This is a genomic window from Pseudomonas sp. NPDC078416 (assembly GCF_050268485.1).
Classification (GTDB): Bacteria; Pseudomonadota; Gammaproteobacteria; order Pseudomonadales; family Pseudomonadaceae; genus Aquipseudomonas.
On record NZ_JBNNGV010000005.1, the window covers coordinates 57,105 to 114,775 of the forward strand.

The 57,671-nt window shown below is 61.9% G+C and carries 40 protein-coding genes and 2 pseudogenes (2 of these 42 cut by a window edge); 22 read left to right on the forward strand and 20 right to left on the reverse strand.

What is annotated here, in order from left to right; genetic code table 11:
* The 6 genes from ACQKEN_RS08075 to ACQKEN_RS08100 all read right to left on the reverse strand — a co-directional run.
* On the reverse strand, positions 1-217 hold the 5' portion of the coding sequence (locus ACQKEN_RS08075) for a hypothetical protein (RefSeq protein WP_427684956.1). The gene continues 83 nt to the left of window position 1, outside the view; 217 of the gene's 300 nt are visible here — the first part of the coding sequence; it begins with the start codon at positions 215-217; its stop codon lies off the left edge, out of view.
* 34 nt (positions 218-251) lie between these two features.
* A complete protein-coding gene (locus tag ACQKEN_RS08080) occupies positions 252-998 on the reverse strand; it encodes an SDR family NAD(P)-dependent oxidoreductase (protein WP_427684958.1) in 747 nt (248 codons plus the stop codon).
* Between the two features lie 62 nt (positions 999-1,060).
* Positions 1,061-1,822 (reverse strand): SDR family NAD(P)-dependent oxidoreductase, encoded by a 762-nt coding sequence (locus ACQKEN_RS08085; protein WP_427684960.1) that lies wholly within the window; start codon positions 1,820-1,822, stop codon positions 1,061-1,063.
* A gap of 10 nt (positions 1,823-1,832) precedes the next feature.
* A complete protein-coding gene (locus ACQKEN_RS08090; RefSeq protein WP_427684961.1) occupies positions 1,833-3,173 on the reverse strand; it encodes an MFS transporter in 1,341 nt (446 codons plus the stop codon).
* Between the two features lie 27 nt (positions 3,174-3,200).
* Entirely contained in the window at positions 3,201-4,082 is an 882-nt protein-coding gene (locus ACQKEN_RS08095) for a polysaccharide deacetylase family protein (RefSeq protein ID WP_065988813.1), read from the reverse strand.
* Entirely contained in the window at positions 4,082-5,494 is a 1,413-nt protein-coding gene (locus ACQKEN_RS08100) for an amidase (RefSeq protein WP_427684964.1), read from the reverse strand. The genes ACQKEN_RS08095 and ACQKEN_RS08100 overlap by 1 nt, the downstream gene beginning before the upstream one ends.
* Before the next feature lie 322 nt (positions 5,495-5,816).
* On the opposite strand from ACQKEN_RS08100, the gene ACQKEN_RS08105 reads away from it, so the two are divergent.
* Complete coding sequence (locus ACQKEN_RS08105; RefSeq protein WP_427684965.1) at positions 5,817-6,818, forward strand: GntR family transcriptional regulator; 1,002 nt, start codon at positions 5,817-5,819, stop codon at positions 6,816-6,818.
* A gap of 534 nt (positions 6,819-7,352) precedes the next feature.
* Here ACQKEN_RS08105 and ACQKEN_RS08110 read toward each other — a convergent pair.
* The 5 genes from ACQKEN_RS08110 to ACQKEN_RS08130 all read right to left on the reverse strand — a co-directional run bounded on the left by ACQKEN_RS08110 (position 7,353) and on the right by ACQKEN_RS08130 (position 17,705).
* The gene (locus ACQKEN_RS08110) at positions 7,353-8,771 is read right to left on the reverse strand and encodes an efflux transporter outer membrane subunit (RefSeq protein ID WP_427684967.1); all 1,419 of its coding nucleotides are present in this window, start codon (positions 8,769-8,771) and stop codon (positions 7,353-7,355) included.
* A gap of 17 nt (positions 8,772-8,788) precedes the next feature.
* Entirely contained in the window at positions 8,789-11,896 is a 3,108-nt protein-coding gene (locus tag ACQKEN_RS08115) for an efflux RND transporter permease subunit (RefSeq protein ID WP_427684968.1), read from the reverse strand.
* Positions 11,893-15,117, reverse strand: a complete 3,225-nt coding sequence (locus tag ACQKEN_RS08120) for an efflux RND transporter permease subunit (protein ID WP_427684970.1) — start codon at positions 15,115-15,117, stop codon at positions 11,893-11,895. Before ACQKEN_RS08120 ends, ACQKEN_RS08115 begins: the two co-directional genes overlap by 4 nt.
* Positions 15,114-16,214 carry an efflux RND transporter periplasmic adaptor subunit gene (locus ACQKEN_RS08125; RefSeq protein ID WP_427684972.1) on the reverse strand — a complete coding sequence of 367 codons (1,101 nt, stop codon included), beginning with the start codon at positions 16,212-16,214 and terminating at the stop codon, positions 15,114-15,116. The genes ACQKEN_RS08120 and ACQKEN_RS08125 overlap by 4 nt, the downstream gene beginning before the upstream one ends.
* Before the next feature lie 438 nt (positions 16,215-16,652).
* A complete protein-coding gene (locus ACQKEN_RS08130) occupies positions 16,653-17,705 on the reverse strand; it encodes a diguanylate cyclase (RefSeq protein ID WP_427684974.1) in 1,053 nt (350 codons plus the stop codon).
* A gap of 275 nt (positions 17,706-17,980) precedes the next feature.
* Here ACQKEN_RS08130 and ACQKEN_RS08135 point away from each other — a divergent pair, with 275 nt between their 5' ends.
* Complete coding sequence (locus tag ACQKEN_RS08135) at positions 17,981-19,006, forward strand: hypothetical protein (RefSeq protein WP_427684975.1); 1,026 nt, start codon at positions 17,981-17,983, stop codon at positions 19,004-19,006.
* 108 nt (positions 19,007-19,114) lie between these two features.
* Here the strand turns inward: ACQKEN_RS08135 and ACQKEN_RS08140 are convergent, their stop codons facing one another.
* Complete coding sequence (locus tag ACQKEN_RS08140) at positions 19,115-19,414, reverse strand: ArsR/SmtB family transcription factor (RefSeq protein WP_427684977.1); 300 nt, start codon at positions 19,412-19,414, stop codon at positions 19,115-19,117.
* Between the two features lie 85 nt (positions 19,415-19,499).
* Between ACQKEN_RS08140 and ACQKEN_RS08145 the strand changes: the two genes are divergently transcribed.
* The gene (locus ACQKEN_RS08145) at positions 19,500-20,591 is read left to right on the forward strand and encodes an NADH:flavin oxidoreductase/NADH oxidase (RefSeq protein ID WP_427684978.1); all 1,092 of its coding nucleotides are present in this window, start codon (positions 19,500-19,502) and stop codon (positions 20,589-20,591) included.
* A 130-nt stretch (positions 20,592-20,721) separates the two neighbouring features.
* Positions 20,722-21,597 carry a LysR family transcriptional regulator gene (locus ACQKEN_RS08150; RefSeq protein WP_427684979.1) on the forward strand — a complete coding sequence of 292 codons (876 nt, stop codon included), beginning with the start codon at positions 20,722-20,724 and terminating at the stop codon, positions 21,595-21,597.
* 49 nt (positions 21,598-21,646) lie between these two features.
* Here the strand turns inward: ACQKEN_RS08150 and ACQKEN_RS08155 are convergent, their stop codons facing one another.
* The 3 genes and pseudogenes from ACQKEN_RS08155 to ACQKEN_RS08165 all read right to left on the reverse strand — a co-directional run bounded on the left by ACQKEN_RS08155 (position 21,647) and on the right by ACQKEN_RS08165 (position 24,435).
* Positions 21,647-22,519 (reverse strand): methyl-accepting chemotaxis protein, encoded by an 873-nt coding sequence (locus ACQKEN_RS08155; protein WP_427685107.1) that lies wholly within the window; start codon positions 22,517-22,519, stop codon positions 21,647-21,649.
* Positions 22,502-23,563, reverse strand: a pseudogene (locus ACQKEN_RS08160) (methyl-accepting chemotaxis protein); the annotation flags it as partial. The gene ACQKEN_RS08155 and the pseudogene ACQKEN_RS08160, both read right to left, overlap by 18 nt.
* 446 nt (positions 23,564-24,009) lie before the next feature.
* The gene (locus tag ACQKEN_RS08165) at positions 24,010-24,435 is read right to left on the reverse strand and encodes a VOC family protein (protein WP_427684981.1); all 426 of its coding nucleotides are present in this window, start codon (positions 24,433-24,435) and stop codon (positions 24,010-24,012) included.
* A 417-nt stretch (positions 24,436-24,852) separates the two neighbouring features.
* Here ACQKEN_RS08165 and ACQKEN_RS08170 point away from each other — a divergent pair.
* The 12 genes and pseudogenes from ACQKEN_RS08170 to ACQKEN_RS08225 all read left to right on the forward strand — a co-directional run.
* A pseudogene (locus tag ACQKEN_RS08170) lies at positions 24,853-25,887 on the forward strand (HAMP domain-containing protein); the annotation flags it as partial.
* Between the two features lie 90 nt (positions 25,888-25,977).
* Entirely contained in the window at positions 25,978-26,742 is a 765-nt protein-coding gene (locus ACQKEN_RS08175) for a methyl-accepting chemotaxis protein (protein WP_427685108.1), read from the forward strand.
* Between the two features lie 137 nt (positions 26,743-26,879).
* Positions 26,880-28,091: a diguanylate cyclase domain-containing protein gene (locus ACQKEN_RS08180; protein WP_427684983.1), complete on the forward strand. Its 1,212-nt coding sequence runs from the start codon at positions 26,880-26,882 to the stop codon at positions 28,089-28,091.
* A 441-nt stretch (positions 28,092-28,532) separates the two neighbouring features.
* Positions 28,533-34,148 (forward strand): putative Ig domain-containing protein, encoded by a 5,616-nt coding sequence (locus ACQKEN_RS08185; RefSeq protein ID WP_427684984.1) that lies wholly within the window; start codon positions 28,533-28,535, stop codon positions 34,146-34,148.
* A gap of 562 nt (positions 34,149-34,710) precedes the next feature.
* Positions 34,711-36,066 (forward strand): iron-containing redox enzyme family protein, encoded by a 1,356-nt coding sequence (locus ACQKEN_RS08190; protein ID WP_427684986.1) that lies wholly within the window; start codon positions 34,711-34,713, stop codon positions 36,064-36,066.
* Positions 36,067-36,122: 56 nt separating this feature from the next.
* Entirely contained in the window at positions 36,123-37,064 is a 942-nt protein-coding gene (locus ACQKEN_RS08195; RefSeq protein WP_427685109.1) for a methyltransferase, read from the forward strand.
* Positions 37,061-37,378, forward strand: coding sequence for a hypothetical protein (locus ACQKEN_RS08200; RefSeq protein ID WP_427684988.1), 318 nt, complete (start codon positions 37,061-37,063; stop codon positions 37,376-37,378). Before ACQKEN_RS08195 ends, ACQKEN_RS08200 begins: the two co-directional genes overlap by 4 nt.
* A gap of 138 nt (positions 37,379-37,516) precedes the next feature.
* Positions 37,517-38,032 (forward strand): DUF4142 domain-containing protein, encoded by a 516-nt coding sequence (locus ACQKEN_RS08205; RefSeq protein WP_427684990.1) that lies wholly within the window; start codon positions 37,517-37,519, stop codon positions 38,030-38,032.
* A gap of 133 nt (positions 38,033-38,165) precedes the next feature.
* Positions 38,166-38,408, forward strand: a complete 243-nt coding sequence (locus ACQKEN_RS08210; protein WP_427684991.1) for a hypothetical protein — start codon at positions 38,166-38,168, stop codon at positions 38,406-38,408.
* Between the two features lie 260 nt (positions 38,409-38,668).
* Complete coding sequence (ligD, locus tag ACQKEN_RS08215; RefSeq protein WP_427684993.1) at positions 38,669-41,386, forward strand: DNA ligase D; 2,718 nt, start codon at positions 38,669-38,671, stop codon at positions 41,384-41,386.
* 252 nt (positions 41,387-41,638) lie between these two features.
* On the forward strand, positions 41,639-42,886 hold the full coding sequence (locus ACQKEN_RS08220; protein WP_427684995.1) for a zinc-dependent alcohol dehydrogenase: 1,248 nt from the start codon (positions 41,639-41,641) through the stop codon (positions 42,884-42,886).
* Between the two features lie 25 nt (positions 42,887-42,911).
* A complete protein-coding gene (locus tag ACQKEN_RS08225) occupies positions 42,912-43,094 on the forward strand; it encodes a PLDc N-terminal domain-containing protein (RefSeq protein ID WP_427684997.1) in 183 nt (60 codons plus the stop codon).
* A 97-nt stretch (positions 43,095-43,191) separates the two neighbouring features.
* On the opposite strand, the gene ACQKEN_RS08230 is transcribed toward ACQKEN_RS08225, so the two are convergent.
* On the reverse strand, positions 43,192-44,049 hold the full coding sequence (locus ACQKEN_RS08230; RefSeq protein WP_427684999.1) for an SDR family oxidoreductase: 858 nt from the start codon (positions 44,047-44,049) through the stop codon (positions 43,192-43,194).
* Positions 44,050-44,495: 446 nt separating this feature from the next.
* On the opposite strand from ACQKEN_RS08230, the gene ACQKEN_RS08235 reads away from it, so the two are divergent.
* Entirely contained in the window at positions 44,496-44,876 is a 381-nt protein-coding gene (locus tag ACQKEN_RS08235; protein ID WP_427685001.1) for a RidA family protein, read from the forward strand.
* Between the two features lie 122 nt (positions 44,877-44,998).
* The gene (locus ACQKEN_RS08240) at positions 44,999-46,993 is read left to right on the forward strand and encodes a peptidase U32 family protein (protein ID WP_427685002.1); all 1,995 of its coding nucleotides are present in this window, start codon (positions 44,999-45,001) and stop codon (positions 46,991-46,993) included.
* A 56-nt stretch (positions 46,994-47,049) separates the two neighbouring features.
* Here the strand turns inward: ACQKEN_RS08240 and ACQKEN_RS08245 are convergent, their stop codons facing one another.
* Complete coding sequence (locus tag ACQKEN_RS08245) at positions 47,050-47,379, reverse strand: hypothetical protein (protein ID WP_427685004.1); 330 nt, start codon at positions 47,377-47,379, stop codon at positions 47,050-47,052.
* Between the two features lie 286 nt (positions 47,380-47,665).
* On the opposite strand from ACQKEN_RS08245, the gene pcsA reads away from it, so the two are divergent.
* The gene (gene pcsA, locus ACQKEN_RS08250; RefSeq protein WP_133770588.1) at positions 47,666-48,385 is read left to right on the forward strand and encodes a phosphatidylcholine synthase; all 720 of its coding nucleotides are present in this window, start codon (positions 47,666-47,668) and stop codon (positions 48,383-48,385) included.
* Positions 48,386-48,483: 98 nt separating this feature from the next.
* Here pcsA and ACQKEN_RS08255 read toward each other — a convergent pair whose 3' ends face one another.
* Positions 48,484-48,945, reverse strand: a complete 462-nt coding sequence (locus ACQKEN_RS08255; protein WP_237253418.1) for an Lrp/AsnC family transcriptional regulator — start codon at positions 48,943-48,945, stop codon at positions 48,484-48,486.
* Between the two features lie 208 nt (positions 48,946-49,153).
* On the opposite strand from ACQKEN_RS08255, the gene ACQKEN_RS08260 reads away from it, so the two are divergent.
* Positions 49,154-50,314 carry a cysteine desulfurase family protein gene (locus ACQKEN_RS08260; RefSeq protein ID WP_427685006.1) on the forward strand — a complete coding sequence of 387 codons (1,161 nt, stop codon included), beginning with the start codon at positions 49,154-49,156 and terminating at the stop codon, positions 50,312-50,314.
* A gap of 112 nt (positions 50,315-50,426) precedes the next feature.
* Here ACQKEN_RS08260 and ACQKEN_RS08265 read toward each other — a convergent pair whose 3' ends face one another.
* Together ACQKEN_RS08265 and ACQKEN_RS08270 are read right to left on the reverse strand one after the other, a co-directional pair.
* On the reverse strand, positions 50,427-50,828 hold the full coding sequence (locus tag ACQKEN_RS08265) for a hypothetical protein (protein WP_427685008.1): 402 nt from the start codon (positions 50,826-50,828) through the stop codon (positions 50,427-50,429).
* The gene (locus ACQKEN_RS08270) at positions 50,825-55,303 is read right to left on the reverse strand and encodes an RHS repeat-associated core domain-containing protein (RefSeq protein ID WP_427685009.1); all 4,479 of its coding nucleotides are present in this window, start codon (positions 55,301-55,303) and stop codon (positions 50,825-50,827) included. Before ACQKEN_RS08270 ends, ACQKEN_RS08265 begins: the two co-directional genes overlap by 4 nt.
* Before the next feature lie 658 nt (positions 55,304-55,961).
* Here ACQKEN_RS08270 and ACQKEN_RS08275 point away from each other — a divergent pair.
* Both ACQKEN_RS08275 and dacB read left to right on the forward strand, forming a co-directional pair.
* Positions 55,962-56,306: a YggL family protein gene (locus tag ACQKEN_RS08275; protein WP_065988787.1), complete on the forward strand. Its 345-nt coding sequence runs from the start codon at positions 55,962-55,964 to the stop codon at positions 56,304-56,306.
* 390 nt (positions 56,307-56,696) lie between these two features.
* Positions 56,697-57,671, forward strand: partial view of a D-alanyl-D-alanine carboxypeptidase/D-alanyl-D-alanine endopeptidase gene (dacB, locus tag ACQKEN_RS08280; protein WP_427685011.1) — the 5' portion only. Its footprint extends 492 nt past the window's final position; the window shows 975 of its 1,467 coding nt (coding positions 1-975); the start codon lies at positions 56,697-56,699; its stop codon lies beyond the right edge, outside the window.

Genomic DNA, 57,671 nt, shown 5'->3' on the forward strand with positions numbered 1-57,671 from the left:
ACAATTGGTCGAGGCCGCTGGCCAGTTCCTGCTTGCCGGTGGCGCCGAGCAGCAGGTAGGACACGCCTTGAAAGTCTTCGACCTTCAAACGAAACGGCGTCACCACTTTGTTGATCGCGGCAATCCGGCGCAGGCGTTCGCGGCGACGGGGTAATTCGTCGCCCAGCGGATCGCTCCAGTGCACATCTTCGCCCAGCAGGCCGCAGAGTCCACACATGCTTATTCGCTCCTGTGTTATTCGTTTCCGGGAATCAAGGCATCACATCGCCGGAATTCGGCCCCAGGGTCTGGCCGACGAACAGATTGCCGCCCGGCTCGCTGGCCAGCAGCACCGCGACGGGCGCCACTTCTTCCGCCAGACCAAAGCGCCCCAAGGGCAGCTCGGCCGCCTTGGCGGTTTTCCACGCGCTGCTGATGCCGGCCACCAGCGGCGTTTCGATCGGTCCCGGCGCGATGGCATTGACCAGCACGTTGTCCTTGGACACTTCCAGGGCGAGGGATTTGGTAAAGCCGATCACCCCGGCCTTGGCCGCCGCGTAATGGGTCAGCTCGGCGCCGCCCTTGATGCCCAACTGCGACGCGACGTTGATGATGCGTCCCCAGCGCTGCGCCAGCATGTGCGGCAAGGCGCGCTGACTGGCGATGAACACGCTGGTCAGGTCGACGCGCAGCATGTCGTTCCACATCTCCAGGGTCAGATCGACACAACGGGCCTGGGTGAGCATGCCGGCGTTGTTGACCAGAATATCGATGCCGCCAAAGTGCTGAACGCAGGCATCGACGCCGGCCTGGGCGCCCTCGACGGTGCCGACATCGGCGACGCTTTCGACCACCTCGGCGCCCCGTTCGCGGCAGCGCTGGGCGGTGTTGGCCAGGGTGACGGCGTCGCGGTCGGCCAGGATCAGCCGCGCGCCCTCCTCGGCATACGCCCGCGCAATGGCGGCGCCGATGCCGCTGCCTGCGCCGGTGATCACCGCGCGCTTATTGACCAGTTGCATCGTGTTTCCTCTTTCAGTCTACGGCTTGTGGCGCAATCAACAGCAGCGCAGATCTGCTCTCCCTACTCCGGCCAACGCACGGTCAAGCCGCCATCGATGACGATGCTTTGTCCGGTGAGATAACTGGATTCCTCGCTGCACAGGAATCGCACCAGTGAGGCGACTTCATCGGCCCGACCGACACGGCCCGCCGGGATGGCACGGGCCGCTTTGGCAAGGCCCTCCGACCCCAGTGAGTTTTTGCTGTCCAGCGATTGCGGCGTCTCGATCAAACCCGGAATCACCGCGTTGCAGCGAATCCCCCGGGGCGCCAGTTCCACCGCCAGTGAGCGACACAACCCTGGCACACCGGCTTTGGCGGCGGCGTAGTGCGAGTGGTCCTGCCAGCCATAGACGCCCCCGGCAATCGACGAAATGGCCACCATGGCGCCGCCCTCGTCCATGTGCCGGGCCGCCGCGCGGAAGGTGCGCATCACGCCGGTGAGGTCGACATCGAGCATCTCGTTCCAGCGTTCGTCGGTCATCTCCAGCAACGGCGCGCGGCGCAGCAGGCCGGCATTGGCGACGGCGTAATCGATCCGGCCGAAGCGGCTGATCGCCTGCTCGGCCAGCGCATCCACCGACGCCGTCCGGGTCACGTCCAGTTCGGCCATCAGGCATTCGCCTCCGGCGTCGGCGACCATCTGCGCGGTGATCTCCGGGTCATGGGGGTCGGCTGGATAATAGCCGCCCACCACCGCGACGCCCTTGTGCGCGAAGGCCACCGCCAGGGCCTGGCCGATCCCGCTGGCGGCCCCGGTAATCAACGCTACTCTGCGAGTCATGTTCAGTTCCTTATTTGAGCGTTTCCGGGCGCACGTGGCGGGCGGCGAACATCAGTACACCGGACAAAAAGCACGGCACGGCACCGAAATACAGCGCCGAGGTCTGCCAGTCGCCCCCGGCGCTCAACACCGAAGTCGCACCAAACCCGGCGACCACGGCGCCAATCGGGCCCATCGCGTGGATGATCGCGCCACCGGTGGCGCGGATGCTGGTCGGGAAGCTTTCGCTGATGAAAAACAGGGCCGCAGAATACGGACCAATCAGGAAGAACAGCCCGAGGCTGTACAGGCCGACCACCGTGGGCATGTTGCTGGGGCCGAAGAGCATGCCGGTGAAGGACAGACCGCCGAGCATCCAGCCCAGGCCGATGACGTTGCGCCGGCCGATCTTGTCGCCCATCCAGCCGTGGCTCAGGTAACCGCAGTAGCCCACCAGGTTCGACAGCACCAGGATGATCAGTGAGTTCTCGAAGGAGATGTGATGCACGCTGACGATCACGGAAGTGCCCAGCACGCTGAACACCTGAATCGCCGCCCAGTTGAGCAGGATCGCCGCGCCAATCACCAGCGTTGCCCGGCGCGAGGTGCCCCGGAACGCTGCGCCGATGCCGGCGGTGCGGTGCTCTTCGTAATCGACGCCGTAGGTCATCGCCACGTGTTTGGCCTGCTCGGCGTCGCCGGCCTTGCGCAATTGGGTGATGCGCTGGTGAATCTGGAACTGCGGGCTCTCCTTGAGCTTGCGCGCCATGAACGCAATCACCAGCGCCGGTATTGCCGCGAAGACAAAGCAGCCTTGCCAGCCGATTATCGGCAACAGCACGGCGGTCAATCCGGCGGCAATCAGCGCGCCGACCGGCCAGCCGCCCTGCACCAGGCTGTAAATGAAGCCACGGCGCTTGGCCAGTCTCGGGTCTTCCGAGGCCGCATAGATTTCGCTGAGGTACGTGGCGTTAACGGTTTCTTCGGCGTAACCCAGCCCGCTCAGGGAGCGGATCAGGATCAGCGGCGACTTGCCCCATGACCCGCCCAGCGCCGTCAGCGCCGAGCAGATCGCGGAACCGGTCACTGTAAAAATGATGCCCATGCGTCGGCCGAGACGATCCACCAACGGCCCGATGGCCAGCGCGATGACCGCCGTGCCGACCGCGGCCCAGGTGGCGATCTCCGCCTGCTCCGCTTCGCCCCATTGAAAGTGCCGGCCGATTTCCGGCAGCAAGGTGCCGAACAGGATGAAGTCGTACACCGCAAATACCCAGGCGAAGAAGGCGATCCAGGTGGCGTAGCGCACTTCTTCGGACGTCAGTTGCCGGGGTTTCCAGCCGGTCAGATCAAGCTTGTTGTAGATGGACATGGGTCACGCCTCGGAATGAAGGGGCAATCAGCTGTGGCGAGGGTTACGGCGGACGAAGTCATCGGCGATCTCGTCGAAGGTGACGAACTTGACGCCGGCGTGGCTCTGGATGTGCTCGATGAGACGCTCCAGCATCAGCAGCACTTGCGGGCGACCGGAGACGTCCGGGTGGATGGTCATGGTGAACACGGCGTGCTCGTGCTCGCGGTAGACCCAGTCGAACTGATCGCGCCACATCTCTTCCAGATGCCGCGGGTTGACGAAGCCGTGGCTGTTGGGCGCCTTTTTGATGAACATCATTGGCGGCAGGTCATCGAGGTACCAGTTGGCCGGGATCTCCACCAGGTCGGTTTCCTGACCGCGCACCAGCGGTTTCATCCAGGTGTCGGGGTGCTGGGTGTAATCGATCTTGGTCCAGCTGTCCCCCACGCGCACGTAGTACGGATGGAAGTCGTTGTGCATCAGGCTGTGGTCGTACTTGATGCCCTTCTTGAGCAGCAGCTCGTTGGTGACCTTGCTGAATTCCCACCACGGCGCGACGTAGCCGGTCGGGCGTTTGCCGGTCATTTGCGTGATCAGCTCGATGGACTTGTCGAGGACGATTTCTTCCTGCTCCGGCGTCATGGCGATCGGGTTTTCGTGGCTGTAGCCGTGCACCCCGATCTCGTGGCCGGCGTCGAACACGGCCTTCATCTGCTCGGGAAACGTCTCCATTGAGTGACCGGGCACAAACCAGGTGGTGCGCAGGCCGTAGCGTTCGAACAGCTTGAGCAGGCGCGGCGCACCGACCTCCCCCGCGAACAGGCCACGGGAAATGTCATCCGGCGAATCCTCGCCACCGTAGGAGCCCAGCCAGCCTGCCACGGCGTCTACGTCGACGCCGAAGGCGCACAAGATTTCTTTAGCCATCATCGTTCTCCAGTGGAGTTATCGGATTCTTCGTTTCGGGACGTGCGCAGCGCGGCCTCAACGGCCAGTGCAGCGCGCAATAAACGGGAGTCTTCGCCGCTCGGCGCGCTGATCAGCAGGCCGGTGGGCAGCCCAAGCGCGTCGCAGCCGCTGGGCAGCGACACGCCCGGCATGTCCAGCAGACTGCCCGGCATGGTCAGGCGCAACGTGGCGAGATTGGTGCGGGTGAACAGGTCATCGTCGCTCAGCAACGGGGCGAGCGGCGGCGCTACATGGGCCACGCTCGGGGTGATCAGAAAGGCGCCATCGAGTTCGTCGCTCATCTGTTGCTGAAGACGCTCGCGGGCGCTGTAGAGGTTGATCAAGTGGCTGGCCGGGAATGCCCGCGCCGCTTCAAGACGGCGGCGTACGCGAGGGTCAAGTTGCGCGGCGGCATCGCTGTCGAGCAAGGGCTGATGCAGGGCGAAGGCTTCTGCCGCGCCAATCCAGCCTTGCTGCTGGATCAGATCAAGCGTGGCCTGAAAAGCCGGCGAAGGACGCACCTCGATCAGCGCGCCCTGGGCCTGCATCGCACTCACACAGCGCAGCAGGTTGTCGCGCACGGCGGGCTCGACGCGGTCGTCCTCAAGAACCGCCTGATCGACCCGGAACCGCTGACCGGCCAACGGGCGCGGCAGCAGAGCGGTCGGCTTTGTGCGACCCCGCAGGATGTCGTCAATGGCCACGGCATCGCGCACGCTGCGGGTCAGCGGGCCGAGGCTGTCGAGGGTGTGCGCAAGGGGGAAGACGCCGTCGCGGCTGTAGCGCCGGCAACTGCTGCGAAAACCCACCAGGCCGTTGAAGGCGGCCGGAATGCGGATCGAGCCGGCCGTGTCGGTGCCCATGGCGACCGGGACGATCCCTGCTGCCACCGCCACCGCAGAGCCTGACGACGAGCCGCCCGGAATGCGCGGCTGGTCATGCCCGAGGGGATTATGCGGCGTGCCGAAATGGGGGTTCAGGCCCAGGCCCGAGTAGGCGAATTCACTGAGGTTGGTTTTGCCGACGCTGACCATCCCGGCCCGTGACAGCAGGCCGACGCTCTGCGCATCCAGCAGCGCCGGCGCATATTCACGGCGCAGCGCAGCGCCTGCGGTGGTCGGGCTGCCGGCCACGTCGAACAGGTCTTTCCAGGCGATGGGCACACCGTCCAGCGCGCTCGCCGGTTGCCCGGCCTTCCAGCGTGCCGCCGAGGCTTCTGCTTCGCGTCGTGCCCGGGGGGTGGATAGAGAGATGAACACGTCATCGACTGCGGCGGCCTTGTTCAGCACCGCGTCCAGGGCCTGCACCGGGTCGTTCGTTCCGTTGGCGAACGCTTCGGCCATTGCCAGCGCATCGGCGAGTGTCGGATCCGGGAAGCGGGCGTTGGACATTTCATCTACCCTTTAATGTACATATTCGGAGAATGTACATTTATAGAAGGCAGAAAGCGTGCCAGAGTCGGCGTGCGCTCATTCATGAAGCGATAGATGCGCAAGGCGCCAGGCCAGGATTACCGGGCTAGATGCGTTGACGGGATTTGACGACGGATCGAAGGGCCAGATTCTCGAGCGCGTGCCATCTGGAATGGATATTTACGCAAAGGTACGTCTTAGTGCAAAAAAGTAACAAAGGCTCCAATACCGTGCGTTCTGACGTGTCCCGCAGTGACGCTCTGTCTTGTGCGAGAATCGCCGCCCCCCTTCCGAGAAGTGTATGAAATCGATGTCCGCCGAGGATTCCCGCACCGCGTCCCGCTACGCCACGATCCGACAGGTCCTGCGCGATGCCATCGTCAACGGTGACGTGGTGGAAGGATTGGTGCTGCTCGAAGCGCCGCTCGCAGAGCTGTTCGGCACCAGCCGGGTGCCGGTGCGCCGGGCGCTGGACCTGCTCCATGAAGAAGGCCTGATCAGCCGATTCGATGGGCGCGGTTATCTGGTCAACCCCAACGGCGTCGATGTGCAGCCCATGCGCCTGGCCCTGACCCATCATCAACTCGGCCTCGATAGCAGTGAAGAACTGGTCGACACGCGCCCCCTCGGCGAACGGATTTTCGAGGAAATCGGCGCGGCGTTATCGACCTGTATCGCGTTCGGTCATTACCGACTCGACGAGCAAATCGCCGCCGAACACTACGGCGTCAGCCGGGCCGTGGTGCGCGAGGCGCTGATGCGTCTGCGTGATCGCGGGCTGGTGGAGAAAGAACCCTACTCCCAATGGCTGGCCGGGCCGCTGACCGCTCGGGAAGTGACCGAGGATTACGAGCTGCGGGCCTGTCTGGAGCCCGAGGCGTTACGTCAGACCGCGCCAAGCCTGAGCCGGGACGACCTGGCCGCCATGCTCGCCCGGGTCGAAGCGGCGCAAAACAGTGCACAGTGCAGCCTGGCGGACATCGAGCGACTGGAAGAAGACCTGCATCACCACTGCCTCGCCGGCATCAGCAACCGCAAGATTGCGACGCTGATCCGCCAGGGCCAGAGCCCCATGATCATCAGCCGGATTTTCTACAGCCAGCTGGGCATCGGCCCCGACGAAGCGATGCTGGCCGAACACCGCTTGATCCTCGAATTACTGCTGCATGGCGCATTCGATGCCGCCGCGCTGAACCTCAAGGAACACCTCAACCGCGCCCGTCAGCGGATGCTCCAGCGGCTGAAAGTGTTGTCAGTGCTGCCCGAGCAGCCCGTCCCGAAGTATCTGACCCGACTCAGTTGAGGCGTGTGTACGCCCGAGATTCCGGGTGCTGCGCAGATCCAGTGTAGGAGCGCGCTTGCCCGCGAAGGCGTCGGTACAGACGTTAAAAATGCGTCGGATGTACCACCCATTTCGCGGGCAAGCGCGCTCCTACAACAGCTTTTCGTCGGCCAACATTTCAGGGTAAGACGCAAAATCTGTAGGAGCGTGGCTTGTCCCGCGATCGGCTGCGAAGCAGTCGTTAAACCTGGCGACGCCAATGCTGCCGACCCTCCGCATTCATCGGATCACCGCCGCTGCGCGCCAGATCGCGGGACAAGCCACGCTCCTACAGTGGCTCTGCGTTGGCCTGGATTTCAGCGGCTGGCGCAAAAACGGTGTGCGGCGATCCGTGAGATTGGCCGTGAACCGCGCTATTGATAGCGTCCACACCGGCCCTCTTCCCGGCTGAAGCCGGTCCCACAAAAACGCCGCGTGCAGACAGTAGGACCGGCTTTAGCCGGGAAAGCGTCAGGCGCCACACCGCAACATGCATGCGCACGCACCCGCCTGAAATCACTCTGTCACCCACGATCCACCCAGCGCGGCCTGCAACTGGACACTGGTAATCAGCTGCGTGGCCACGAGGTTAAGCAGGGTCTGGCGCTCGTTCAGGCTGGTGGCCTGGGTGGTGGCGACGTCGAGGTAGTCGATGACGCCGGCTTCGTACTGATCGCGACTCACCGCTGCCGAATCTTCCGCCGATTGCGCGGAGTTGCGGCGTGCTTCCAGCTCCGGCTCCAGGGTGCGCAGTTCGACCAGGTAATCCTCGACTTCGCCCAGACCGGTCAGCACCGTCTGGCGATACGTCGCGACTGTGGCGTCGTAGGCATGCCGGGCCTGTTCGACGCTGGCGCGGGTGGCGCCAAAATCGAGAATCGTGCCGGTCAGGCTCGGACCGATCGACCAGAATCGGTTGGGCAGCGAGAACAGGTTGCTCAGGGTTGAGCTCTGGTAGCCGCCACTGGCGCTCAACGTCAGGTCCGGGTAATACGCCGCCGTGGCCACCCCGACCGCGGCGTTGGCTGCGGCCATTTGCCGTTCGGCGGCGGCGATGTCCGGACGACGTTCCAGCAAGCGGCTGGGCACGCCCAACGGCACGCCGGGCACGTGGTACTGCCAGGCCGGGTCTGCGGCCAGGGCAAAGTCCGCCGGCGGTTTGCCCATCAGCAACGCAATGGCGTGCTCGTACTGGGCGCGCTGCCACTGCAAGTCGAGCATCGAGGCCTGGGCGCTCTGCAATTGGGTTTTGCCCGTCGCCAGATCGGCCCGCGAGGAGATCTGCTCGTCGTACTTGTTCTGGATGATTTGCAGATAGCGCTCGTAGCCGGCAATGGTCTCGCGGTACAGCGTGATACGTCGGTCCAGCAGGCGCAGCTGGAAGTAATTCTGCGCCAGCGACGATTGCGCGCTGAGGGTGGCGTTGGCCAGATCTGCCGCACTGGCCTGTGCGCTGGCGCGGTCCTGTTCGTTGGTGCGGCGCAGTCTGCCCCAGATATCCGCCTCCCAACTCAGGTCCAGGGTCGCCGAATGCACCTTGCTCACACCCCCTGCCCCGCTGGAGGACGAGCCGGTGGCGGACTCACTGCGGCTGCTCGCCCCGGTGCCGGTCAACGTCGGGAATTCTTCGGCGCGGGACTGACGCACCAGCGCCAGGGCCTGCTGGTATTGCGCGGCGTAGACCGCGACGTTCTGGTTATTGAGCTGCACCTGAGACACCAGCGCGTTCAGTTGCGGGTCCTGATAAAGCGCCCACCACGGCCCTTTGGGCAACTCATCCTGCGGGCTCGCCGCTTTCCAGCCCTGGGCTTCCTTGAAGGTGGCGGAGATCGGCGCACTGGGTTTCTGGTAGTCGGGGCCGACCATGCAGCCCGTCAACAGGGTGCCGGTCAGCAGCAGAGCGATGGACAGACGGGACGGCAGCGCAGCGTTCATTCATTCAACCTTGTCAGTCAGCCGGGCACGTGAGTGCGGCGGATACGCGTGTGCCAGAGATGCCGCGAAGCACGGCTCAGGCGATCGAGATAGAGGTACACCACCGGGGTGGTAAACAGGGTCAGCAACTGGCTCAGCACCAGGCCCCCGGCAATCGCCACGCCGAGCGGCTTGCGCAGGTCGGCATCGCCGCCGCTGCCGAGGGCCAGGGGCAAGGCCCCGAAAAAGGCGGCCAGGGTGGTCATCATGATGGGCCGGAAGCGCATGCGGCAGGCTTCGATAATCGCCTGCTCAGGCGTCATCTTGCGATCGCGCTCGGCCATCAGGGCGAAGTCGATCATCATGATGGCGTTCTTTTTGACGATGCCGATCAGCAACAGGATGCCGATCAGGGCGATCACCGTCAGCTGCATGTTGACCGCCTTGAGCAGCAGCAAGGCGCCAACCCCTGCCGACGGCAAGGTCGACAGAATCGTCAGCGGATGGATGTAACTCTCGTAGAGCACCCCGAGCACGATGTACACCGCCAGCAACGCCGCCGCGATCAACCACGGCATGCTGGCCGCGAGTGCGGCGTACGCCTGGGCTGTGCCGGCAAAGCCGTACTGGATATCCCGGGGCAGACCGACCTTGTCGACGGCCGCATTAATGGCCGCCGTGGCCTGCTCCAGAGACGCACCATCCTGCAAGTTGAAGGCGATGGTGCTGGTCGCCGACTGCCCCTGATGCGCCACGGCCAGCGGGGCGTTGTCGGGACTGAAGGTGGCAAACGCGGTCAGCGGCACTTGCTGGTTGTCGGCGTTGATCACGTACATGCGGTCGAGCATCGTCGCGTCACGGGTGTACACAGGGTCCAGCCCCATGATGACGTGGTACTGGTTCAGGGTTTTGTACAACGTCGCCACCTGCCGCTGGCTGTAGGCGTTGTTCAGCAGGTTGTCGATGTCGCTGACGCTCACCCCCAGACGACTGGCGGCGGCGCGGTCGATGTGCAGTTTCATCTCCTGGCCGCCGGTCTGGGAGTCCGAGTCGATACCGGTCAGTTGCGGCAATGCCCGCAGCGCCGCCTCGACCTTCGGTTCCCACACCCGCAGCAGGTCCAGATCATCGGCCTGCAGGCTGAACTGGTAGGTGGCGTTGGCGCTGCGCCCGCCCACACGAATGTCCTCGGCGGGCATCAGGAACACCTGAATCCCCGCCACCTTGTTGTTCGCCCGGGTCAGCCGGTTCGCCACCGCCGCGGCGCTGCTGGTGCGCTGTTTGTAATCCTTGAGCCGAATGAAAAAGTCGCCGGTGTTGCGCGACCCTGCGCGCCCGCTGCCGGTCGACGACATCACCGCCTCGACGTCGGGATCGACCGCCAGGTCATGGGCGATCTGCAGCAAGTGCGGCTTGAGGGCCTGAAAGGAAATGTTCTGGTCAGCCCGCACGGCGCCCATCAACACGCCCGTGTCCTGGGCCGGAAAAAACCCTTTTGGCACTGTCGCGTAGAGGTACACGTTGAGCCCCACGGTCAGCAGCAGGCTGAACATGGTCAGCAGCCGATGACGCATGACCCAGGCCAATGCCGTGAGGTAGGCGCCCTGCATCCGCGCAATGCCGGCTTCAATCCAGCGATAAAGCTGCAGCTCGCGGGCGTCGTGGGCCGGCTGGCGCAGCAACAGGACACAGAGCACCGGGGTCAGGCTCAGGGACACCAGCATCGACAGGCCCAGAGCGATGCTCAGGGTCACCGCGAACTCCCGGAACAGCCGCCCGACAATGCTGCCCATCAGCAGGATCGGAATGAACACCGCGATCAGCGATAGCGTCATGGACAGCACCGTAAAGCCCACTTCGCGGGTGCCCATCAGCGCCGCACGCAGCGGACGCATGCCTTGTTCCTGATAGCGGGCGATGTTTTCCAGCACCACGATCGCGTCATCCACCACAAAACCGGTGCAGATGATCAGCGCCATCAGCGACAGGTTATCGAGGCTATAACCCAGCAGGTACATGATCGAGCAGGTCCCGATCAGCGACACCGGCAGCACCACAGCCGGAATCAGCGTCGCGAGCAAGTTGCGCAAAAACACGAAGACCACGGCGATCACCAGCAAGGTGGCGATCAGCAGGGTTTCTTCGGTGTCATGCAAGGACGACCGCACGGTCGGGCCACGGTCGATGACGCTGATCAGCTGCACGTCACCGGGAATCTCCCGCTGCAATTCGGGCATCAGCGCCTTGATGCTGTCGATGGTCTTGAGCATGTTGGCGCCGGCCTGGCGGGTCACGCCCAGCGTCACCGAGGGCTGGCCGTTGTAATAGCCGCCGACAAAGGTGTCTTCCACCGAATCGTAGACGTTGGCCACATCGCGCAACCGCACGGCAGCGCCGTTCTGATAGGTGATGACCAGGTCCTGGTAATCGCTGGCCTTGTCGATCTGGTCATTGCCGTCGATCACCCAGCTCTGCCCTTCCCCCTGCAAAATGCCTTTGGGCTTGGCCTTGGTGGCGTCGTTGATCGTCTGCCGCACGGTCTCCAGGGAAATGCCGGCGTGGTTGAGCAGGTTGGGCTGAACGTCGATGCGTACGGCCGGCAAGGCGCCGCCGCGTACCGACACCTCGCCGACCCCGTTCACCTGGGCGATCTTCTGCTGCAACTTGCTGTAGGCCAGGTCGTAGAGTTCACCAGGGCTGCGCGTCGAAGAGGTCAGCGCGAGCATCAACACCGGCGCCTCGGACGGATTGGCTTTGCGGTACGTCGGCAGCGACGGCATCGAACTGGGCAGCAGACTGCGCGCGGCGTTGATGCCGGCCTGCACATCCCGGGCGGCGCCGTTGATGTCGCGGTCGAGTTCGAACTGCAGGATTACCGTGGTCGATCCCTGGCTGCTGGTGGACGTCATCTCGGTGATGCCGGCGATCTGCCCGAGGCTGCGCTCCAGCGGCGTGGCCACGGTGGCGGCCATGGTCTCCGGACTGGCACCGGGCAGCGAGGCGCTGACCATGATCGTCGGAAAATCCACCTGGGGCAGCGGCGCCACCGGCAACAGCATGTAACCGAGAATGCCGGCCAGGGTGATGCTCAGGCTCAGCAACAGCGTCGCCACCGGACGGCGGATAAACAGCCGAGACAGATTCATGGCCGTGCGTTGCCCTGGCCTGTAGCTGAACTGCTGCCCCGCTTGAAGCGCGCCTTCGCCCGCTCGGACAGTCGATCAAACATCAGGTAGATCACCGGCGTGGTGAACAGCGTCAGCACCTGGCTGAGCAACAGCCCGCCGACAATCACCAAGCCCAGCGGCCGACGCAGCTCCGCCCCGGCCCCCGTGGCGAGCATCAGCGGCAACGCACCGAACAGCGCCGCCAGTGTGGTCATCAGGATCGGTCGCAAGCGCAGCAGTGCTGCCCGGTGAATGGCGTCCCGTGCGTTGAGGCGCTGGTGCTGGCGACCCTCCAGGGCGAAGTCGATCATCATGATCGCGTTTTTCTTCACGATGCCGATCAACAGCACCACGCCTATCAGCGCAATCAGGCTGAACTCGGTCCCGGTCAGCAGCAACGCCAGCAAGGCGCCGATCGCCGCCGAGGGCAACGTCGAGAGAATCGTCACCGGGTGGATGAAGCTCTCGTAAAGCATGCCCAGCACGATGTACATGGTGACCAGCGCCGCGAGGATCAACCACAGCGTGTTGCCCGTGGCGGTCTGGAACGCCTCGGCCGCGCCCTGATAACGCAGGGTGATGCTGCTCGGCGCGTTCAGCTCGGTCATCACCTCGCTGATGGCCTGCTGCGCCTGCTCCAGGGAATAACCGTCTGCCAGGTTGAACGACACCGTCACCGCCGGAAACTGGTCCAGGCGACTGAGTGACAGCGAACCGGTGCGCTGCCCGACCTTGGCGATGTCGGTCAGCCGAACCATCTGCGCCGGGGTGCCTGTTGTGCCTGTGGTCGTGGTCGAACTGGACGACGTGCTCTGGGTGGTGGTGCTCGAAGACGTGCCTGATGTCGTGCTGGCCGTCGTCGAGGTAGCGCCCGTCGCTGCCAGATAGATGTTGTCGAATGCCGCCAGCGATTGCTGGAACTGGCCCGGCACCTGCAGCACCACGCGGTATTGGTTGGACTGGGTAAAAATGGTCGAAATCAGGCGCTGACCAAAGGCGTTATACAACGCGGTATCGACGTCGGAGGCGCTGATGCCGTAGCGCATGGCCGCCGCGCGATTCAGCTCGACGTACGCCACCAGACCCTGGTCTTGCAGGTTGTCGATGACGTCGCGCATTTCCGGGCGGTGCTGCAATTTCTCGATCAGCCGGGGCGTCAGCGTCGACAGGTTGGCGCTCTCCGAGTCGTCGAGGGTGAACTGGTACTGGCTCGGGGTCAGCTGGTCATCGACGGTGAGGTCCTGGGACGACACCAGATGCAGCTGAATGCCGGACACGGCGCTCACGGATTTTTCCAGACGCGTGATGACCTGAGTCGCAGTGTCGGCACGCTCGTCGAAGGGTTTGAGGCCGATCTGCAGACGGCCGTTGTTCAGCGAATCATTACTGCCGTCGACGCCGATGGTGGACGACACCGACTCCACCGCCGGGTCCTGACGCACCACTTCCACCAGCGCCTGCTGACGACGGGCCATCTCGCTGAACGAAACATCCTGAGAGGCACGGGTGAAGCCCTGAATCAGGCCGGTGTCCTGGGTCGGGAAGAACCCTTTCGGTACCACCAGATAGAGAAAGCAGGTGAGCGCCACGGTGCCCACGGCCACCAGCAACGTCAGGCGCTGGTGATCGAGCACCCACACCAGACCCCGGTCATAACCGTTCAGCACTTTTTGGTACTGGCGATCGCCCCAGGCGGCGAAGCGGCCCTTTTCGCTTTCAGATACATGCCGCAGGAGGTGCGCGCAGAGCATCGGCGTCAGGGTCAGGGACACGACCATCGACACCAGAATCGCCACCGCCAGGGTGATGGCGAACTCGCGGAACAGCCGCCCCACCACATCCCCCATGAACAGCAGCGGGATCAGTACGGCAATCAACGAGAAGGTCAGGGAAATGATTGTGAAACCGATTTCCTGGGAGCCCTTCAGCGCGGCGGCCATGGGCTCCTCGCCCTCCTCCAGGTGCCGGGAAATGTTCTCGACCACCACAATCGCGTCGTCGATGACGAAACCGGTGGCGATGGTCAGGGCCATCAGCGTCAGGTTATTCACGCTGAAGCCGGCCAGGTACATGATGCCGAAGGTGCCGACCAGGGACAGCGGCACCGCAAGGCTCGGGATCAGCGTCGCCGTGAAATTGCCCAGAAAAGCGAAGGTCACCAGCACCACCAGCCCGATGGACAGCAGCAGCTCGATCTGCACGTCCTTGATCGAGGCGCGGATGGTCTGGGTGCGGTCGCTGATGACCGTCAGCTTGACCGAGTCGGGCAAGGCCGTTTGCAACGTCGCCAGCTTCTGCTTGATGCTGTCGACCACGTCGATGACGTTGGCACCCGGCTGGCGCTGGACGGCAATGACAATCGCCGGCTGCCCGTTCGCCGTGGCCCCCAAGTATTGGTCCTGAGGCGCTTCGGACGTGGTGGCGACATCCTTCAGACGCAGCGCGGCGCCGTTCTCGTAGGCCAGCACCAGCTCGCCGTACTCAACCGCATCGCGCAGCTGGTCGTTGGCGTCGATGGTGATGGAATGGGACGGGCCATCGAAGCCGCCCTTGGAGCCGTTGACGTTGGCGGCGTTGACCTTGTCGTAGACGTCTTCCAGGGTCAGGCCGTGGGCCGCCAGGCTGGTGGGGTTGACTTCGATCTTCACGGCGGGCTGCTGACCGCCCGCCAGGCTGACCATGCCGACGCCGGAAATCTGCGAGAGCTTGAGCGCCACACGGGTGTTGACCAGATCCTGCACGCGGGTCAGCGGCAGGCTGTCGGACGTCGCCGCAAGGGTCAGCACGGCGGTGTCGGCCGGGTTGACCTTTTTATAGGTCGGCGGGTTCGGCAGGTCGGTGGGCAGCAGGCTGTCGGCGGCATTGATGGCCGCCTGCACTTCCTGCTCGGCGACATCCAGCGACAAGTCCAGGGAGAACTTCAGGGTAATCACCGACGCCCCGGCCGAACTGGTCGAATACATCTGCGCCAGCCCGGACATTTGCCCCAACTGGCGTTCCAGCGGCGCAGTCACCGCCGAGGCCAGCACGCTGGAGCTGGCGCCGGGGTACAGCGTGGTGACCTGGATGGTCGGGTAGTCCACTTCCGGCAGCGCCGAGGTCGACAGCAGGCGATACGCGAAAATACCGGCCAGCATCACCGCGAGCATCAGCAGCACCGTTGCCACCGGGCGCTGGATAAACAGTCTTGAGGGGTTCATGGGGCAGCATTGCCGACAGCCGGCTGCGTGGCGCTGGCAGGGGTGCTGGATGCGGCGACGTCCGCGCCCGCCGGTTTATCCGCCTCGATGCTCACCTTGCTGCCGTCACGCAGATGATCGATACCACGGGTGACGACCTGATCGCCCTTGTCCACGCCCTGGCTGATGACCGTCTGCTCTCCCATGGCCGGGCCGACCTTGACGCTGCGACGGGCGACCTTGCCGTCCTTGACCACATACAGAAACTCGCCGTCGCTGCTCAGTTGAACAGCAGCCGACGGCACCACCACGGCGTTGTGCAGGGTGTCGGTGGTCAGCTTCACGTTGACGAACTGGTTGGGGTAAAGCTTCTCGGCGGGATTATCGAACAGCGCCTTCAATTTGATACTGCCGGTGGTGGTGTCGATTTCGTTGCTGATGAATTTCAGCGCGCCGTTGGCCAGGGGCGTGTTGCCCAACTGATCGAGGGCCTGCACGCTCAGGGTCTCGCCCTTGCGGACCTTGGGCAGCAGGGTCGCCAATTGTGCCTGGGGCAGGCTGAAGGTCACGGCGATCGGGTTGGTCTGGGTCACGGTGACGATGCCGGTGGTGCTGCCGGACGACACGATGTTGCCCGGATCCACCAGACGCAACCCGACGTAGCCATCAATCGGCGAGACGATTTTGGCGTACACCAGATTGAGTTTCGCCGCATCGATCTGGCCTTGATCCGCTTTCACCGCGCCGGCGTACTGGCCGACGGTGGCGATCTGCGTGTCCAGGTCCTGTTTGGCGAGGGAGTCCTTGGCGAACAGCCGTTTGTAGCGTTCGGCGGTCAGTTGCGCGCTTTTCAGCAGTGCCTGATTCTGGGCCATGTCGCCCAGGTATTGGTCCAGGGTGGCCTGGTAGGCACGGGGGTCGATCTGCGCGAGTAACTGGCCCTTCTTGACGTACTGGCCCTCTGTGAAATACACCGCCATCAACTCACCGTCGACCCGGCTGGTCACGGTGACCGAGTAGTTGGGGACGACCGTGCCCAGCGCCTGCTGAATCACCGGAACGTCCGCCGTGCCGGCCGTGCCCACCGCGACGCTGACCGCTGCGTTGGGGTCCGCCATCCCCGGCCCACCGTGGCGACCACCGGGTCCGGCCGAGACGGCAGCGCCAGCATCGGCGGATGGCGTCTGGGTCGAGGCATGCCGGTAATAGACATAAACAGCCCCAACGGCTGCGGCTATGAGGAGCGCAAGGACAAGGCGCTTTCGTGAGCGGGCTGCCGAAATCTGGGTCATGTGGTACTTCTTTGTGGCCAAGGGACAAAAGTGAAGCCGTCAGGCGGCGTCACCGGGCGAATCGGTAAACCACGCGCGCGCATCGCTGCGTCAGGCAACGTCGATACGTGCAGCTGCCGGCTGGGTGAAGTTCGGATTGAGGTGTTTCGAATTGTTGCGACATTTAGCCTTGCGTGACCGGCAGGAACAAGCGAGGAGCCCGACCTTTGCAGAGAATTTACATTCGGCGGTTGAGCAGGACCGCACTCATGAAAGCGACCGCACTCACTCCGCCAGCATCACCCGATTGCGTCCTTCCTGCTTGCCCTCGTACAAGCGCTGATCCGCCCGGTTCAGCGCATCCCGGAACGTCTCCTCGTCCTTCAGGATCGCCACTGCCAGTGTCGCGGTAAGTTTCAGACTCACCTGCCTGATCTCCCCGGCCTCTTCGCGAATGTGCGTGAGGATGCGCTCGGCGATCAGCCGCGCGTCCTCCAGGGTGGTATTGGGCATCAACACCAGAAACTCTTCGCCGCCCCAGCGCGCGGCGATGTCGGTGGTGCGCACGCATCGGGCGATGACGTCGGCCACCTGCTGCAGCACCACATCGCCCAGGTCGTGGCCGTGCTGGTCGTTGATCTGTTTGAAATGATCGATGTCCATCAGCATCAGCGCCGTGGGGACCTCGCGGCGGCCCCCACCCAATTGACGCAAGCGCTGCAGCACGCGGCGCCGGGTGTAAAGGTTGGTCAGGCTGTCGCGGTGGGCAGAGTGATAAAGGTTCATGTGCATCGACAGATTGAAACGCACCGACAGCGCCGTGGCGTGCAACAGCAATGCCGTGGCGGTCAATGCGTTGGCCGCGCCGAACAGGTCCTGGGCGTTTTCGCTGATGCTGATGACGGGCACTTTGTTGCGCAGCAGGTACCCGCCCACTGTGACGATGAGCACGGCGGCGCTCAGGCATCCTCGGCGCACCGGCGAGGAGTGAAAGCCGAAAGCGATGATGGGAACGATGCAAAACACGTAGAGATGGAAGTTGCTGTCCCAGCCAAGCACCCAAGTAGCGATGGCCGCATGGGCGATGATTTCGACGCAGATCAGCATGCCGGCGCACCGATAAAGACGGCGTTTGATCGCCAGCAGGCAGGCAATGTAGGCCGTGACGCTCGCCGCGTTGGTGAGCCACATCACGCGTAGATCCACGATCAGGAACAAACCCAGCAGCAGCACGTGGATCGCGAACGCGATCTGCACGATCGGGATGATGTGTTTCCAGTATTCAACGGTGGCTTCGCGCGTGACCTGAGTGCGGTCATCGGCAGTAAGGCTGTTCATCACGGTGTCTCTGCGGAATAAGTACGGTGGGTGCAGCAAGTCGCTATAGCACGCCTCTCAGAACAGTGTGCGTCCTGTATCAAGTTCACGCTAAAAATTAGCTTTAAGCTTAAGTGGATCCAGGCGTAGGCAATTGATTCTGAAAGCATTTTAAAGTTGGGGCATTTTGCCAGTATTTTTTTTGCGACCGCATAAAACTAATTAAAACGCGCAACGGTCATTGAAGTAAGCGCAAAAACTATTGCGTTCTGTCCATGACCAAAGGAACTGCCAGTATGATTCGTGATGACCGCGTTACACCTGCCGCCTACGACGATCCTGTCTACCGGGGCACTGCTGTTGCACCCTTGCTCAAACGTATTTCATGGGGCGCCATTCTGGCCGGTGTGGTACTCGCGCTGGTGGTTTCCCTGATGCTCAGCTTGCTGGGCACCGCCATCGGCACCGCGAGCATCGATCCGCTGCAAGAAGCTGATCCGCTGGCGGGCATGGGCAAAGGCACCGGCATCTGGCTGGGTGTTAGTATGGTCATTTCCCTGTTCGTCGGTGGCTGGGCCGCCGGCCGGTTGGCCCATCGCGAAGGCGCCTTCCACGGCATTCTGGTCTGGGCCAGCGTTTCGCTGATCAGCGTTTACCTGGTCTCCAGCGCCGTGACCGGCGTCGTGCGCGGCGGTTTGAACCTGGCGGGCAGCGGTCTGTCTGCGGTGGGCAGCGGTATCGCGCAAGTGGCCCCGGCCGTGGGCGGCAAGATTCAGGAGCAGCTGCGTGCCCAGGGCATCGACTTCAATCTGAACGACATTCAGGGCGAGATCGAGCAAGCCATGCGCCAGACCGGCAAGCCTGAACTGGACCCGAACAAGGTCAAGCAGGACGTCGCCACCACCCAGGAAGACGCGAAAAACACTGCACAACGCAGCGCCCAGGATCCGCAACAGGCCGACGAGCAACTGAGCGGCTTGATGGACCGTCTGAAAGCCAAAGGCGACCAGGCATGGGACGCCGCCGACCGTCAGGCGTTCGTCAACCTGATCAAGGCCCGTGGCAACAAGACCGACGCCGAAGCCAACCAGATCGTCGATCAGGCTCAGGCCAGCTACCGTCAGGCGTACGCCAAGTATCAGGAGCTGAAAGCTCAGGCCGAACAAAAGGCCCGTGAAGCGGCTGACGTCGCGGCGAAAAACATCTCCCGCGCCGCCTGGATTCTGCTGATCACCCTGGTGGTTTCTGCCCTGGTGGCAGCCGGCGCTGGTGCAATGGGTCGTCGTACCCAACCGGCTGCGAAGATCGTCGGCGCTGTCTAAGCGTCACGTTCAAGCCCGCAAATGAAATGGCCCGATCGCAAGATCGGGCCATTTTTGTTTGCGGCGAGGCTGTGCAACGGAATGCCCCGTACGTCTGAAAACCCCGGTTCAGGCCTGCGCCAGAATGCACCGCAGCAAGCCAGGGAAGCGGGTATCCAACTCGTCAGTTCGCAGGGAATTCATGTGGGTGGTGCCGATGTTGCGCGTGTGCACCAGGCCCGCGTCGCGCAGCACCCGGAAGTGATGGGACATGCTGGACTTGGGCCGCCCGCCGTCGAGCTCACCGCAGGTCGCCTCGGCCACCGTGGAAAGACAGCGAACGATCTCGAGGCGTACGGGGTCACTTAATGCGTAAAGCAAACGCTCAAGTGTGAGTTCGGTCGGTAATGGATGTTTGAAGGCGCGCATGCCGCGCATCATAGCGGGGGGTTTCATTCTCCGCCATATTTCGAATACTATCGAACAAGCGAATTCAATCATCAGGAGTATTTCCATGTCTGCATTGTTCGAACCCTTCACGCTGAAGGACGTGACCCTGCGTAACCGCATCGCCATTCCTCCAATGTGCCAGTACACGGCAGACGACGGTGTGATCAACGAGTGGCACCACGTTCACCTCGCGAGCATGGCCCGCGGTGGTGCGGGTCTGGTGGTCGTCGAAGCCACCGCCGTCTCCCCTGAAGGCCGCATCACCCCGGGCTGCGCCGGTATCTGGAGCGACGAGCACGCCCAGGCATTTATCCCTGCCGTGAAAGCGATCAAGGCCGCCGGTTCGATTCCGGGCATCCAGATCGCCCACGCCGGTCGCAAGGCCAGCGCCAACCGCCCATGGGAAGGCGATGACCACATGGCCGCCGATGACGCCCGCGGCTGGCAGACCATCGCACCCTCAGCCATTGCCTTCGGCGCCAACCTGCCGAAAGTCCCGCAGGAAATGACCCTGGACGACATCGCCCGGGTCAAGCAGGACTTCGTCGACGCCGCTCGCCGCGCCCGTGAAGCAGGCTTCGAGTGGATCGAGCTGCACTTCGCCCACGGCTACCTGGGCCAGAGCTTCTTCTCCGAACACTCCAACCAGCGCACCGACGCCTACGGCGGCAGCTTCGACAACCGCAGCCGCTTCCTGCTGGAAACCCTCGCCGCCGTGCGTGAAGTCTGGCCGGAAAACCTGCCGCTGACCGCGCGCTTCGGCGTGATCGAGTACGACGGTCGTGACGAGCAGACCCTCAGCGAATCCATCGAACTGGCGCGCCGGTTCAAGGCCGGCGGTCTGGATCTGCTGAGCGTCAGCGTAGGTTTCACCATCCCGGAAACCAACATTCCGTGGGGCCCGGCCTTCATGGGCCCGATTGCCGAACGCGTCCGCCGCGAAGCCGGCATCCCGGTGACGTCGGCATGGGGTTTTGGCGATCCAAAACTGGCCCAGGCCGCTGTTCAAAACGGTCAGCTGGACCTGGTGTCGATCGGCCGTGCGCACCTGGCGGATCCGCATTGGGCGTATTTCGCCGCCAAGGAGCTGGGCGTCGACAACGCTTCGTGGACCCTGCCTGCGCCGTACGCGCACTGGCTGGAACGCTACCGTTAAGCGTCCCGCGATAAAGAGTGCCGCCCATTGAGGCGGCATTTTTATTTGTCGGCGGCACTGGGTACTATCCGCTGCCGGCCGCCTGTTGACGCGCCCTGGCCGATTTGAATTCCCACCCCAGGACCTGACGATGATCAGAGAATTGAAAACCTTCGTCTGCGTCGCGCGCCGAGGCACCTTTGCGGCGGCCGGGCGTGAGGTCGGCCTGACGCAATCGGCGGTGAGCGCGCAGATCAAGAACCTCGAAGACACCCTGGGCGTCACCCTGTTCGACCGCACCGGCCGCGCCGCCACGTTGAATGCCGCCGGACAGCGCGCCGTGGCACTGGCCGAAGAAATGCTGCAGTTGTTCGGGCGCATGGGCAGCCCTGACAGCGCCAACGACTTTCGGGGTTCGCTGCGCATCGGCGCCATCAGCACCGCGCAGACCGGCATTCTGCCCCAAGCCCTGGTGGCGCTGCGCAGCAAGGCGCCGTATATCGAGGCCAGTCTGGTGCCGGGGGTGTCGCTGAACCTGCTCAGTCAGGTGGACGCCGGCGAGCTCGACCTGGCGATCATGATCAAACCGCCATTCGCCCTGCCCAAGGAGCTGCACGCCGAGGTCATCGCCAGAGAACCCTTCGTGCTGATCACGCCATCTGGCATGCAGGGCGACGACCCACGGCAGATCCTCATGGACCACCCCTTCATCCGCTACGATCAACGATCCTTCGGCGGTCGCCGGGTGACGCAGTTTCTGCGCGAGCGCAAGCTTGAGGTGCGGCAAACCCTGGAGCTCGACGAGCTGGACGCCATCGTCAAGATGGTCCGCGCCGGGCTCGGCGTGGCGCTGGTGCCCATGGCCGGCTTGTGGCTGGAACATGCGCAGGACGTGCGGGTCATTGAATTGGGTGAGATGACCTTTTTCCGCGAGATCGTGCTGGTCAGCAAATACCTGCAGCGGCATACGCCGCTGCTGGAATTGTTCAGAAGCTGCGTCGTGGACGCACTCCCCCGCGCGCGCTGATCCTATTAACCGGCACGCTGTTGCCTGGCACGGCAGCGCGCGTCCGCGATCACACCTTGAATTTTCCGACCAGCGTCTGCAAGTGCACGCCCAACCGGGCGAGTTCAACACTGGACGCCGCCGTTTGTTCGCTGGCAGCCGACGTCTGCTCGGAGACTTCGCGAACACTGATCACGCTGCGGTTTATTTCTTCGGCGACAGCGCTTTGCTCTTCAGCGGCAGCGGCAATCTGGTGGTTCATCGACTCGATGGACAGCACCGAGCGTGTAATGCCCCCCAATGAAACCCCGGCACGGCGGCTCAGTTCGACACTGCTGTCAGTCAGCACGCGACTGTTTTCAAGGATCCCTGCCACCTGCTGCGTGCCGCTTTGCAGACCGGTGATCAGTTGCTCGATTTCTTCGGTGGAGGACTGGGTGCGCTGGGCCAGGCTGCGCACCTCATCGGCGACCACTGCGAAGCCCCTTCCCGCTTCGCCCGCCCGCGCAGCCTCGATGGCGGCGTTCAGGGCCAGCAGGTTGGTCTGCTGAGCGACCGATTTGATGACATCGAGAACGCTGCCAATTTTGCCGCTCTCGGTTTTCAGATCCGCCATTGCCACCGTCGAGTTAACGACTTCAGTGGCCAGGCGCTCGATCTGGTCAATGGCCTGACGCACCACCTCGTCGCCATCACGGGCCTCACGGGTGGCGGTGGCTGCGGCCTCGGAAGCGCTTTCCGCGTTGCGTGCAACTTCCTGCACCGTGGCCGCCATTTCGTTCATTGCCGTTGCCACCTGATCGGTTTCGATCTTCTGGCTGTTGACGCCCGCGCTGGTTTGCTCGGTGATCGCTGACAACTCCTCGGCGGCACTGGCGATCTGCGTCACGCCATTGCGCAGCCCGGCAATCAGTTCACGCAGGTTGACCGTCATCCGCGCCATGCTGCGTTGCAACATGCCCAGTTCGTCTTTGCGCGACACCACACGGGCATTTGTCAGGTCGCCACCGGCCACCTGCTCGGCCGTGCGCAGCGCGTCCATCAGGGGCAGAACAATCATGCGAGTGATCAGCCAGGCCGCGAGAATGCCCAGGAGCAATGCGCCCAGTGTCGCGCCGCCCAACACGTTACGGGCAGCGTCCACGTCTTCGCCGCGCAATACCGCCTGATTTTTTGCCAGCGCGTTACTGGAGGCGAACAGGCTGGCGATTTCATCGTTCAGTCCCACCTGTGCGTTGGCAGCGCCCGCCTGGGCCTCACTGAACTGACGGACCGTCAGCAAATAAGCGTCCAGGGCCGAACCCAGACGCTGGATGGCATCGCCTTGTGTCGCAGGCAACGCCTGGCTGAGGACAGTGGTGTAGGCGCGAGCGTCACCGATGGCTTTTTTGGCCGGAGCTTCGAGCTCGGGTTTGAGGCTGTAGGTGTAGCCGCGCAATTGAAAGCGCGCCTGCTCGACCAAGGCCTGCGCCTTGACCACCGCAGCGGTCTGCCCGGCGTCGCCGTTCGCGGAAATAGCGGCTTCTATCTTCTGCAACTGCTCCACGGCGGCATCCGCATTGCTGCCGAAAACCCCACGAGAGGCCTCGCGCTTCTCCACCGATTGAACGTAATCATTGAAATGCGCACGGTAGCGCCTGACCGCCTCGGTCGCCGACTGAATATGCGGGATATTCAGCGCCGAATCGAAATTGGCGCGGCAGTACGCCAGGTGACTGTCGAGGTTGTCCAGCGCCTTGACCACCACAGCGGCGTGCTCTGCATCGTAATTGAGCGTGTAGGACAGGCGCGCGATGCGCATGTCACGCGTCAGGTCGTTGAGTTTTGCGATGTCGAGAATCCGGTCTCCCCTTTCACTCAGTCCGCCAATCCCGGACCAACCTGCCAACGCTATCAATAGGGTCAACACCAGCACTGCGCCAAAGCCCAGAGACAGCTTGGATCTGACGCTGATGTTTTCCAGCATCCTGTTCATCGCAGTGAGCATAAGTATTCGAGTCCGATCCAGTCATAAAGGGAGTGCTGAATCGACTTATCGGCCGCTGGGCGGGTAAGTTGAGGTGGCTGCGATGCGCCTTGAACGAAACGGGCGGCGTTGGGAGATCTGCGTTGTCGCGCGCGGCGGCGTCGGGCGAAGAACGCTGTAGGAGCGCGCTTGCCCGCGATTGCGGTGGGTCAGTCAACGCATCCAGTGGCTGATATTCACCATCGCGGGCAAGCGCGCTCCTACAAGTGAGCTGTGTTGAATCCAAAGGCCGCGCCAGCCCATTACCCGTCGGCAACGGTTTGCTGGCGAATACATTGGGTCAAAAACATCATCAGCGATTGGCATATTGCGTTCGCCAGCAAGCCGGCTCCTACGGATTGAGAACTGCGGCGCCAGGCGCAAAACAATGCAGGCGCGCTTGCCCGAGATTGCCTGTAAAAACCGGGTTATTTCGCGAACAGTTGGCTCATGTCCTTGAACGCCTTGAACTCCAGCGCGTTGCCGCACGGATCGAACAGAAACATGGTCGCCTGCTCGCCGACCTGGCCCTGGAAGCGAATATAGGGTTCGATCACAAACTTCGTTTCGCGGGCGCGCAGACGATCCGCCAGCGCCTCCCACTCTGCCCAATGCAGAATGATGCCGAAATGCGGAACCGGCACGTCATGGCCATCCACCGCGTTGGAGTGCACGGACTCCTGGGAAGTGGTCTTCGGGTGCTCGTGGATGACCAGTTGATGGCCGTAGAAATCGAAGTCGACCCATTGCTCGCTGGAGCGGCCTTCGGAAAGCCCGAACACGTCGCCGTAGAAGTGGCGCGCGGCGGCGAGGTCGTAGACGGGAATGGCGAGGTGGAACGGCGAGAGGCTCATGGTCGATCCTTGGATACGGGGAGGACGTCAGCGATGACGTGGCCGGAGTATTGATCGTACACAAGGAGGTGGAAAAGCGGATATTGGCGCTACTGAGCCTCAACTATTTTGATCAATGACGAGCATTTGCCATCTCCTGCCATCGAACCTCTGCCTGCTCGACGACGGGCCACGGTCATGGATGTGGCGCTAAACGCTGATAGTCGCCCTCGTCACCCCACCCAAGCCTCGCCTTGCACACCTTGTGCCTAACACCCGGACATGACACGTCGTCCTTCCACCAACGACCGATGGTCAGATTACAGTCAAACCGAGGCCTGTTTTAACCTGCAAGCCATTCATCTATGGCGCCGCCCGCCGATAGACCGGCAGACAGACTGCAATCCTTTCCCTGCAATCGCTTGAAGGCTCTACGGCATGACCAAATCCCTGAAATTCAGCCACAAAATTCTGCTGGCGGCCTCGCTGGTGGTAATCGCTGCATTTACCTTGTTCACCCTCTACAACGATTATCTGCAACGCACTGCGATCCGGGATCAGTTAAGGGAAAGCCTGAACCAGATGGGCGAGAGTACGGCCGGTAATATCCAGAACTGGATGTCCGGACGCATCCTGCTGGTGGAAAACGTCGCCGAGGGTGCCGCCGTGGCGCCCTCGCCTGAAGTGTTTAACCGTCTGCTCGGTCAGCCGACGCTGATCTCGACGTTCATGAGCATCTACCTCGGCAAGGCCGATGGGTCGTTCGTGACGCAACCGCCGGACGACATGCCCGGCGATTATGATCCGCGCACCCGCCCCTGGTACACCGATGCGCTGAAGGCGGGCAAGACCACCCTGACCGAGCCGTATCTGGACGCCGTGACCAAGGGCCTGATCGTGACCATCGCCACGCCGGTCAAAGGCCCGTCGGGCGTCGCTGGCGTTGCGGGCGGCGACCTGAGCCTGGAAGTGCTGGTGAAGATGATCGGCGCGCTGCGCCTGCAGAACGACGGCCATGCCTTTCTGGTCGACGCCAACGGCCGCATCCTCGTGCATCCGGACACCTCGCTGGTGATGAAGACCCTGGCCGAGGTCTACCCGAACGCTACGCCGCGGTTGTCCGAGGATGTCAGCGAAAGCGAGCACGCCGGCAAGACGGAGGTCATCACCTTTGCTCACGTTGACGGCCTGCCTTCGGTCAACTGGTACGTCGGCATCGCGGTGGACAAGGCCCAGGCCTACGCCGCACTGGGCGATTTCCGCAACTCGGCCATCGTCGCCACGATCATCGCCGTGGTGCTGATCATTCTTCTGCTGGGCGTGCTGCTCAACGTGCTGATGCGTCCGCTGAACACCATGGGCCGCGCCATGCACGACATTGCGGCGGGTGAAGGTGATCTGACCAAGCGTCTGCAGATCCTCAGTCAGGACGAATTCGGTTACCTGGGCAACGGCTTCAACCTGTTCGTGGAGCGGATCCATGACTCGATGCGCGAAGTGGCTTCCTCCACCGTGCAACTCAACGAAGTCGCACTGCGCGTGGTGAGCGCTTCGAACTCTTCGATGCTCAACTCCGACCAGCAGGCCAACCGCACCAGCAGTGTCGCAGCGGCCATCAACGAGCTGGGCGCAGCGGCGCAGGAAATCGCGCAGAACGCCGCCATGGCCTCGGGGCATTCCAGCGACGCCCGCAATCTGGCGTCCAGCGGACAGGCCGTGGTCGGTCAGAACATTCAGGCGATGAACCGCTTGTCGACACGCATCAGCGGCGCCAGCGAGCAGATCGAACAGCTCAACACCAAGACCGCCAACATCGGGCAGATTCTCGAAGTCATCACCGGTATCTCCCAGCAGACCAACCTATTGGCGCTCAACGCTGCCATCGAAGCGGCGCGCGCCGGGGAAGCCGGACGCGGTTTTGCCGTGGTCGCTGACGAGGTCCGCAGCCTGGCCCATCGCACCCAGGAATCGGCCAGTCAAGTGCAGAAAATGATCGAGGAGCTGCAGCACGGTGCCCGTGAGGCGGTGGCGATCATGAATGAGAGCCAGCGCGAGAGCCATGAAAGCGTGGGCATCGCCAACCAGGCCGGCACCAGTCTGGAGAGCGTGACCGTGCGCATCGGTGAGATCGACGCGATGAACCAGTCGGTCGCCACGGCTACCGAGGAACAGACCTCGGTGGTTGAAGCGATCAACGTCGACATCACCGAGATCAACACGCTGAACCAGGAAGGTGTGGAAAACCTGCAGGCCACATTGCGTGCCTGTTCCGACCTGGAACGCCAGTCGGTGCGTTTGACGCAGCTGGTGGGCAGCTTCCGTATCTAAAGCAAAACGGAGCGCTGTTCATCGCAAACCTGACGCTTGATCGGTCAGCTCTTGCGAAATCAGCGTCCCGACGAAATGATGGCACTAAGACATCACTGGTGATGTCATAGTCCTGTAACCCACCCTTTTGGTGCAACATGCTTTCCTTTGTCCTCGATCGGCCTGGCCCCAATGACGCGCAACTTCTCGCCGAGGTCGATCGCACCATCGCGTCGCGCTTTCGCAGCCTGCGTTTCAGCGCAGAGCTGGAGCGTCGTTACGAGGCAGAGACGCTCGAGCAACGTCGCCAGTTCCTGACCGCAGTCGGCATTGGCGGCATCCTCATCTACAACCTGTTCATGGTCAGTGACTGGCTCAGCCTCAACGACATGTTTACCTACGTGGCGCTGGGCCGTGTCTGCGTGATGACCCCGATCTTCATTGCTCTGTTGATTATCGCGCGGCGCGCCCGCACCCGACGCACCATCGAAACAACGGCAGCCCTCGGCACCGTGTTGTGCTCGGTGATGCCACTGGTGGCGATGATTTTCAGCGAAAGCCCGTTCCGCTTGCACTATCAGTTGGGAATGCTGCTGATCATGGTGTATTGCACGGTGATCCAGCAGGTGCCGGTTCGCACGGCGGCAGTGGCCATGGGCTGCATGCTGGTCATCCAGTTGGTGACCACTTACCTCGCTGACTTCGCCGACTTTCAGATCTGGCAGGCCAATGCGCTGTTGTTCTTTTCGACCTCGGCGTTGCTGATGATGGCGTCGTGGTTTCTGGAACACGGCAACCGCCTGAGTTATCTGTTTGCGCTGCGGGGACGGCTGTTGCAATCGCAGCTGGTGGAACTGGCGCGCATCGACTCGCTGACGCAGTTGTTCAACCGGCGCTTTCAGGGCGAGGTGCTGGCTTCGGTGTGGGGCCGCGCGGCGCAGACGCCCATGAACGTCGCGGTCATCCTGCTGGACATCGATCACTTCAAATCCTACAACGACAACTACGGGCACATGCAAGGCGACACCTGCCTGCGGCTGCTCAGTGGTGTGATTCAGCGCACCGCGCAGAAAGCCAACGCCCTGACCTTCCGCTTCGGCGGCGAAGAAATCCTCGTACTCATGACCGACGCCCACCCGGCCCAGGCCAGGGCGCTGGCGGAAAACCTGCGCTCGGCCGTCGCCGCGCTGAACGTGCCTCACCCGGTGCTGGGCGACGGCGCCAGAGTCACCATCAGCCTGGGCGTCGCCGTCGCCAGCGCACCGCAGAACAGCGCCGAAGTGCTTATCGCCATGGCTGACAAGGCGCTCTATGCGGCCAAAGGCGAAGGCCGCGACTGCCTGCGCTGCGCCCCGGCCGAAGTGGCCTAGCAGGCCCCCTTGCGCATTGTAGGACCGGCTTTAACCGGGAAAGCGTCGGCAGTCACACAGCAGAATTGTGGGTGCTCATACAGGCCCCTTCCCGGCTGAAGCCGGTCCCACTAAACGCATCGCATGCATCCAGATAGGACTGGACGAACGCGAACTTTGTGGGACCGGCTTCAGCCGGGAAAGCGTCGGCAGTCACACCGCAGAATTCCGCGTGCATCGCCCCTCCGATCCACCCGCCACTTCCAAAAGCGCCAGAAAAGCACATCCCCCTAAACGTCAAACCCCTGACTATCACAGCCATCCAAATGTGCCGACCGTCACAAAACGACGGTTTCCCGACATACGGCGACAACTTTTCCGTTCAGTTAGGTCATACCTGCTGCAGTGCCGATTGGAAATTGGCACGCAGCGTGACCTCAGCCTGTGACCGGAGATAAGTACATGATTTTTAACGTCCAAAATTTTGGCGCCAAAGGAGATGGCGTTTCTGACGACACCGCGGCCGTCCAACAAGCGATCGATGCAGCTGCGGCGGCTGGCGGAGGACAAGTCTATGTACCCCCCGGAACCTACATCGTGTCAGGCGGCGAGGAGCCTTCCGACGGCTGCCTCATGCTCAAGAGCAACGTCTACATGTACGGCGACGGCATGGGCGTCTCCAACATCAAGGTCGCGGACGGTTCGGACACAAAAATCACCGGTGTCATCCGCTCTGCCTACGGCGAAGAGACCCACGACTTCGGGCTGAGCAACCTGACCATCGACGGCAATCGCGACAACACCACCGGCAAGATCGACGGCTGGTTCAACGGCTACATCCCCGGCCAGGAAGGCTACGACTCCAACGTCACCCTCGACGGCGTGGAGATCAAGGACTGCTCCGGTTACGGCTTCGACCCCCACGAACAGACCGTGAACATGGTCATCAAGAACAGCGTGTCCCATGGCAACGGCCTGGACGGCTTCGTCGCTGACTTCCTGAGCGACAGCACCTTCGAAAACAACATCGCCTACGACAACGATCGCCACGGTTTCAACGTGGTCACCAGCAGCCACGATTTCACCCTCAGCAACAACGTCGCCTACGGCAACGGCGGTGGCGGCATCGTCGTGCAGCGCGGCAGCGAGAACATCCCTTCGCCGAACAACATCACCATCACCGGCGGTGAGGTCTATGGCAACGGTGCCGAAGGCGTGCTGATCAAGCTCTCCAGCGAGGTCACCATGACCGGTGTCGACATCCACGACAACGCCAGCGCCGGTGTGCGCATCTACGGCAGCAACAACGTCGACGTCATCAACAACACCCTGAGCAACAACTCACTGGGCGGCGGCGTACCGGAAATCATCATTCAGTCCTACGACGACACCAAGGGCGTTTCCGGCAAGTATTTCAACGGCAGCGACAATACCGTCCAGGGCAACGCCATCAACGGCAGCGCCCTGTCGACCTATGGCGTGGCCGAGCGCAACGAAGACGGCACCGACCGCAATGCCATCATCGGCAACACCATCAGCCACACCACCAAGGGCGACACCTTGGTGTATGGCGATGGCAGCTACGTCAGCGCCACCGTGCCGGTGGTGGCGGTACAAGGCACCGACGGCAACGACACCCTGCAGGGCAGCGACGCCAACGAGATTTTCTACGCTGGCGCCGGCAATGACCTCGTCAACGGCGGCGGCGGCAGCGACATCCTCATCGGCGGCGCCGGGGTCGACAAGCTCACCGGCGGCGCGGGCGCGGACATCTTCCGCTTCACCAGCGAATCCGACAGCTACCGCACCGCGACCACCAGCTTCGATGACACCATCACCGACTTCGACCCGACCCAGGACAAGATCGACCTCGCCGGCCTGGGCTTCACCGGGCTGGGCAACGGCCGTGGCGGCACCCTGCAGGTGAGCTACAGCGCCAGCAACGACCGCACTTACATCAAGGACTACGATGCAAACGCCAACGGCAACCGCTTCGAGCTGATTCTGGCCGGCAACCTCGTCAGTGCGCTGACCGCCGACAATTTCATTTTCAATCGCACCCTCACCGGCACCACGGGCAACGACTCGCTGCAGGGCACTGACTCGGCCGACACGCTGCTGGGCCTGGCCGGCAACGACAGCCTGGCCGGCGGCGCCGGTGACGATCGTCTCGACGGCGGCGCCGGGCAAGACACCCTGAGCGGTGGCGCCGGCGCTGACACCTTCGTGTTCTCAAGCCGCACCGACAGCTACCGCAACTACAACGCCGGCGGTGCCAACCTGGGCGACGTGATCACCGATTTCGACGTCACCGCCGACAAGATCGACCTTTCCAAGCTGGGCTTCACCGGCCTGGCCGACGGCATGAACAACACCGTGTACGCGGTGCTCAACGACGCCGGAGACAAGACCTACATCAAGTCGCTGACCGCCGATGCCGAGGGCAACCGTTTTGAAGTGGCGCTCGCAGGCAACTACCTCGACAAACTGACCAGTGCCAACTTCGTGTTCGCCACCGCCCCGACGGTGAATCAAGCGCCCGTGGTTGCCAATCCGTTGCTGGATCAGAACGCCACCGAAAACACGCCGTTCAGCTATGTCGTGCCCGGCACCAGCTTCACCGATCCGGATAACGACACCCTGAGCTACACCGCCACCCTGGCCGACGGCACCGCCCTGCCGACCTGGCTGATCTTCGACGCGGCGACGCGCACGTTCAGCGGCACCCCGGGCAACACCGCGTCGGGCACCTACGCGATCAAGATCACCGCGAGCGACGCCAGCAACGCCACTGTCAGCGACAGCTTCACCCTCGCCGTACAGGACGTGCCAGTGACGCCGGGCGTGATCAACGGCACGCCGGGCAACGACACGCTGACCGGCACCACCGGCAACGATCAGCTGTTCGGCGGCGCGGGCAATGACACCCTGAACGGCGGCGACGGCAACGACGTTCTCATCGGTGGCGCCGGTGCCGACAAACTCACCGGCGGCGCGGGGGCGGACGTGTTCCGCTTCACCTCGACCCAGGACAGCTACCGCACGGCGACCACCAGTGCCAGTGACCAGATTCTCGATTTCGATGTCGCCGCCGACAAAATCGACGTCTCGGCCCTGGGCTACAGCGGCCTGGGCAACGGCCTCAACGGCACGCTGCAGGTGACCTACAACGCCAGCAACAACCGCACCTACGTCAAGGACAGCGTGGCGGACGCCAGCGGCAACCGCTTCGAATTGTCCCTCGCGGGCAATCTGGCCGGCAGCCTGAACGCCAGTCACTTCGTCTTCGCCAGCCAGAACCTGCCCCCCAACGTGGCGCCGGTGGTGGTGATCCCGCTGCTGGACCAGAACGCGACGGAAAACTCGCCGTTCACCTATGCGGTCACCAGCAACAGCTTCTCCGACGCCAACAACGACACGCTGACCTACACCGCGACCCTCGCCGATGGCAGCGCCCTGCCCGACTGGCTCAGCTTCGACAGCACCCGCCTGACTTTCAGCGGCACGCCCACCAGCACCGCCTCCGGCAACTACACGCTGCTGATCAAGGCGACCGACCCGTCGGGCGCGTCGGTCAGTGACAGCTTTGCCCTGGCCGTGGCCGATGCCCCGGCCAGCACCATCAGCGGCACCGACAATGGCGAAGCGATCGCCGGCACCGCAGGCGCCGATTTGATCCTCGGCCTGGGCGGCAACGACACCATTCGTGCCGGTGCAGGCCCGGACATCGTCGACGGCGGCGCAGGTCGCGACTCGCTGTACGGCGGCGACGGTGCCGACACCTTCCGCTACACCAGCGTCCAGGACAGCTACCGCGACTACAACACCGGCGGCGTCACGGCGACCGACACGATCTACGACTTCACCCACGGCTTGGACAAGATCGACGTCTCCGCCCTGGGCTTCCTCGGTCTGGGCGACGGCAGCAACGGCACGCTGTACCTGAGCCTCAACGCGGCTGGCGACAAGACGTACATCAAGTCCAGCGTTCCCGACGCCGACGGCCATCGCTTCGAGATCGCCCTGAGCGGCAACTACATGAACACCCTCACGGCCGACGATTTCGTGTTCGGCTCCCGGGCCGACCAGGACATCCTGTTCCTGCCGACCCTCGGCCAGTCCAACGCACGTCTGCTGCGCATGACCGAAGACGACAGCCAGTCCGGCACCACCATGCTGGTGGACGGCCTGAGCAAGTACACCACCTACGATGTGCGCAGCCAGTTCAACGACGCCGACGGCAATGGCATCGACATCGCGGTGGGCGGCAGCACGGTCAACGGCCTGTCGACCCTCGGCCCTGAAGAATTGAAACTGTGCTGGTGGCTGACCGACACCGACCAGCCGGGCCCGGCCCTGTTGCGCGCCGTGGCCCTGTTGAACGACCAGCTCACCGAGCTGAAAGCGGTCGACAACGTGACCATGGGCATCATCTGGGGCCAGGGCGAGGAAGCGGCGCAGGAAATCGCCCGCGCCTCGGACAAGGAAGCCGCCGCGGCGGCGTACAAGGCGGCGACCTTGTCGGTGTTCGATTACCTGCACGCGCAGTTCGGCAACTTCAACGTGTACATGATGGAAACCGGTCACTACGACCAGGACGCCGCCCGCGCCCGTGGTTTCTCGGAAGAGAAGATCGCCGGCATCGTCGAGGGCGTCGGCTATGTGCGCGCCACCCAGGAAGCGATCGCCGCCCAGCGTGACGATGTGAAGATTGCGGTGGATTACACCGACCTGCCGTTGCGCCACGAAGTCGACCCGCTGGTCTACCCCGATGACGTCTGGCACTTGCACGAAGAGTCCGCCGAGATCGTCGGTCAGCGTCTGGCCGACTACATCGCCGACGACCTGGGCTTCAAGGGCGACCCGAGCGACAACAACAGCGTGCAGGCGATTTTCGACGGTGCGCAGAACGAAGGCGGCATGATCTTCGGCACCGACCAGGCCGACACCTTGGTGGGCTCGTCCGGCAACGACACGCTGGACGGCGACCTCGGCGCCGACAGCATGAGCGGTGGCGACGGCAACGACATCTACATCGTCGACAACGCCTTCGACAGCGTCACCGAAAGCAGCGACTCGCCCTCCCAGATCGACACCGTGCAGGCGTCGGTCAGCTGGACCCTCGGCGCGAATCTGGAGAACCTGGTGCTCACCGGTGTGTCGGCCATCGACGGCAACGGCAATGACTTGCGCAACTTCATCACCGGCAACGCGGCGGCCAACGTCATCGACGGTGCAGGCGGTGCCGACAGCATGAGCGGCGGCAACGGCAACGACACGTACTACGTCGACAACAGCGGCGACAGCGTGATCGAAACCAACGCCGATCGCGTCTCCGGCGGCATCGACAGCGTACACAGCACCCTGGCGACGTTCACCCTGGGCAGCAACGTCGAAAACCTGTACATCGACAGCATTGATGCGGCCAATGGCATCGGCAACGCCCTGGACAACGTGCTGTTCGCCGGCATCGGCAACAACGTGCTGGACGGTCGCGACGGCAATGACACGGTGTCCTACTACGGCGCGCAAGCCGGCATCACCGCCACGCTCTCGACTTCTGCGCAGCAGAACACAGGGGGCTCGGGTCTGGACACGCTGAAGAGCATCGAGAACCTGATCGGCAGCGCCTTCGCCGACAACCTGACCGGCAACAGCGGCGCCAACGTGCTCAACGGCGGTGCCGGCAACGACACGCTGATCGGCGGCTCGGGCAACGACCGTTTGATCGGCGGCGCAGGCACCGATTCGCTCACCGGCGGCACCGGGGCGGACACCTATGTGTTCGACTCCATCGCCGACATGGGCGTCGGTGCGGCTCGCGACGTGATCAACGGCTTCAAGAGCGCCGAAGGCGACCTGCTCGACTTCAGCGCCCTGGACGCCAACCCTCAGACCCCGGGGATCGACGCGTTTACCTTCATCGGCAGCAACGCCTTTGACAGCAACGATGCGACCGGGCAACTGCGCTTCGCCGACGGGATCCTCTACGGCAGCATCAACGCCGATGCGACACCGGATTTCGAAATCCAGCTGGTCGGCGTCAAGGAGCTGCACGTCACTGACCTGGTTGCCTGAGTCATCGTGTAAACACAAAAACGGCCTCCGCAATGGAGGCCGTTTTTTTGATGGATAGCACACCTGTCGGCCTCTTCCCGGCTAAAGCCGGTCCCACTAAAGCATCGCGTGCATTGACGTCGGTACAGACGATAAAAATGCGTCGAATGTGCTGACCATTCGCCAGCAAGCCGACTCCTACAGGTTATCTGTCCCTCGCGAATCTTCGGCTGGATAGCGATCCGCTGTAGGAGCGCGCTTGCCCGCGAAGACGTCGGTGCAGACGATAAAGATGCGGCGGACACACCGCCGATTCGCGAGCAAGACGGCTCCCACAGTAAGCCCCGGCAACACCCAAAATCAGTGGCAGACGCAAACCGCAGGGGCCGGTGTGTTGTGGCGGCTACACGCGCGGAGGTCGGCTCACGCTGTACGATTTTTGGTCCGCGCGGCGTCGAATGAATCGAAATCCCGGCCACTCATCTGCCGCAGGTGTCGATCATCGACTGCCCTGCAACTCGATGGAATTTTAGCGAACTGCCTCCCTCTGACCTACATATCAAGAAAAGTCAGCAGGCTACCCATGACCTCTTTACAGCTACTTTCCGAGCGTTCTGCCACGGCGCATGTATCCACCGGTGCCCACTACTCGTTGTACTCCCGTCTGCTGCGCGGACAGGTGGAAGGCGAGCAGGATAACGTTCGTGACTTTCTCCAGGAGCAACTGGAGATCGCGAAGAGGCTGCCGTCAAACCTGCCTGCCGACCTGAACGAACTGTCGGCATGGGTGGCCAGTAACAGTCATTCGGTTGCCGAGCGTTACCGCGTCTATCTGGAGGAACGCCGCGCCGGCGGGCCCCGGAAGTTCTTCACCAACAAGGCTCACGCGCTGTACTTCCTGCAAAGCGTTGCGCCGAGCAAGCTGGTGGACGGCGCGTGGCTCTATGGCACGGTCAAGCACGCCAACGACTGGCGCTACCACGGCCTGATCCGCACCTACCTTGAAGAACTGGGCGACGGCGAGCCTGCGCTGAACCATGTGGTGCTGTACCGCAATTTGCTCACCGAACACGATTGCGCGCCCATCGCTCCGCTCGACGATGCGCTCTATCTGCAGGGCGCCATCCAGCTGGGTCTCGGCCACTTGAGCGACGAGTTCCTGCCGGAAATCCTCGGCTACAACCTCGGCTACGAGCAGCTGCCACTGCACCTGTTGATCACCTCGTTCGAGCTGAGTGAACTGGGCATCGACCCGTATTACTTCACCCTGCACGTGACCATCGACAACGCCAGTTCGGGCCACGCCCACAAGGCGGTGCAGGCCGTGCTGGACCTGTTGCCGAACGACGACAGCAAGGGTGAATTTCTCCAGCGTCTGCGCGCGGGCTATCTGCTCAACGATCTGGGGATTGGTTCGACCGACATCGTCCGCGCTTTTGATCTGGAAGAAGAAGTGGTCTCGATGCTGGAGACCAAAAGCACCTTCGGCCAGCACATGCACTCCGACTACTGCCGCCTTGAAGGCCGCACCATCAATGACTGGCTCGCCACCCCTGGCCAGAGCCGTCAGCTGCTGGGCGCGCTGGAAGATCGCGGCTGGATAAAGCGCAATCAAGACCCGCAGGACAGCCGTTTCTGGCAACTGATCGACGGTCCCGGCGCCGTGATGTTTGGCGTCTTCAGCGGCTACGAAATGCAGCTGTTGAAGGACTGGATTGCCGGAGACTGGCAGGCGTCGGAGCAAAGCAATCCCTTCCGCACGCGCTTTCGTCGCCGCCCTGTGGCAACACCCGATATCCCACAGCCGCGCAACGCCCCTGCCCTGCCATTCGAAAAACTGGTCGAGCTGATCGCTCCCGATTCCCATCCAACGCCGGAAGGTCTGGCGGCCACCCGAATTTATGCTCGCCAGTTGGCGCAAGGAAGCCTGACACGATGAACCAGCAGACATGGCTTGAACCGTCCCTCGAAGCGTCGCATGCCAGTACGCCTGAGATGACCGACGAAACTCACGATCTCGCGCTACTGCAACTGGGCCAGCGCCTCCAGGGTGAAAGCTATCGCTTCATGACGGTCACACCGTTGACCCATCAGAGAGTCAACGGGCGTGAGCAAAACCGCAAGGCCGGTAGCCTGCGCGACGTCTTCGGCTGGAGCCGCCCCTTCGAAACCGGCCTGCTGGACGAAGCCGAGCTCGAAGGGTTGCTCGCCGCCGGTGTACTGCGTGCCCACGCCGGCATGTGGGTCAGCGAAGTGCGTTGGTCGAGCCTTGATGACTTGCTGTTCGTCCACTCCGCCTTTCCCACCGTGGCTCACGATTCGGTGTTCTTCGGCCCCGACACCTACAGATTTGCCCAGGCCATTGAAGAACATCTGCGCACGTCGACGCACCCGATTCGCACCGCCGTCGATATCGGTTGCGGCAGTGGCGTTGGCGCGATCCTGGTCGGGCGTGCCCGCCGGGATGCCAGTGTGCTGGCCGTGGACATCAACCCCACCGCCCTGCGGTTTACCGCCGTCAACGCCTCGCTGGCCAAGGCCGACAACGTCGTCGCCTACCACAGTGACATTCTGGCGGGGACCACCGGCGAGTTCGACTTGATCGTCGCCAACCCGCCGTACATGAAAGACACACAGGAACGCGCCTACCGCCACGGCGGCGATCAGCTGGGGTCTGAGCTTTCCGTGCGCATTCTCGCGCAAGCCATCGAGCGACTGGCACCGGGCGGCAGCGTGTTGCTGTATACCGGCGCGCCTTCGGTTGACGGGGTTGACCTGTTCCTTGAGCAGGCGCGAAAGCTGATTGATCGTCCTGACCTCGCCTGGTCCTATCGAGAGATGGACCCCGACGTCTTCGGTGAAGAGCTGGAAACCGAGACCTATCAGGAAGCTGATCGCATCGCTGCGGTGGTGCTGACGGTGACACGGGTTCAGTGAAGTACCCGACGACGCCAGACGGTCGCTACTTCGTCGTCAAGGGCCAGTTGTGGCGCTGCAGCAACCCGGCCCTTGGTGAAGAAGAGCGACAGCAGTGGGTCAATGCGTTGATGAAGGCGCGGCAGGCCGTCAAGTCCGCCAAACATGACGATGATCCCGTCGCGCTTAAAGCGGCCCGCGCTTCGGTCAATGTGGCAAAGATTGCACTGGGTGAGCGCGGTCCGGCGTGGTGGCCCGACGGTGCTGCGGACTTCAATCGCTACAAAGCTGTTAACACGCCCTACCGGGAGTGGTTTGAATCACTGCAGCACTGAGTTATTGACGAATCAAGTCAGGCGAAAGATGACCTGCCGGCGGCTCCTTATTAAATTCGCTGAACGATTAACGGGCGCATTGCGTCGGAACAAGTACGGGCACTCAAGCCACGTCAAGGACAGAAGAGGAACTTCACTATGGCAAATCTCATTCAGACTTCCGCACTCGCATTGTTGATGGCCATCGGCAGCCAAGGCGCTTTCGCTGCCCAGGACAATGACGACTTTGTCGAAGATGCATCCGCCAAAGGTGTGGCAGAAGTTGAAGCCGGCAAACTTGCGCTGGAAAAAGGTACTTCTGCGGATGTTAAAGCGTTCGCGGAAATGATGGTTAAAGACCACACCGCCGCTAACACCAAATTGAAGGGCATTGCTGACACCAAGAAGCTGGAAGTGTCTGACGACGCCATGCTGATGGACAAAGCGAAAGCAATGATCCTTGAGCTGCGCAGCTCGAAGTCGTTTGATCAGGCGTACGCGAACAACCAGGTTGTCGCCCACGAACAAACCATCGAGCTGTTCAAGAAGGAAGCCGCTGACGGCAAAGACGCTGATCTGAAAGCGTTCGCGACGGCTACCCTGCCTAAACTGGAAGAGCATCTGACCCACGCCAAGGCCTTGGCCAAGGCACACGGCGGTGACGCGGCTAAATAATTCGGACGATGCCTGTCACGGGCTGAGTCGAATCGTTGGTCGAAAGAGGCAGGGTTTAGATACCCTGCCTTTTTCATATTTGTCAGTGTTCAATAACGCCATCCACGCCTACCCCTATAACGTGAGGCCCGACATGAGCAATGCAACCCGCAATCAAATGGCCGTTGTGCTCAATCAGCTAAACGAACTTCGCAGCAGCGTGAACGAACTGTTCCGGCTTGAATTATCCGAAGTCACCGAGCTCACCGGGCATCAGACGGTGGACGACAAACAGAGCATCGCCCAATGCTTCGCCACGCTGGAAGCCTCCATCGTCGACATGGAGCAGACCCTCGCGATGTTGGCGGAAGCGACTGAACAGCGTGGGGTTATTTAGGGTTTCTACTATTAAGGCCAGCCCATCGATTTTGCAGTGTCTGCGCCGACGCTTTCCCGGCTAAAGCCGGTCCCACTATCAGACCGCGCGTTATCCCGTGGCCTGACTTCAACTTGTAGGACCGGCTTTAGCCGGGAAGAGGACCATTCAGGCGCCATCATTGTTGAGGGTGTAACGAGAGGGTCGACCGGATCCCGGAACTCCGCCCTCCCCGCGAACTCTGCCTTTAACAGACACATGCCCCAGGGTGAGGGATTTCCATGAGCGCCGGACTGGACGAATACAACCGCAAGCGCGATTTCGACGCGACGCCTGAGCCGTCCGGCAGCACCCAGAAAAAGCGCGCTTCGACCAAAAAGGCCGCCCATGCCCTGCAGTTCTGCATCCAGAAGCATGACGCCTCCCGCCTGCATTACGACTTCCGTCTCGAAATCGACGGCACGCTGAAAAGCTGGGCCGTGCCCAAAGGCCCCTCGCTGGACCCCAAAGCCAAGCGACTGGCCGTGCATGTGGAAGACCATCCCGTCGAGTATGCGACCTTCGAGGGCAGCATTCCCGAGGGGCATTACGGTGCGGGCGACGTCATCGTCTGGGATCGCGGCGTGTGGACACCCCTCTCCGACCCCGCCGAAGCCTACGCCAAGGGCAAACTCAAATTTGAACTACAGGGCGAGAAGCTTGGCGGCGTGTGGAACCTGGTCAAGACGCACATTCCCGGAAAGCAGGAGCAGTGGTTTCTGATCAAGCATCAGGACGAATTCGCCCGCCCGGAAAGCGACTACGACGTCGTCAAGGCGCTGCCCGACAGCGTGCTCAGCGAGCGCACCCTGATTCCTAAAAAACGCGGGGGCAAAACCGCGTCATCCGGGGCGGCTTCGTCTGGCTCGGCAAAATCCAGATCGGCAAAGTCCGCGCCTGACGAGCCACGGCCAGTAGAGAAAGTCCCTGCCCCTCGGAAAAAATCCACCAAGGCGCAACTGGTCGGCGCCGAGCCCGCCGAGCTGCCGGACCTCATCAAGCCGGAACTGGCCACGCTGGTGGAGTCGGCGCCCGAGGGTGACTGGCGCTACGAGATCAAATTCGACGGCTACCGGGTCATGGCGCGGGTCGCCGACGGCAACGTGCAGCTGTTCACCCGCAATGGCCATGACTGGACGCACAAACTGCCCCGCCAGGCCGAAGCCATCGCCGGGCTCGGTCTTGAGTCAGCCTGGCTGGACGGCGAAATGGTCGTCGCCAACGATGACGGCGTGCCCGACTTCCAGGCCCTGCAGAATGCCTTCGAGGCCGGCCGCAGCGGCCACATCATTTACTACCTGTTCGACATGCCTTTCCTGAACGGCATGGACCTGCGCGAAGTGCCGGTGGAGCAGCGTCGCGCCGCACTGTCCATGGTGCTCGAGCGGACCGACGACGAGATCCTCAGGTACTCCGAGGACTTCGCCGAAGTGCCGGAAATCCTGCTCAACAGCGCCTGCCAGATGAAGATGGAGGGCCTGATCGGCAAGCGCGCCGGCAGCCCCTATGTGTCGCGCCGCAGCGGTGACTGGATCAAGCTGAAGTGCAAACGTCGCCAGGAATTCGTGGTCGTGGGCTATACCGATCCGAAGGGCGCGCGCAGCAAATTCGGCGCGTTGCTGCTGGGTTTGCACGATGCCGACAGTGGAGAGCTGAGGTACGCCGGCAAAGTCGGCACCGGCTTCAATGAAGCGACACTGGGCACGATCTACGACCAGCTAACGCCGCTCAACGCGAAGAAGGCTGCGGTGGTGAATCCGCCCACGGGCTTTGAAGCCAAGGGCGTGCACTGGCTCAAACCGGCACTGCTGGCGGAAGTGGCGTTCGCCGAAATCACCAAAGAGGGATCGGTGCGGCATGCGGTGTTCCATGGCCTGCGTACCGACAAGCCAGCGGAGTCGATCACCGAAGAGCTTCCGGTTGCGGCGCCTTCCGCCGGTCAAACCTTCGAGCCAGAGCAGGTACCAGAAGAGCCGGAAGAGGCGCCAAAGCCCTCGGCCAAGCGCAAACGCGCAACAGCATCCAAGGCAGTCAAGTCTGAACAAAGCCGGCCGGGATCTGCGGCCTTAACCGACACCAGAACGGGCAAGATCCGCCTGACCCACCCCGAGCGGGTGATCGATCCCACCAGCGGCGCGACCAAGCGTGACCTTGCCGATTACTACATCCGCATTTCCGACTGGCTCCTGCCGCAACTGGCCCAACGCCCGGTGGCGCTGGTGCGTGCACCGGAGGGCATCAGCGGCGAGCTGTTCTTCCAGAAAAACGCCGACCGCCTCGCCATCCCCGGCATCGAGACCATGGGCGAGGAGTACACCGGCCACCCCGTGATGCTGATCAACAACATCGAGGCGCTGATCGGTGCCGTGCAGATGAGCGCCATGGAGCTGCACACCTGGAACGCCGTTACCAAGAATCTGGAGCGGCCGGACCGTTTCATTCTCGACCTGGACCCTGATCCGGCGCTGCCCTGGAAAACCATGGTGGAAGCCACGCAACTGACCCTCGCCGTGCTGGATGAACTGGGGCTCAAATCGTTCCTGAAAACCAGCGGCGGCAAAGGGATTCACGTGGTTGTGCCGCTCACGCCGAAAGCGGACTGGGACGCCGTGAAGGATTTCAGCCACGCCATCGTCAAGCACATCGCCAGGCTGCTGCCGGACCGGTTTTCGGCGGTGTCGGGGCCGAAGAACCGCATTGGCAAGATCTTCATCGACTACCTGCGCAACGGCCTGGGCGCCACCACCATCTGCGCGTATTCGGTGCGCACCCGGGAAGGCCTGCCGGTGTCGGTGCCGATCCATCGCGAAGAGCTGCTGGAGATCAAAGGCGCCAACGCCTGGGACATCAACACCGTCCACGAACGCCTCGCCGAACTGGACCGCGACCCTTGGGCGGACCTGGGTAAAACCAGGCAGACCATCACCGCAGAGATGCGCAAGCGGGTTGGGCTCAAGTAGCCCAGCCACGCACACGCGCAGGACCGCGATGACAGAGTGGGACCGCGTGCTCATTGCAGGACTGGCTTTAGCCGGGAAAGCGTCAGCAAACACACCGCAGAATTGATGGCGCACACACAGCCCTCTTCCCGGCTGAAGCCGGTCCCACTGACGCACCGCTAATCCCCCCACCGCAGCAAAGTCCTGAACTAAACCTCTCGCCGCCTGCTCCGCTACTTAGTTACCCCTGATTAATCGCGGAGAAAAACCACAATGAGAGCACTCACCTACCACGGCGCCCATGATGTAAAAGTCGACACCGTCCCCGATCCGGTCATCGAGCAAGCGGACGACATCATCCTGCGCGTGACCGCCACGGCGATCTGCGGCTCCGACCTGCACCTGTACCGCGGCAAGATCCCCACCGTCGAACACGGCGATATCTTCGGCCACGAATTCATGGGCATCGTCGAAGACACCGGCTCAGCCGTGACCGCCGTTCAGCGCGGCGACCGGGTGGTGATCCCCTTCGTCATTGCCTGCGGCGAATGCTTCTTCTGCAACATGGACCTGTACGCCGCCTGTGAAACCACCAACACCGGTCGCGGCGCGATCATGAACAAGAAGGCCATTCCACCAGGGGCCGCGCTGTTCGGTTTCAGCCACTTGTACGGCGGCATCCCCGGCGGACAGGCCGAATACGTGCGCGTACCCAAGGCCAACACCGGCCCTTTCAAAGTCCCCGGCACGCTGTCGGATGAAAAGGTGCTGTTCCTCTCCGACATCCTGCCCACCGGTTACCAGGCGGTGCTCAACACCGGCATTGGCCAGGGTTCGAGCATCGCCATCTACGGCGCGGGTCCTGTGGGGTTGATGGCGGCGGCCGTTGCGCGGATGCTCGGCGCCGATCAGATCTTCATGGTCGACCATCATGCCTACCGGCTGGCCTACGCCCAGGCCACCTACGGCGTGATCCCGATCAACTTCGATGAAGACGACGACCCCGCTGACACCATCATTCGGCAGACCAAGGGCATGCGCGGCGTCGACGGCGTGGTCGATGCGGTAGGGTTCGAAGCCAAGGGCAGCACCACCGAAACCATTCTGACCAACCTGAAAATCGAAGGCAGCAGCGGCAAGGCCTTGCGCCAGTGCATCGCCGCCGTGCGCCGTGGCGGCGTGGTCAGCGTGCCGGGTGTATACGCCGGTTTCATCCATGGCTTCCTGTTCGGCGACGCGTTCGACAAGGGCCTGACCTTCAAAATGGGCCAGACCCACGTGCAGCGCTACCTGCCGGAATTGCTCGGACACATCGAAACCGGCCGCCTTGCGCCCGAAGCGATCATCAGCCACCGCATGTCTCTGGAGCAGGCCGCCGAGGGTTACAAGATTTTCGACAAGAAACAGGAAGACTGCCGCAAGGTCATCCTGACTCCGGGCAGCGCTGAAATCCCTCTGACGGTGTCCGTGACTGAAACTGAAAATGAAACTGGAACGGTCATCGGCATCCCCGCCATGTGATCCCGCGCGCACCGAGGACAATGAAATGGAAACACTGTTCTCGATCGCCTTGGCGATCATCATTCTGCTGGTGGACGTGTGGGCCATCGCCAGTGTGTGGCGCACCAATAAATCGTCCGGCACCAAGGTTGGCTGGACGGTGCTGATCGTTATCTTCCCGGTGATCGGCGCCGCCATCCGGGTCATCGCCGGGCCACGGCGGGTTTAACAGCGCACGAAACGCCGAACGAAAAAAGGGGCTGCATGGGCAGCCCCTTTGCTGTTTGCGTCTTCTGATCGCGACACAGCAGCCCTTACAAGACCCGCTACAGAATCGGCTTGCCGCCGGTCACGCCATAACGTGTCCCCGAGATGTAACTGCCTTCGTCGGAGCCCAGCAGTACATAGATCGGTGCCACTTCAACCGGTTGGCCAGGACGGCCGAGGGGCGTTTCTTCACCGAAGCTTTTCACGTCGTCGTCGGTCATGGTCGACACAATCAGCGGCGTCCAGATCGGGCCGGGCGCGACGCTGTTCACACGGATGCCGCGCTCACCCAGCAATTGCGCCAGGCCGGCGGTGAAGTTGGCAATGGCGCCCTTGGTGGCTGCGTAGGGCAGCAGCGTCGGCTTCGGCGAATCGGAATTGACCGAGCTGGTGTTGATGATCGAACTGCCCGCCGCCATGTGGGGCACCGCCGCCTTGCAAATGCGAAACATCGCGGTGACGTTGATATCGAAGGTCTTCACCCACTCCTCGTCGGAAATTTCCTCGAGGGTCTTGTGGGACATCTGGAATGCGGCGTTATTGACCAGCACGTCGATGCGACCGAATTTTTTCACCGTTTCATCGACGATGGCCAGGCACTGAGCTTTATCGGCCAGATCCCCCGGCAGCAGCAGGCATTGACGGCCCGCCTCTTCCACCCAGCGCGCGGTTTCCTTGGCATCTTCGTGCTCATCGAGGTAGGAAATCGCCACGTCAGCACCCTCGCGGGCATAGGCGATCGCGACTGCGCGGCCGATGCCGCTGTCGCCGCCGGTGATCAGCGCAATCTTGTTGCTCATGCGGCCCGAGCCCTTGTAGCTCTTCTCGCCGCAATCCGGGTAGGGCTCCATTCTGCTCTGATCGCCAGGCACTGGCTGCTGCTGAGGCTTGAACGGCGGTTTCGGGTAATCGGTCATGGGGCTCTCCTTGGAATAGTCCAACGCAAACGGTCAGCGTGAAGGGTGGACTGAAGGCCCGGGGGATGAGTTCGGAGTTTTTCGAAACGGCTGTGTCAGGCGGTTTAATCGGGGCTATCACCACGGTTTCGATTATTTCCACATCCGCAACACTGTATTGCGAAATGTTAGCTAGCTAACGGAATTTACCGCTGCTACTTTCAATCACGTTGAATCCGCCGATTTGACAACCCCCCCGGAGCCGCCTTCACGTCAGAGATAACGTGACGGCGGCTCGCTTTTTTTGTGCCGGCCCCAGGCTTATCGGTATGAAGCCTGAAGCGGCCCCGTGCTGACTCGTCCCGCCGCAAACGCTGTCAAGCCTCCCTTTTCCCTTCCGAGTCGGACATCATGACCGCCGGCCGTTTCCTGGCCCGTCATTCCTACATTCGGAGAAGAGCATCCCCATGGCAAACCACGACATCACCTTCACGCCGGATCCCGACGCCGATTCCATCTCCTCGGACGTCGCCGGTTTCGGCGGTCTGCTGGTTTCCACGCAGATCCCCACGCGCGCTGACGGCAGCCTGGAACTGGGCGGTATCGTCGAGCAGAGCGAGTGCACGCTGCAGGCACTGAAAGTGGCGCTGGAGCGGGCCGGCAGTTCCATGGACCGCGTGTTGCACCTGACCATCTACCTCACCGACATGGCCGATCGCGCAGCCTTCAACCAAGTCTACAAACGCTTTTTCGCCAAACCCTGGCCTGTGCGCGCGGCTGTCGGCGTTGCCGCGCTGGCCGTCGAAGGCATGCGCGTGGAAGTCACGGCGATGGCCGCCAAAGCCTGATCCCTCCGTTTTCCTGGCGCCCCGCTCAACAGGCAGGCGCCATCGGGCAGCCGACGGGTGCCGGTCAGGCGATTCGCCGCTACAATGCGCGCCTTGACCGTGACCGTGCCGACTAAAAAAATATGTCTCTGCCCAAACATCACCTGGAATTGCTCAGCCCTGCCCGCGACGTGGCCATTGCCCGCGAGGCCATTCTGCATGGCGCTGACGCGATCTACATTGGCGGCCCCAGCTTCGGCGCGCGCCACAACGCGGCCAACGACGTCAGCGAAATCGCCCAACTGGTCGAGTTCGCCCGCCGTTACCACGCCCGCGTCTTCACCACCATCAACACCATCCTTCACGACAACGAGCTGGAACCGGCGCGCAAGCTGATTCACCAGCTGTACGACGCAGGCGTCGACGCGCTGATCGTGCAGGACCTCGGCGTGATGGAGCTGGACATTCCGCCCATCGAGCTGCACGCCAGCACCCAGACCGACATCCGCACCCTGGAGCGCGCACGCTTCCTCGATCAGGCCGGCTTCTCGCAGCTGGTGCTGGCCCGCGAGCTGAACCTGCAAGAGATCCGCGCCATCGCCGATGAGACCGATGCCGCCATCGAATTCTTCATTCACGGCGCGTTGTGTGTGGCCTTCTCCGGTCAGTGCAATATTTCCCACGCGCACACCGGGCGCAGCGCCAACCGTGGTGACTGCTCCCAGGCCTGCCGCCTGCCCTACACGTTGAAAGACGATCAGGGCCGCGTCGTTGCCTACGAAAAACATTTGCTGTCGATGAAAGACAACAACCAGAGCGCCAACCTGCGCGCACTGGTGGATGCGGGCGTGCGCTCGTTCAAGATCGAAGGTCGCTACAAGGACATGGGCTACGTGAAGAACATCACGGCCTATTACCGTCAGCGTCTGGACGAGATTCTCGAAGACCGCCCGGACCTGGCCCGCGCCTCCAGCGGCCGCACCGCGCACTTCTTCCTGCCGGACCCGGACAAGACCTTCCACCGGGGCAGCACCGACTACTTCGTCACCGACCGCAAGATCGACATCGGCGCGTTCGATTCACCGACCTTCACCGGCCTGTTGGTGGGTGTGGTCGAGAAAGTCGGCAAGCGTGACTTGCAGGTGGTCACCCATGAGCCGCTGTCCAACGGCGACGGCCTCAACGTGCTGGTCAAGCGCGAAGTGGTGGGCTTCCGCGCCAACATCGCCGAGCCCAAAGGCGAGTTCGAAGAAGACGGCGAGAAGCGCTACCGCTACCGCGTCGAGCCGAACGAGATGCCGAAAGGCCTGCAACTGCGGCCCAACCATCCCCTCAGCCGCAACCTCGATCACAACTGGCAGCAGGCGTTGCAGAAGACCTCGGCCGAGCGCCGCATCGGCCTGTCATGGGTGGCGCGTCTGCGAGAAGAACGTCTGGAACTGGTCGCCACCAGCGAAGAAGGCATCAGCGCCCGCGTCGAGCTGAACGGCCCGTTTGGCGTCGCCAACAAACCGGAGCAGGCGCAGGAGCAACTGCATGATCTGCTCGGCCAGCTCGGCACCACTGAATACCACGCGACGGCCATCGAGCTGGACGCGCCCCAGGCGTTCTTCATTCCGAACTCGCAACTCAAGGCCTTGCGCCGTGAGGTCATCGAGAGCTTGACCGCCGCTCGCATCCAGGCGCACCCGCGGGGCGCCCGCAAGCCGGAAACCACGCCGCCACCGGTTTACCCTGAGGCGCACCTGTCGTTCCTGGCCAACGTCTACAACGAGAAGGCGCGGCACTTCTATCACCGTCACGGCGTGCAGTTGATCGACGCCGCGTATGAAGCCCATGAAGAAAAGGGCGAAGTGCCGGTGATGATCACCAAACACTGCCTGCGCTTCTCCTTCAACCTGTGTCCGAAGCAGGCCAAGGGCGTGACCGGCGTGCGCACCAAGGTGGCGCCGATGCAACTGGTGCATGGCGATGAAGTGCTGACGTTGAAGTTCGATTGCAAGCCGTGCGAGATGCACGTGATCGGCAAGATCAAGGGCCACATTCTGGGTCTGCCGCATCCGGGCAGCGGCGTGCAGGTGGTGGGGCATATCAGCCCTGCCGACTTGCTGAAAACCATCCCCCGGGGTGCGCACTGATCCTGCTATCACGTTGATTGCTCGCGCTGCGCCTCCAGAGCCGCAGCGCGGGTGAATCAGCGCCTGGCGACTTCGTGCTTGATGCAGCCTTCGTAATACACCTGTTTAACGCTTTCCGGCCGCAGTTTCGAAGGGCTGTCGTACGTCTGCTCGGTGATGCCCAGCGCGCTCATGCGCATCCACTGCTGGGCGAAGTGCTGGGCCTGCATCTTCTTGCGGGCGCCGTACAGTGTCAGGCCGGACAGTTTGTATTGCTGAGCGGCACCCGCCATCCCTGCGCCCCAGGTGCAGAGGTCGCGTTCGTTCTTGCTGGGACTGCGCGCGAAGGCGTGGGAAGTCATCAATGCGAGAAGACAAAAGGTGAATGAAGCCCTGAGAAATGACATGCGATTCCTTTCCTAAGTGACTGATCAGGCGTGGATTCTGACGAGGTATGACGTTCGAAGGGGCCAGCATATGGCCTGCTTTGTCGGCCAGCCGACCAATGACACCTGCGCCGCACCGTTCCATCGCGCGGCGTCACATTTGGGTAACGAAAGCGTGCGCCGCCTGCTACCGTGTAGGGGTTACGTATGAACCTTATCGACCGATCCCCGGTCGATAGATGCACCTCTGGTTCCGTCGACCGCTGCCGTACCCGACCGAACCCGCTTATTTCCAGAAGGACCGTCCATGATTCCAATTCAACGCATCGCCTGGCTCAAGGCCTGGGGCGCCCATGGTTTTACCGCTACGGGGGTGGTGCTCGCCTTTCTCGCGACCATTGCTCTGTTCGATAACCAACCCAAGGCGTGCCTGCTCTGGCTGGGCTTTGCCCTGATCGTCGACGGCGTAGACGGCTCCCTGGCGCGCAAGCTGAACGTGCAGTCGGTCCTGCCGCACTTCGACGGCTCCGTGCTCGATCTGGTGATCGACTACCTGACCTACGTGTTCATCCCCGCCCTGTTCATCTACCGCTACATCCCGCTGCCGGAGTACACCCTGCTGCTGACCACCTCGATCATTCTGGTGTCGTCGCTGTTCTGTTTCTGCAACGTCGAAATGAAAAGCAAGGACAACTACTTTCAGGGCTTCCCTGCCGCCTGGAACGTCGTTGCGCTGTGCGTTTACATCCTTTCCCCGGCGCCGTGGCTGACCTTTATCACGGTGATCTGCCTGGCGCTGCTGACCGTCACACGCATGAAGTTCCTGCACCCGTTCCGCGTGCGCCGCTTCATGCCCCTCAACATCGCAGTCACTGCCGTCTGGTTCTTCTGCAGCTTCCTGCTGGTCATGAACCACCCGTACAACGCGTCGGTGACGCTGTTCGTATGGTTGGCCATGTCGGCGTACTTCTTGGGGATCTGCATCTGGCGCACGTCGATGGAATGGATCGATAAAGCCCGCGTCTGATTCTTCCGACGGCGTTCTTCGACGCACAAGAAAGCAGCCCTCTTCGGATGGCTGCTTTTTTTTTGTGCGGGGTTTAGACCAGGCACTTTGATGCGGGTTTAGAGGGTGTAATTCAACGGCAGCTGGGTCGTTGACTTGATCTGCTCCATGGCGAAGCTGGAACTCATGTCGGTGATGCCCGACAGCTGGATCAGCTTCTTGTAGACGGCGTCATAGCCAGCAATGTCCGGCACCACGATCCGCAGCATGTAGTCGGTGTCCCCGGCCATGCGGTAGCACTCAACCACTTCAGGCAGCGTGGCGATCAGATCATGGAAACGACCCAGCCACTGGGCGTTGTGCTGGTTGGTGCGAATGGCGGCGAAGACCGTGACCGCAACGTTCAGCTGCCCGGGGTCCAACAACGCCACCCGCCCGCGAATCATGCCCTGCTCTTCGAGCTTCTGTACCCGACGCCAGCAGGCGGTGCTGCCAAGACCGACGCTGTCGGCGATTTCCGCGATTGGGCGGGTGCAGTCGTTTTGCAGAATGCTCAGGATGGCCTGGTCGAATTTGTCCATGGAATGCGCGGTAGCCTCAGTGACGTCATATGCCGGTAAGCGATAAAGATAGGCCAAAAAGCGCAAGGCAGAAAATAATATTCCAATAAATTCTCACTTACCGAAATAATATTCTAGTCAGCGGGGAAATCTCCGTTGAGGAATCAATTTTTTTTCAGCCTGACGCTAGTAGTATTTTCTGCACGACGGACAGAGCAGAAACCTCCCAGTGAAAACACTCCCTTGTTATTTCGATTACGCCGCCACCACACCAGTCGATGACCGCGTCATCCAGGCCATGGTCACCTGTCTGGGCCGGGAAGGCACCTTCGGCAACCCGGCCTCCAGCTCCCACGCCTACGGCAATCAAGCCCGCCGGGCCGTTGAGTTGGCGCGCCGTCAGGTCGCGGAACTGGTGGGCTGCAGTGCCGATGCCCTGGTCTGGACCTCAGGCGCGACCGAGTCCAACAACCTGGCGATCAAGGGCATCGCCCCTAACCCCAACAACGGCGCCCGCCGCCACCTCATCACCAGCACCATCGAACACAAAGCCGTCATCGACACCGTCCGCCAGCTTGAGCAGGCCGGGTGCCCGGTGACCTGGCTCGAACCCGACAGCTGCGGCCTGATTCACCCCGACGCCGTGCGCCACGCACTGCGCGACGACACGCTGCTGGTGTCGCTGATGCTGGTGAATAACGAGCTGGGCACCGTCACCGACATCGCTGCCATCGGCCAAATCGTCCGTGAACACGGCGCCCTGTTCCACGTCGACGCCGCCCAGGGCGCTGGCAAACTGGCGATCGACTTGAGCGCATTGCCGGTGGACCTGATGTCCTTCTCCGCACACAAAACCTACGGCCCGAAAGGTATCGGTGCCTTGTACATCGGCGAACGCGCACGGCCGCTGCTCGAAGCACAGATGCACGGCGGTGGCCACGAACAGGGTTATCGCTCCGGCACCCTCGCCACCCACCAGATCGTCGGCATGGGCGCGGCGTACGCACTGGCCAGCGCTGAAATGGACGAGGAAGTTGCACGCATCAGTGCGCTGTCGGCGCAACTGCGCGAAGGCCTGCTCAGCCTTGACGGCGTGCGCCTGAACGGCGATCCAGAGCAGCGCGTTCCCCATACGCTCAACCTTTGCATCGACAGCCCGGGTTTTAACGTCGCCAGCCTGGCCACTGAGCTGGCTGTGTCTTCTACGTCAGCGTGTAACTCCGCGAGCAGCAGCGTTTCTCACGTGTTACTGGCGCTGGGGCTGAGTCAGGCTCAGGCCGGGAGCAGCTTGCGGCTGAGCTTGGGGCGTTATACAGAGGTGGGTGATGTGGAGAAGGCGATTGCGGTGATTGCCGGGAAGTTGAGTGCGCCTGCGGCGACGTTTTGGTGAGAAGGTCAGTTGGATCGCAAGGGACTGATTTATTTACAGCGCTTTACTGCAAATAAATCAGCCGCCTTTGGTCGTGGCCCCAATGGCCAATACGCTCACATTCTTTAGCCTGCTATCTTTTTCTCGCTGCGTAGTTTTTTCTCGCAAGACGAGCAACGCCTTCATTGTCGTCATGAATAAGCCGCTCAAGGATCGCATCGGGAGTTTTTTTATTCGACGCTATCCCAAGTCGCACTGAGGAATTGATATCTTGCGAAAGGTTTTCAAATAGAGCTGTCGATAGCTTCCTTTTTCTGGCAATGAACGGCCTGCTATCCGCGTCGACCACGCACAGTTCCTCCAGAATCTCCAATGGGACTGTCTTATTGTGAACAACCCACCTTAGATAGTCAGGATATTTCTTAATTACTTCTCGCCAGACAGAACTTGGAGCTTCTTCCATGGCAGCTCTATCGTACTCAGCTTTTATCTCGCTACTTCGTAGCGCAACAAACTCTTCAGCAGACGTGATCATTTATTGTCTCTGCATTTTAAAGATTTGAAGTTGATGTGTTTTCCGGTTTCGCTTTTGTGTTTATCCATGTGATCCCCATAGACATCTGCGTCGGCAATCCATGCGCCGTGCTCATCGTAGACTTTCCAGGCGCTCTGCCCATGGCCGGTTTTATCCATCGACCACCAGCGGTCGGTATCTGGATCTTTATAATATCTCGCGTATCCCACGCCAGCGACATTACCCTCGCAAACCCGGTCGTACCGATTGACCTCCCATTTTTTTCTGCATGCACGTTTACAGTTTTGATTCGGCTTATCAGATCTAGGCTTCCGCCCTGGTCCGACGGGCGAACTTGCCAGCCCTAACGGGTCGACCCAGCTGATTGAGTTCGGCCCATATTGGTAGAGGTTCAACCCACCTAAATAGCCAATCGGATCCTTGCTGATGAACCGCCCAATTCCCGGATCATAGTACCGATGCCGGTTGTAGTGCAGGCCGGTTTCGTGGTCGTGGTATTGGCCCTGGAAACGGATGGGGTTGGTCAGGCCGACTTGCTGGGCGAACTCTGAGCGCTGTTCTTGCGCCTCGCCCCACGCTTTGTATTGGGCGGTCCAGGCGGTGTTGCCGTTTTGGTCGGTGATTTCCTGTGGCGTGCCGAGGTGGTCGCATTGGTACCAGGCGAGGACGTCGATGGGCAGCGCGACTGGCTTGTAGCTCCACAGCGGATCTTCTTTGAAGTTGTAGCGACCCTGATAAGTCGGTTGGCTCACCAAGCGGATCGTTTCGTGGCGGATGGCCTGGGCCACCGGGACGAAGGTGCCGGGTTCGTGGATGTAGTGGACGGTGCGGCCGAGTGCGCCGGCGTACGGCGGAGGGCTGCTTTCCCAGGCGAGGTTGTCTCCGTCCCAGCCGTAGAGGGTGAAGCCGCAGCCGAGTTCGCGTTCTTTGCGGGCGTGTTCATTTTCGTTCCAGCCGGTGCCTGCTTCCGGGCGCGGGCGGTAGTGGGCTTTGGAGAGTTTGTAAAGGCGACGTCCGAGGGGGTCGTAGCCGAAGTCCACAGTCAGACGCGGATCGCGGAAGTGCACCAGACGATCGAAGAGGTCCCAGTGCAGTTCGCTGCGCAGGCCGTTGGTCCAGCGTTCGGTCTGGTTGCCGCGTTCGTCGTATTCGTAGTGGTTGCCGGCGTAGTCGCGCAGCAGGTTGTCCACGAGTTTATGGCGGACCGGTTCGGGGTCGAGTGGGCGGCGTACGGGTGCGGCGCTCTCGTTGAGCAGGTTGCTCGCAGGGTCGAAGGCGAAGGTTTCGGTGCCTAGGCGGCTGATAGCGCTGAGCAGGCGGCTGACCGGGTCATAGCGATACGAAAGCGGGCCGCGACGGCTGTCATTGATGTCGGTGAGTTGCCCAGCAGCGTCGTAGGTGCAGGCCCGTTTGATTAGGGTGGTTTTGTCGTCGTTGCGTCCTAGCAGTTGTTGGTGCAGACGCCCTGCCGGATCCCAGCTTTGGGTTTGCAGCAGTTGGTTGCCCTGATGGCGGGCGATTTCGCGGTGCAGATCATCGCGTTCGTAGCTGAGCAGTTCGTGCTCGTCGAGCTTCAGCCCCAGCAGATGCCCGCTGCCATAAGTCAGCCAGCTCACGCGATGGCCGTCCGGGCGAATGGTAGCGACGCGGCTGTTCAGCGCGTCGTACTCGTGCTGCCACACCGCAACTAACGGCTTCTCCAGATTCGAATAATGTTGATGCTCGCGCAGCAGATTGCCGGCCGGGTCGTGAAACCATTGCAATCGGCTGGCGGGGTTAGTTGCCATGACCAGATGGCCGTTGCCGTCGTAGGCAAAGATTTCGCTCTGGGATTTCTCTCCAAGCGTGGCCCGGCGTTCGGTCAGGCGGCCCATCGGGTCGAATGTCAAAGCAATGGAGCGCTGGCCGTTGATGGTCTCGGCGAGGCGACCGGTTTCGGGATCGTACTGATAGCGGGTCGAGCGCCCGTCGAAGCCGCGCTCTTCCAGCAGTCGCCCGACTGGATCGTAGTGAAAGTGGGCGCGGCGTTCGTTTTCGTTTTCCAGCGCCACGAGGCGCCCCAGTTTGTCCCAGCGGTAACGCAAGGTTTGCTCGGCAGCGTCGACGCGTTCGGCGATAAATCCCGCAGCGGTGTAGCGCCAGGTGGTGCAGCGTTCAAGGCCGTCCGAGTGGGCAAGTAAGCGTCCTTCGGCGTCGCGGCTGAACCGTTCTTCGGTTTTGTCCGGATGCTTGATCAACACCAACTGGCCGGCTTTGTATTCGTACGTCGTGCTATGCCCGGCCGGGTCGGTGAAGCGGATCATCTGGCCGCGTTCGTCGTATTCCCACGCGCTGACCTTCCCCGAGCAGTCGGTGTACTTAACGAGTTGTCCGGCGTCGTTGTAGGCCAACGACTTGGTATTGCCGTTGGCGTCCTTGATCGCTGTAGGACGACCGAACGAGTTGTAGGCGTATTCGGTCATGTTCTCTAAAGGATCGATCGCTTCAACCAGATTGCCGCGAAGGTCGTAGTCCCGCCTCCACAAGCCGCCCTCGCCCTCGCCATCGCTGATCTTGATCAGATGGCTTTTATCGTCGTAGGCGTAATTGATGACACTGTGATCAGCGCGGGTGTGCTCGGTGAGGTTGCTCAGTTTGTCGTAGCGGTAACGGTCGACGCTCCCGTCTGTATGGACGTGGCGAATGATGTTTTTGGCGGCGTCGCGGAAGAACCACTCGGAGCGCCCGTCGGCATGGCAGATGCGATACGTGTAACCGAGGCTGTCGTAGTAATGCCGGGCTTCGTGACCGAGTGCATCGGTGACATAGGTAAGACGAATGTTTTCATCCCAGGCCAGTCGCGTGTCGAAGCTGCCGTCGTCGGCCCACTCGCGCACGGCCTTGGCATCTGAACCCGTGCCTTGCCATTGCAGGTTCAGACCACGATTCGTGCGGTCGGTGTAGCGAGTGATGAGATGGTTTTGATACTGGTAGCGCCAGGCCGAGCCGTTCTCGTCCTGCGCCAGAACAAGATCGCCAGAATCATCGTACTGATACGCGCACAGTTGGCGTTTGACGTCGCCGTCACGGATTTCCCAAACCCCGGTCAGCCACCCCTGATCATCAATCAACGTGCCAAGTCGAAGATGGACCTTGTTGACGTCTTTTTCCGAGTAAGTGACCAACTCGGAGAGCACCGAATCCCCACCGTGCCGATGCTCGTGATGCAGCATGACTCCGGCGCCATTGGGCAAAACCTTATTGATCAATACAAACCGGTCACCCCGCCGAACATAGGTTTCCCTGTGCTCAAGCCCCCGCATCAGCAATAACCGATCTTTGCTGAGGCGAATGACGGTCAGATTTTCAATGGCGTTGAAGTGAAACAGCTTGACCTTGGGGAGAGGGAGTTCATGGCTGCGGCCATCGGCGTCGTGGAAGACCAGACCGTCGCCGACGAGATCGAAGCGCGTGGTAAACGGCGTGATCCAGCGTGCGCCAATAACATGCTCATCGTAGGCATCCAGACTTGAACAGTAAGTCCGCGTCCACTCAATCGGAAAAGGCCCCGGCAGGCTGAAATCGGTGTGACTAACCGACTCCGAGCCCATCGCAAAGCTGATGCTCTTGATCGTCGCCGCACAGGCGCAATTCTTCTGTTCGTTGGGCCGACCCTTTGCAGACTTCTCGAACTGAACAGCCTCAAGCTTGCCTTCACTCGCCTTGCGCTTGGCCTGATTAACCATCCCCGGTTTGATGTTGAACGACTGGCCATGCCCGTTGCGCGACCGCCAGGTGACCACCGCATCACCCAGCGTGAGCAGGAGCGAACCAATGGAATTCTGAACCCCAGGATCCGCCAGACGATTGATCTGATCCCGAAGCTCCGGGCCCAGTGATCGCAACGAAGCCGCATGTCTGAGCACCTGCGCCTTCAGCGCTTCAGGCACGACATATTCGGCAGCACCGTTAACAGCGCCTTTACCCGCAGCAATGCAAACATCCGCAGCGGCCGCGAAAATGTTGCCAATCGCGCCCTGAGGGTCGTAGGCCCAGAGATCACCGGCGGCATGAACCAATTGCTCCGCTTCCAGCAAATCAGCCTTGGCGTTCAGCTCAGGGTTAACCAGCTTTTCAAGACCGGAAGCGATCTCAAGAAGCACACCTTCCCCAAGTTTTCCGGCATCCTCAAGAATGCCGGGGAGCTTGGCCTGCGCCTGTGGCACAAAGTCATCAAGCGTCCCGACGATGTCCGCGTTGAGGTGCCCGATCAGAATCTCGATCAGCACATCACCCAACACCAATTTCCCGCTCCGACGCATCTCCTGGCGCACCAGAAACAGCATTGGCCGCAGGCTCATCCGTGCCGCCGCCATGCGAGGCGGGCGTGGCATCACTCCGATCAGATTGATGCCCAGACTCACCCAATCCAGCGGATCGCGCTTCTCGCTGCTCCACAACCTGGCGATGTCATTCAAGGCATCGACCAGCGCCATGATGTTGCCTACCACCGGCAGTCCGCCTGCCTGGGCCTTGATTCGATCAAGCGAAACAACCCCGCCGCTGATCTCCTGTAACCAGGCATCGACGTTTGCCGCACCGACGCCAATGTCCTCAAGCTGGATCAGATCAAGCGGAACGATCGCCACCTGAGGCTCGTTTTTTGCGTCGCTGCCGGGCGTAACTGCGGGGTTTGCCAAGAATGCTCTCCGTGCTCAAAAACCATCCGAGAAGGCGTGAATGCCAATCCGGGGGCCACGGAGATATCAAGGGCTATGCCAGCTATAAATTAGCTCAACAAAATCAAGAATTTAAGAGAAATAACGTTAGGTTTAAGCGAACGCTAAACCCGAAAACAAAGAAGAAGTGCGCAAGAAGTTGCGCACCCCTGCGCAACTTCTTGCGCACTCGTCTGCACACCACGAACGACGTGGCCTCCAACCCATCAATCACCCCATTTTCAACAGATGGGTGCGCAACTTTTTGCGCATCATGGCTATGAGTCATCCCCCAGCCTCTCTGCGCCAGCCCGCCAGACACACCCCCCAACTCAGAGCACAGTCAAACAGGCAAAACGCCTGATCAGCATCAAGCAGGCGCCATCTGGACGAAGCTGATAGACTGCGCCCCGAAATTACTTAAGAGGAACGCTTCATGGCCACTAACCGCTCCCGTCGTCTGCGCAAAAAACTCTGTGTCGACGAGTTCCAGGAATTGGGCTTCGAGCTGAAGCTGGGCTTCAAAGAGGACCTGGATGACGAGGCCATCGACGCTTTCCTCGACGCTTTCCTGACAGAGGCCATGGACGCTAACGGTCTGGACTACGTCGGCGGCGACGACTTCGGCCTGGTCTGCCTGGCGAACCGTGGTTCGGTCAGCGAAGAACAGCGCGCTGCCGTTGAAGCATGGCTCAAAGGCCGCAGCGAGCTGACTGAAGTTGAAGTCAGCCCTCTGCAGGACGCCTGGTACCCGGAAAAGCCGATCAACGCGGCTGTCTGATGAGCTGGCGGGCCTTCCTGCCGAGCTGATACACGCAAAAAAGCCATCCCTCGGGATGGCTTTTTTGTGCCCGGCGTTCGGGGATTTGATGTGCTCAAGAGACAAAAACCGCAGCCGAATGTCATGAACACTGCCGGGAAGTCGCGGCATGCAGCCGGCGTGAAGCGGAAAAACCACGGTTTAACGTGACTTTGAATGGAGAAGCGCAAAAAATAGCGCCGTTTGACGGCTGTACCCCGGCGCAAGTCACGAAAGCTTGGGGCATAATGCCGCTTTGCCGAAACGTCAGTGTCACGCCCTCCCATCGGGCATTTTCTGACGGTTCGTTCACCGTGCGAGGGAATTCACCCCCTCTTCATCTCCGTTGTTTGCTGCAGTAGGGTTTACTGAATGATCAAGTCTTTGCGTCCGCTGTTTATCGCCACCCTGCTTTTGCCCCTCTCGTTCTCCATCGCCGCCGCCCCTATCAATACCGCCCTGCCCCCCAAGGTTCAGGAAGCACTCAAAGCCAGCAAGCTGCAGAACGATGCGCTGTCGCTGGTGATGTTGCCGGTCAGCGGGCCCGGCACCCCGACTGTTTTCAACGCCGACGTGTCGGTCAATCCGGCCTCGACCATGAAGCTGGTGACCACCTACGCCGCCCTGGAAATGCTCGGCCCGACCCATCAGTGGAAAACCGAGTTCTACACCGACGGCACCCTCAGCAATGGCGTTCTGCGCGGCAACCTGTACCTCAAGGGTGGCGGCGATCCCAAGCTGAACATGGAACGCCTGTGGCTGCTGATGCGCGATCTGCGGGCCAACGGCGTGCAGCAGGTGACCGGTGATCTGGTGCTCGATCGCAGCCATTTCGTGCAACCGCAATTGCCCGTGTTCGATGACGATGGCAACGACAAGAACAAGCCGTTCCTGGTGCGTCCCGACTCCTTGATGGTCAACCTCAAGGCCCTGCGTTTCGTTACCCGCAACGACGGCGGCAGGATTCTGGTCTCGGTGGAGCCGCCCATTGCCGCGATCCACATCAACAATCAGGTCAAGGCGCTGTCCTCCAGCAAATGCACCGGCGACGTGCTCTACAACCCCGTGCCGGAAGCCGATGGCGGCATCACCGTGACGGTGTCCGGCCAGTTGGGTGACGGCTGCAATTCGCAGACGTATCTGTCGCTGCTCGACCACCCGACCTACACCGCCGGCGCCGTGCGCGCCATCTGGCAGGAACTGGGCGGGACGATTCTCGGCAAGGACCGCCTGGACGTGACGCCGGGCAGCGCCAAGCTGCTGGCCAAGGCCTTCTCCCCGGACCTCGCGGAGATCATCCGCGACATCAATAAATTCAGTAACAACACCATGGCCCAGCAGCTGTTC

What these genes read in the sequence shown, in the direction of transcription:
- ACQKEN_RS08205 (WP_427684990.1), top strand. Translation starts at nt 37,517, where the DNA reads ATGGCAAATCTCATTCAGACTTCCGCACTCGCATTGTTGATGGCCATC.
- ACQKEN_RS08185 (WP_427684984.1), top strand. Translation starts at nt 28,533, where the DNA reads ATGATTTTTAACGTCCAAAATTTTGGCGCCAAAGGAGATGGCGTTTCT.
- ACQKEN_RS08130 (WP_427684974.1), bottom strand. Translation starts at nt 17,705, where the DNA reads ATGAACAGCCTTACTGCCGATGACCGCACTCAGGTCACGCGCGAAGCC.
- ACQKEN_RS08100 (WP_427684964.1), bottom strand. Translation starts at nt 5,494, where the DNA reads ATGTCCAACGCCCGCTTCCCGGATCCGACACTCGCCGATGCGCTGGCA.
- ligD (WP_427684993.1), top strand. Translation starts at nt 38,669, where the DNA reads ATGAGCGCCGGACTGGACGAATACAACCGCAAGCGCGATTTCGACGCG.
- ACQKEN_RS08110 (WP_427684967.1), bottom strand. Translation starts at nt 8,771, where the DNA reads ATGAACGCTGCGCTGCCGTCCCGTCTGTCCATCGCTCTGCTGCTGACC.
- ACQKEN_RS08190 (WP_427684986.1), top strand. Translation starts at nt 34,711, where the DNA reads ATGACCTCTTTACAGCTACTTTCCGAGCGTTCTGCCACGGCGCATGTA.
- ACQKEN_RS08235 (WP_427685001.1), top strand. Translation starts at nt 44,496, where the DNA reads ATGGCAAACCACGACATCACCTTCACGCCGGATCCCGACGCCGATTCC.
- ACQKEN_RS08090 (WP_427684961.1), bottom strand. Translation starts at nt 3,173, where the DNA reads ATGTCCATCTACAACAAGCTTGATCTGACCGGCTGGAAACCCCGGCAA.
- ACQKEN_RS08165 (WP_427684981.1), bottom strand. Translation starts at nt 24,435, where the DNA reads ATGAGCCTCTCGCCGTTCCACCTCGCCATTCCCGTCTACGACCTCGCC.
- ACQKEN_RS08275 (WP_065988787.1), top strand. Translation starts at nt 55,962, where the DNA reads ATGGCCACTAACCGCTCCCGTCGTCTGCGCAAAAAACTCTGTGTCGAC.
- ACQKEN_RS08225 (WP_427684997.1), top strand. Translation starts at nt 42,912, where the DNA reads ATGGAAACACTGTTCTCGATCGCCTTGGCGATCATCATTCTGCTGGTG.
- ACQKEN_RS08195 (WP_427685109.1), top strand. Translation starts at nt 36,123, where the DNA reads ATGACCGACGAAACTCACGATCTCGCGCTACTGCAACTGGGCCAGCGC.
- ACQKEN_RS08125 (WP_427684972.1), bottom strand. Translation starts at nt 16,214, where the DNA reads ATGGCGGACCCCAACGCAGCGGTCAGCGTCGCGGTGGGCACGGCCGGC.
- ACQKEN_RS08080 (WP_427684958.1), bottom strand. Translation starts at nt 998, where the DNA reads ATGCAACTGGTCAATAAGCGCGCGGTGATCACCGGCGCAGGCAGCGGC.
- ACQKEN_RS08105 (WP_427684965.1), top strand. Translation starts at nt 5,817, where the DNA reads ATGAAATCGATGTCCGCCGAGGATTCCCGCACCGCGTCCCGCTACGCC.
- ACQKEN_RS08265 (WP_427685008.1), bottom strand. Translation starts at nt 50,828, where the DNA reads ATGATCACGTCTGCTGAAGAGTTTGTTGCGCTACGAAGTAGCGAGATA.
- ACQKEN_RS08245 (WP_427685004.1), bottom strand. Translation starts at nt 47,379, where the DNA reads ATGTCATTTCTCAGGGCTTCATTCACCTTTTGTCTTCTCGCATTGATG.
- ACQKEN_RS08240 (WP_427685002.1), top strand. Translation starts at nt 44,999, where the DNA reads ATGTCTCTGCCCAAACATCACCTGGAATTGCTCAGCCCTGCCCGCGAC.
- ACQKEN_RS08155 (WP_427685107.1), bottom strand. Translation starts at nt 22,519, where the DNA reads ATGGCGCGGATGACGGTCAACCTGCGTGAACTGATTGCCGGGCTGCGC.
- ACQKEN_RS08230 (WP_427684999.1), bottom strand. Translation starts at nt 44,049, where the DNA reads ATGACCGATTACCCGAAACCGCCGTTCAAGCCTCAGCAGCAGCCAGTG.
- ACQKEN_RS08220 (WP_427684995.1), top strand. Translation starts at nt 41,639, where the DNA reads ATGAGAGCACTCACCTACCACGGCGCCCATGATGTAAAAGTCGACACC.
- ACQKEN_RS08255 (WP_237253418.1), bottom strand. Translation starts at nt 48,945, where the DNA reads ATGGACAAATTCGACCAGGCCATCCTGAGCATTCTGCAAAACGACTGC.
- ACQKEN_RS08095 (WP_065988813.1), bottom strand. Translation starts at nt 4,082, where the DNA reads ATGGCTAAAGAAATCTTGTGCGCCTTCGGCGTCGACGTAGACGCCGTG.
- ACQKEN_RS08175 (WP_427685108.1), top strand. Translation starts at nt 25,978, where the DNA reads ATGCTCAACTCCGACCAGCAGGCCAACCGCACCAGCAGTGTCGCAGCG.
- ACQKEN_RS08180 (WP_427684983.1), top strand. Translation starts at nt 26,880, where the DNA reads ATGCTTTCCTTTGTCCTCGATCGGCCTGGCCCCAATGACGCGCAACTT.
- ACQKEN_RS08085 (WP_427684960.1), bottom strand. Translation starts at nt 1,822, where the DNA reads ATGACTCGCAGAGTAGCGTTGATTACCGGGGCCGCCAGCGGGATCGGC.
- pcsA (WP_133770588.1), top strand. Translation starts at nt 47,666, where the DNA reads ATGATTCCAATTCAACGCATCGCCTGGCTCAAGGCCTGGGGCGCCCAT.
- ACQKEN_RS08135 (WP_427684975.1), top strand. Translation starts at nt 17,981, where the DNA reads ATGATTCGTGATGACCGCGTTACACCTGCCGCCTACGACGATCCTGTC.
- ACQKEN_RS08210 (WP_427684991.1), top strand. Translation starts at nt 38,166, where the DNA reads ATGAGCAATGCAACCCGCAATCAAATGGCCGTTGTGCTCAATCAGCTA.
- ACQKEN_RS08145 (WP_427684978.1), top strand. Translation starts at nt 19,500, where the DNA reads ATGTCTGCATTGTTCGAACCCTTCACGCTGAAGGACGTGACCCTGCGT.
- ACQKEN_RS08150 (WP_427684979.1), top strand. Translation starts at nt 20,722, where the DNA reads ATGATCAGAGAATTGAAAACCTTCGTCTGCGTCGCGCGCCGAGGCACC.
- ACQKEN_RS08115 (WP_427684968.1), bottom strand. Translation starts at nt 11,896, where the DNA reads ATGAATCTGTCTCGGCTGTTTATCCGCCGTCCGGTGGCGACGCTGTTG.
- ACQKEN_RS08120 (WP_427684970.1), bottom strand. Translation starts at nt 15,117, where the DNA reads ATGAACCCCTCAAGACTGTTTATCCAGCGCCCGGTGGCAACGGTGCTG.
- ACQKEN_RS08140 (WP_427684977.1), bottom strand. Translation starts at nt 19,414, where the DNA reads ATGCGCGCCTTCAAACATCCATTACCGACCGAACTCACACTTGAGCGT.
- ACQKEN_RS08270 (WP_427685009.1), bottom strand. Translation starts at nt 55,303, where the DNA reads ATGGCGCTGGTCGATGCCTTGAATGACATCGCCAGGTTGTGGAGCAGC.